Source organism: Lentzea sp. NPDC003310, from assembly GCF_040610935.1.
Taxonomy (GTDB): Bacteria; Actinomycetota; Actinomycetes; order Mycobacteriales; family Pseudonocardiaceae; genus Lentzea.
This window is the reverse complement of sequence record NZ_JBEXNC010000026.1, coordinates 56367-110623: the sequence shown is the minus strand read 5'-3', so window position 1 is coordinate 110623 and position 54257 is coordinate 56367. Positions and strand designations below refer to the sequence as shown.

Below are 54257 nucleotides of genomic sequence, written 5' to 3'. Positions count from 1 at the left end.
ACGATCGGCGCGGACAGCTCGCCGTTGGCGACCATCTCGTTGAACTTGAGGCCGGCGAGGTGCCGTTCGCCGTAGCCGAGCCAGCAGATGCGGGCGGGCAGGCCCTGGAACTCGACGCGCTCGCCGGCCATCTTGATCCACCGGTGCAGCTGCTCGTTCTCCGGGAACAGCTCGAGGATCGCGGCGTCGGTCTTCGCGATGTCGGCCGGGTCGCCGGAGAGCGCGGCCCAGCGGAACGGGCCCTTGCCCTCGCAGAACAGCGGGCGGATGTAGGCGGGCACGAAGCCGGGGAACGCGAACGCGCGGTCGTAGCCGCCGAGCTGCGCCTCACCGCGGATCGAGTTGCCGTAGTCGAACACCTCGGCGCCGCGGTCCTGGAACCCGACCATGGCCTCGACGTGGTCCGCCATCGACTTGCGGGCGCGGTCGGTGAACTCGTCCGGCTTCGCGGCCGCGTAGTCCTGCCACTCCTCCAGCGAGACACCGACGGGCAGGTACGCCAACGGGTCGTGCGCCGACGTCTGGTCCGTGACGATGTCCACGGCGACCTCGCGACGCAGCAGCTCGGGCAGGATCTCCGCCGCGTTGCCCACGACACCGACGGACACGGCCTCACCGGCGGCCTTGGCGGCCAGCACGCGCTCGATGGCGCTGTCCAGGTCCTCGGCGATCTCGTCGAGGTAGCGGGTCTCCAGCCGGCGCTGGGCGCGGTGCGGGTCGACCTCGATGCACAGTGCGACGCCCTCGTTCATCGTCACGGCGAGAGGCTGCGCACCGCCCATGCCACCCAGTCCGGCGGTGACGGTCAGGGTTCCACGCAGCGTCCCGTTGAAGCGCTTGGTGGCGACCGCGGCGAACGTCTCGAACGTGCCCTGGAGGATGCCCTGGGTGCCGATGTAGATCCACGAGCCGGCGGTCATCTGCCCGTACATCGTGAGGCCCTCGGCCTCCAGGCGGCGGAACTCGGGCCAGTTCGCCCAGTCCGGCACGAGGTTCGAGTTCGCGATGAGCACGCGCGGCGCCCACTCGTGCGTGCGCATGACACCGACCGGGCGGCCGGACTGCACCAGCAGCGTCTCGTCGGCCTCGAGGTTCTTCAGCTCACGGCTGATGGCGTCGAACGACGGCCAGTCGCGCGCGGCCTTGCCCGTGCCGCCGTAGACGACGAGGTCCTCGGGGCGCTCGGCGACGTCCGGATCGAGGTTGTTGTGGAACATCCGCAGCGCGGCCTCGGTGGACCAGTTCTTCGCGGACAGTTCGGTGCCGCGGTCAGCACGAACGGTGGTCATCACAGGGCTCCACTTCGGATGAGGGCCTCGGCGGCGGCGATCTCGGGCGCGAGGTGCCGGTCCGGGCCGGGGCCGAGGACGGTCTCGCGGAGCTTCGCCACGGCGGCGGCCGTCGCGGGGGCGGGCTTGAGGGGCGCGCGCAGGTCGAGTGCCCGTGCGGCGGTGAGCAGTTCGATGGCCAGCACGGTCGTGAGACCGTCCACGGCCTTGCGCAGCTTGCGAGCAGCAGACCAGCCCATCGACACGTGGTCCTCCTGCATCGCGGAGGACGGGATCGAGTCCACGGACGCCGGCACGGCCAGTCGCTTGAGCTCGGACACGATCGCGGCCTGCGTGTACTGGGCGATCATGTGGCCGGAGTCGACGCCGGGGTCGTCGGCGAGGAACGGCGGCAGGCCGTGCGAACGCGAGACGTCGAGCATGCGGTCGGTGCGGCGCTCGGCGATCGAGGCCACGTCCGCGAGCGGGATGGCCAGGAAGTCGAGCGCGTAGGCCACAGGCGCGCCGTGGAAGTTGCCGTTGGACTCGACCCGTCCGTCCGCGAGCACGACGGGGTTGTCGATCACGGACGCCAGCTCGCGGTCGGCCACCGTCGCCGCGTAGGCCACGGTGTCGCGGGCCGCGCCGTGCACCTGCGGCGAGCAGCGCAGCGAGTACGCGTCCTGCACGCGAGTGCAGTCGGGGCCGCGGTGCGAGGCGACGATCTCGGAGTTCTTGAGGAACGCGAGCATCCGGGCGGCGGACAGGTTCTGGCCGGGGTGCGGACGCAGGGCGTGCAGCTCCGGCTCGAAGACGCGGTCGGTGCCGAGCAGCGCCTCGACGCTCATCGCGGCGGTGAGGTCGGCGATGTCGAGGAGGCGGGTCAGGTCGGCGATCGCCAGCGACAGCATGCCGAGCATGCCGTCGGTGCCGTTGATCAGCGCGAGGCCTTCCTTCTCGGCCAGCTGCACCGGCTCGATGCCCGCTTCGGCCAGTGCCTCGGCGGCGGGCACCAGTTCGTCGCGCGAGTTGCGGACCATGCCCTCGCCCATCAGCGCGAGTGCGTTGGCGGACAGCGGCGCGAGGTCACCGGAGCACCCGAGCGACCCGAACTCGTGCACGACCGGCGTGATGCCGGCGTTCAGCATCCCGGCCATCGCGTCCACAGTGGACAACCGGACGCCGGTGTGGCCGGTGGCGAGCGTGCGCAGGCGCAGCAGCATCAGCGCCCGCACGACCTCGCGCTCGACCTCGGGACCGGACCCGGCGGCGTGCGAGCGGATCAGCGACCGCTGCAGCTGGGCGCGGCGGTCCGGCGGGATGTGCCGGACGGCGAGCGCGCCGAACCCGGTCGAGACGCCGTAGGTGGGGCGTTCGGCCGTGGCGAGCTGTTCGATGTGGCCGCGGGCGGTGGTGACCGCCTCGCGGGCCGCCGCGGTGATCTCCACCGGGGCGCCGTCGCGGGCGACGGCATGAACGTCCTCGAGGGTCAGAGGCTTCGGACCCAGCTCCACCGGTTGTCGCATGCAGACATCAGACCGCTCCGGGGCCGAGTCAGCGACCCCGGAGCGGGTGATGGTGTCTGGGATGCCAGACGGGCTACTTCTTGCGGATCCAGCCGGTGTCGACGTTCGAGGCGATCTCGACGTCGTTCGCCATCGCGACGATCTCCGCGTCCGGTTTGTCGGCGGGCGAGCTGCTCACGGTGATCCAGAGATCACCCTCCTGCACGACGAGCGTGCCGCCCCCCACGATGACGCCCTGCTTGCCGCGCACCTCGACGGGCACGCTCGGTGCGTCACCGGTCTCGGGCTTGCTCTTGCCGACCGTCACCTCGAACGGGCCGCGGCCGGGCGAGTACCGGGCGTTCCACTCGCCGGGGCTCGTCCCGCTGAACACGACCGCCGGCTTGCCCTTCACCTTGAACGGTGCCTCGAAGACGGCGTTCGAGTCCGCGCGCACCGAATCGGCGACGCGCAGCGCCGTTCCCTCCGGGTCGGCCACGCGGTCGACCCGGACGACGAGCACGTCCTGCGCCTTCCACTCCACGACCGCCTGCTCGCCGGACGCCTGCACACGGGCTTTGAGCCCGCGCACCGTCACGTCCCGCCACTCGCCGATCTGCGAGGAGGAACCCTGGCCGCTCGACAGGGTGACGCTCGGCCCGCCTCCGTACCCGTCGGCGGGGGCGTTCGCCGGCACCCAGCCGCGCTCGGTCGACCCGTCGTTCGCGGAGCGGAAGGTCTCGACGAACCCGTCCGGCAGCCAGTGCGGCTGGTACTTCAGCGCACCGGGGGCGCTCGGCGTGAGCGCGGCGGCGGCGTCGTTGGGCAGCGGCGGCGCGTACCTGTCGCTCGCCACCAGTCCGCCGAAGACCAGGACCGCGACGGCGGCGACGCCGGCCGTGGCGATCAGGAAGATGTTGTTCCGCTGCCTCTTGCGCTTGCGCCGCAGGGCGTTCAGCGTCGGGCCCGGATGTGGAGTGCGTTCGGCCAGCTGGCCGAGTGCCTCCTTGATGAGCTGTTCGGTGTCGTTCACGACAGGCCCTCCCCGAGCCGCAACCCGACACCAGCGGGCTCCGGCGTGTGGTCCATGCGGAGTGTGGCCAGCGCACGTGAGATGTGGCTGCGCACGGTTCCCTCGGCACAACCGAGCATCTGTGCGATCTCCGAGTCCTCGTAGTTCTCGTAGTAGCGGAGCACGACCGCGGCCCGCTGTTTGCGGGGCAGCTTCGCGATCCGCTGCAACATGGCTTCCCGCTCGTCGTAGTGGTGGGTCGTGTCGCCGACGGGCGGGGTGACAGACTCGAGGGTCGTCATGCAGAGAGCGACGTCCTTCGCGGCCCTGCGCCTGCGCCACGAGAGGTACTCGTTGGTCACCATGCGCTTGACGTAGGCGTGAGGGAGGTCGACTGAACCGATGCGTTCCCACTTCTGCTGCGCGCGCAGCAGGACTTCCTGGACCACGTCCTGGGCCAGGTGCGGGTCACACGTGAGCACGGTGGCGTAGCGCAGCAACGGGGTCACCTGTTCTGCCACGAAGTCATCGAAACTCGGTGTCAATCCCGACCCCCTTCAAAACCGTCACACCCCTCAGACGCACGCGGAGCCTGTTCTGTTGAGTGTGCCCTGATGTAGTAACGGCGTGGGCTGCATCACGTGGGAAAATCACGGTTGTGGGCAGCAGCAGTGACGTTCCCGCGCTCCGGCGCGGGCTGGCGGTGCTCCGGCTGCTGGCGGGCAGACCCGGACCCGTCTCCGCGGCGTCGGTCGCGCGCGAGCTGAATCTCCCCAGGTCAACGACCTACCACCTGCTCTCGGAGCTGACCGAGGCCGGCTTCGCGACGCACTTCCCCGAGGAGAAGCGGTACGGCCTGGGCGTCGCCGCGTTCGAGCTCGGCTCGGCCTACCTGCGCCACGACCCGCTGGAGCGGCTTGCTCGCCCGCTGTTGCGCAAGCTCGCCGATCGGATGGAGAAGGTCGCGCATCTGGGTGTCCTGCACGGTCCGGAGGCCCTCTACCTGGTACGCGAGCAGCCCCGGCAGCCGCAGTCGATCGTGTCCGACGTCGGCGTCCGGCTGCCCGCCCACCTCACGGCTTCGGGCCGCGCGATGCTCGCCCATCTGCCTCCGGCACAGGTCAGGGCGCTGCTGCCGTCCGTGGACGCGTTCGTCGACCGCACCGGCCGCGGCCCGCACAACCTGCCGGCGCTGCGGCGCCTGCTCACGACCGAGCGCCGTCAGGGGTGGGCGGTCGAGGACGGGTTCGTGACGGCCGGGTTCGCCTCGGTGGCGGCGCCGGTCTTCGACCACGGTGAGCGGCCGATCGCGGCCATCACGCTGACGTTCCGGCACCTGTGCGACACGCCCTGCGGCCAGACGTGGCCCGACCTGGCCAAAGAGGTGCGCAAAGCGGCCGAGGAGCTCACCGTCCGGATCGGCGGGCACGTCGCGGCAACTTAGTCGCCATGTACATAGTAGCCATGTACCGTATCTGCCATGAGCAGTGCGGAACCGACGCCTGGACACCTCGTGTGGCGCCTGGCGATGAAGTGGCGAGTGGCCGTTGACCGCGCGTTGGACCCCCTCGGGCTGACGCACGCGCAGTACGTCGTGCTGTCGTCGTTGGCCGCCCTCGACCGGCCCTCACAGCGCGAACTGGCCGACCACACCGGTCTCGAACCGCTCTACGTCTCGAAGCTGGCGCGCTCGCTGGAGGCCGCCGGGTTCATCTCGCGCACCCGCGACACCGTCGACACCCGCACCATGCGGCTGGCGCTGTCCCCGCACGGCCTCGAAGTGGTCGAGCCCGCCATCGCGACGGTCCGCGCACTGATGGACCGCCTGCTGACGCCGCTGGGCGAGCGGACGTCCGCCTTCTCCGCCGAACTGCGCGACCTGCTCGCCGTTCCCCTCGACTAGGAGCACCCCGATGCCCGTCGTCCCCGTCCTCGACTCGACGATGCACTACGAGACGCACGGCTCCGCGCCGTTCGTGTTCCTGCACGGCAATCCCGCGTCGTCGCACATCTGGCGCAACGTCTTACCGGAGCTGGGCGGCCTCGCCCCCGATCTGATCGGCATGGGCCGCTCGGGCAAGCCCACGATCGACTACTCGTTCGACGACCACTCCCGCTACCTCGACGCGTGGTTCGACGCGCTCGGCCTGGACCGGGTGGTCCTGGTCGGCCACGACTGGGGCGGCGCGCTGGCGTTCGACTGGGCGGCCCGGCACCCGTCCCGCGTCGCCGGCATCGCGTTCTTCGAGACGATGCTGAAGCCGTTGCGCGGCAACGAACTCCAGCCCGCCGCCCGGGAACGGACGCGCCGGCTGCGCTCACCGGAGGGTGAGCAACTGGTGCTGGACCAGGACACCGTCGTCCGGCAGGCTTTCACCGGCGGCGTGCGGACGCCCGTTTCGGACGAGGACCTGGCCGTGTACCTGGCGCCGTTCCCCGACCGGGAGAGCCGCCGGCCGGTGCTGGCCTGGGTGCGACAGCTGCCGGTCGACGGCGACCCGCCGGCGCTCATCCCGCGGATGGAGGCCTACGGCTCGTGGCTCGCCACCGCGTCCGAAGTGCCGAAGTTGTTGCTGACCTTCGAGAACTCGCCGACGCTGGCCATCACGCCCGAACTGGCGGCCTGGTGCTCCGAGAACGTCGCTTCGCTGGAGGTCGTGGGCCTGGGCGACGCCGGGCACCACGCGCCCGAGGACAAGCCGAAGGAGATCGCCGCCGCGATAGCCGGTTGGGCGGAACGCAACAGTCTGGTTGCATAGCGTGCATGGGGGTTACAACAGAAGAGTTCGATCCGACCGACATTCAGGCGTACCACGAGGTCATGCTCGCCCGGTACGCGGATGACCGTCCGAAGTGGACCGCGCCGACGCTCGACGAGGTGCGGTTCCGGCTGCGCACACCGTTCCAGGGGCTCGGTCCGGCGCGCTACCTCGCGACCCGCCTCGACGGCGAGCTCGTGGCGTTCGCCGGCCTGAACTTCCCGGCCTGGCCGGACACGGCGATGGCCGAGATCGTGGTGCACCCGCGATCTCGGCGGCGCGGTGTCGGCACGGCACTGCTGCGAGCGGTGTGCGCCGAGTTCGAGGCGCGCGGTCTCACGTCGATCGAGTGCTGGCAGGTCACCGCGGACGGCGACGGCGCGAGGTGGGCAGAGAACCGCGGCTTCCGCACCATCAACACGATGGTCCTGCAGGGCCTGGCCTTCGCGGAGGCCGACAACGCTTTGTGGGACGTCCCGGTCCCGTCCGGCTACCGGTTGGCGCAGTGGACCGGCGTCACGCCGGACGACCTGCTCGCGTCGTACGCCCTGGCCCGCAACGCGATCCACGACGCGCCCACCGGCGAGCAGAACACGCCGTCCCCGACGTGGACCCCGGTCAAGGTGCGGGAGGCCGAGCAGGACTACCTGTCGCGCGGCGCCGAGCAACGGGTCGTCGTCGCGCTCGCCGCGGACGGTTCGGTCGCGGGCATGACCGAACTCGAACTGCACGACGAACGGCCGGGCCGCGCGTTCCAGCAGGAGACCTCGGTGCTGCCGGCCCACCGCGGTCACGACCTCGGCCGCGCCATGAAGGCGCACATGATCGAGTGGGTGCGCCGGGACAAGCCGCGGCTGACGCGGATCGACACCGGCACCAGCACCGAGAACGCGCACATGCAGCGCGTGAACCGGTCGCTCGGCTTCGAGACGATCGGCGACATGATCTCCGTCAACGCCCGGATCGAGGAGCTGCGAGCGTGATCGAGGAACTGGACTTCGCCACCGCGTCGGAGGAAGACCGGCACGCGCTCTTCGACGTCCTCGCGGCCTGGGTGGTCGAGGACTCGCCCGGCAAGAAGCCACCGCTCTACGAGACCTGGGCGACCAGGTGGCAGCTCCCCGACGACATCGGCTTCGCACGGCCGGACTTCGTCGTCGCACGGGAAGGCGGCACGATCGTCGGGTACGGCGAGACGCGGATCTCCGAAGCCGAGGCGAACGCGCACCTCGCCTTTGCCACCATCGTGGTGCTGCCCGACTTCCGCCGCCGAGGACTCGGCACGGCGTTGCTGCGGGCCGTGGTGCCGCTGGTGCGCGACCGTTCGTTCATCGAGGGCTGGGGCGTAGAGGCGGGCACGCCGGGCGAGAAGTTCGCCGCGGCCAGGGGGTTCCGCGTCGTCGTGTCCATGCAGAGGCAACGGCTCGACGTGGCGGAACCACCCGAGGTCGGCGGCGTGCCGGACGGCTACGAGCTCATGACGTGGCAGGGCGCGGCACCGGAGGCCGTCGTCGAGGAGTTCGTCGAGGCCCTCAACGGCATGGTCGACGCACCGGAGACCGACTCCGTGCTCGACCTGACGCGGAACACCGTCGAGAGCGTCCGGAGGGAGGAGGCCGCGACCTCGGTGGTCCGGTGGACCGTTCTCCTGCTGCACCAGGGCAAAGCCGCCGGGGTCACCGTCGTCGAGATCGACCCGGCCGTGCCCACCGTCGCCGAGCAGCTGCACACCGTCGTGCTGCCCGCCCACCGCGGCAAGGGGTTCGGCAGGCTGATCAAGGCGCACATGCTGCACCAGCTGACCGGCGTCGAGCAGATCTACACGCGCACCAGCACCGAGAACGAGCACATGATCCGCGTGAACCACTCGCTCGGCTACGTGGACACCTTCACGTACATGGGCGTGCAAGCGAGAACCGCCGACCTGCGAGCGTGACGCTCGCCGATCGGCGGTTCTCGTGGAGGGTCAGATGCCGGCGGAGGCCAGCCACTCCTTGGCGACCTTCTCCGGCTCCGGCTTGTCCGGGGCCGAGAGCTTCTCGTTCAGCTCCAGCAGGACCTTCGTGTCGAGCTTCTTCGAGATGGCGTTGAGGGTGTCGCGGACCTGCTGCGACGCCTTCTTCTCGTTGATGAGCGGCAACACGTTCTGCGCGGCGAACACGTTCTTCGGGTCTTCCAGCACCACGAACTCGTTGGCCTTGATGGCCGCGTCCGTCGTGAACAGGTCGGCCGCCTGCACCGTGTTGTCCTTCAGGCCGGCGACGGTCAGCGGACCGCCGACGTCGAGGGACTTGAACTCCTTGAACTCGCAGTTGTACTTGGCCTTCAGGCCGGGCAGGCCGTCCGCGCGGTTCTGGAACTCCGTCGGGCCGCCGAAGACGAGGTCCTTGCAGTACGGCACGAGGTCGTCGATCGACTTCAGGCTGTACTGGGCCGCGATCTGCTTGGTGACGACCACCGCGTCCTTGTCCTCGGCCTCCGACTTGTCGAGGACGATGAGGTTCTGCGGCAGCGCCTTCTTCAACGCCTCGTACACCTCGTCGGACCCGACCTGCGTCGCGTCCTTGTTGATGTACTTGAGGAGCACGCCGGTGTACTCGGGGATCAGGTCGATCGAGCCGTCCTGCACGCCCTTGTAGTACAGCTCGCGGTTGCCGATGTTGAGCTTCTTGGAGATCTTGACGCCCTTGGCGGTCAACGCCTCCGCGTAGATCTCCGCGAGCAGGCGGGACTCCGGGAAGTTGCCGGAGCCCACGACGATCGTGTCCGTCGGGGCCGGTTCGTTGTTGCCGCTCCCGGTCAGCGGATCTCCACCGCACGCCGACAAAAGCATGACCGCAGCGACGGCTGTCGCGATGCGCTTCATCTCTTCCCTCCGGTTCCCACTGGACGCAGCCCTGGCGAGACCGTCAGCCGTTGCAGGCCGGCGAACCCCAGGTCGACGAGAACGGCGAGCAGTGCCACGAGCACCGCGCCGGCGAGCATCTGTCCGAACTCCTGCAGGGCGAGTCCGTCGAAGACGAACCTGCCCAGACCACCGGCGCCGGTGTAGGCGGCGATGGTGGCGGTCGCGACCACTTGCAGTGCGGCGCCGCGGAAACCGCCGTAGATCAATGGAAGCGCGTTGGGGATCTCCACCTGGAGCAGCACGCCCGACTCGCGCATGCCGACGCCCCGCGCGGCGTCGACCGCGACCGGGTCGACGGCGCGGACTCCCGCGTACGTGCCCGCCATGATCGGTGGGATCGCCAGCAGCACCAGCGCGACGTACACCGGGAAGTCGCCCAGGCCCGCCCACAGCACCACGAGGATCAGCACGGCCGTGGTCGGCAGTGCCCGCAGCGCGTTGGAGAGCCCGACGATGACGAACCCGCCCTTGCCGGTGTGCCCGACGAACGCGCCGAGCGGGATCGCGATCACCGCCGCGATCAGCAGCGTCAGCAGCGTGTAGCCGAGGTGTTCGAGCAACCGCACCGGGATCCCGGTGCTTCCCGACCAGTGCGCGGGATCGAAGAGCCAGCCACCCACGTCAGCTCACCTCCCCGCCCGCGCCCACGGCGTGAGCAGTCGTCCGATCAGCAGCAGCAGGCCGTCCGCGAGGACCGCGAGCACGACCGTCCCGATGAGACCCGCGATGACCTTCGGGGAGTTGTCGGTCTGGTAGCCCTCGGTGAAGAGCTGGCCGTAGCCGCCGAGGCCGACGAGCGCGCCGACGCTCACCATGCTGATGTTCGACACGGTCGCGACCCGCAGTCCGGCGATCGTGACCGGCAGCGCCAGCGGGAAGTCGACGGTGAGGAACCGCCGCAACGGCCGGTAGCCCATCGCGTTGGCCGCCGCGACCACGTTGCCCGGCACGGCCGACAGCGCGTCCGCGATCGAGCGGACCATCAGCGCGACCGTGTAGATCACCAGCGGCACGATGACGTTGATCTCGTCGAGGATCTTCACGCCGATCAGCACCGGCGTGATCACGATCAGCGCGATGGACGGGATCGTGAAGAGGATGTTGGCGAACGGGAAGAGGACCGCACGCGCCGTCTGCGACCGGCTCGCCCACCACCCGAGCGGGATGGCGAGCACGAACCCGACCAGCACCGGCACGATCGAGAGTCGGAGGTGCACCTCGGTGACTTCCCAGAACCTTTCCCAGTTCTCGAAAATCCAGGTCACTTGGGGACCTCACCCGCCGCGCGGGCCTTCGCGAGGGCCTTGATGACGTCGTCGGCCTTGACCACTCCGGTGACGGCACCGGCGTCGTCGACCACGACGCCGAGCGCGGACGGTGAGCTGAGAGCGGCGTCGAGCGCGCCGCGCAGCGACGAGCCGTCGTAGAGCGAGCCGCCGGAGACCAAGTCGCTCTCGCGGACCTCGACCTCACCGTCCACACCGGACAGCCAGCCCTTGGGGCGGTTCTGCTCGTCGACGGCGAGGGTCCAGTCGGTGACGGTGATCCGGTCGCCGATCCTGGCCGTGGTGACCGGGTGCACGGGCACCTCGGCGTGCAGGAAGGTGAGGGTGCGGTAGCCGCGGTCGCGTCCGACGAACGAGGCCACGAAGTCGTTGGCGGGCGCGCTGAGCAGCTCCTGCGGCTTCGCGTACTGGGCGAGGTGCCCGCCCTTCTGGAACACCGCGACGCGCTCGCCGAGCTTGAGCGCCTCGTCGATGTCGTGCGTGACGAACACGATCGTCTTGTCGAGTTCCGCTTGCAGGCGGAGGAGTTCGTTCTGCAGGTCCTCGCGCACGACCGGGTCGACGGCGCTGAACGGTTCGTCCATGAGCAGGACGGGCGGGTCGGCGGCGAGGGCGCGGGCCACGCCCACGCGCTGCTGCTGGCCGCCAGAGAGCTGGGCCGGGTAGCGCTTGCCGAAGTTCGGGTCGAGCCCGACGATCTCCAGCAGCTCGGCCGCGCGCGCGCGGGCCTTGCGCTTGTCCCAACCGGACAGAAGGGGCACGGTCGCGACGTTGTCCAGCACGGTGCGGTGCGGGAAGAGGCCCGCCTGCTGGATCACGTAGCCGATGCCGCGCCGCAGCGTGGGCGGGTCGACGCTCAGGACGTCCTTGCCGTCCACCAGGATCGTCCCGGACGTCGGGTCGATCATGCGGTTGACCATGCGCAGCGACGTCGTCTTGCCACACCCGGAAGGACCGACGAACACCGTGATGGTGCCCGCCTCGACGGTGAGGTCGAGCTCGTCGACAGCGATGGTCCCGTCCTCGAACCGCTTGGTTACGGCCCGGAACTCGATCACCCTTCGGATCCCTCCGGTCGTGACGGTCTCCCCGATTCGGACCGCCCTGGATGTAGATCCCAAAGACCTTAACTCGTTCGGCGTACCCCGGCACAACGTTCCACGATGTGACGAGCTGCGCGTTTGAGCCGTGTCGCGACCCGTGCGCACCTTCGGCGAAGCGGGCACGTCAGACGCCGTATGGTCTACCGCTTGTGACGATCGACCAGGTCCGGCAGTTGGTGGCGGAGCGCGGCGTGCACGCCCGCAAGCTCCGCGAGGTGTTGTCCCTGCTCAGCGAGGACTGGCACCCGCTGGCCGAGCTCGTGCGCCTGCCCGCCGTGCCGCGCCGCACGGTGCAGGACCTGCTCAAGGCCCTCGGTGACGACGCGGAATCTTCAGGCGATCGTTACCGCATCGCCCCCGGCCTGGTGTCGTCCTACCGCGAGGCGTTCGGCGTCTCCGGTGTGCGCGACCACACCGAGCTGCTGCGGCAGATCCTCGTGGACATCGCCGACGTGCCACCGCCGTTGTCCTCGTTGGACCACGTGCAGGCGACGGCTGAGACCGCTCTCAACCGCGCGGTGTGGCTGAACGCGACGTACGACCTGACGGGCAGGCGCCTGCTGTGCCTGGGCGACCACGACCTGACGTCGCTGGCGGTCGCGGCGGTCAACCCGCACGTGTCGATCACGGTCGTGGACCTCGACGAGCGGCTGCTGGAGTTCATCGACTCGCGGGCTTCGGCGCGAGGGCTGGACATCCGGACGTTGCACTGCGACATGCGTTTCGGGCTGCCGCAGGCGGTCCTCGAGTCCGCGGACCTCGTCTTCAGCGACCCGCCCTACACGCCGGAGGGCATGGGCCTGTTCGCGGGCCGCGGCATCGAGGCGCTGGAGGACATCGCCTCGGGCAGGCTGCTGCTCGCGTACGGCTTCTCGGACCGCACCCCGGCCCTGGGCCTGAAGGTGCAGCAGGAACTGCAGAAGCTGGGGCTGGTCTTCGAGGCGATCCTGCCCGCGTTCCACCGCTTCGACGGCGCGCAGGCCATCGGCTCGGCCGCGGACCTCTACGTCTGCCGCCCCACGGGCCGCCGCGCGGTGTCGGGCGGCACGCGGATCTACACGCACGGCGCGCAGTCCGTGGAGTCCTCCGGCCCCTCGCAGGAGGCGTTGGCCGCGCTGTCGGACCTCGCGCCGCGCCCGGAGTCCTCGCCGCCGCCGAAGCCCCGTTCCGCCGGCTGGGCCGAACCGGTCGGCAAGGGCGCGGCCTCGCTGGCCGTCGACCTGTCCGCGGACCCCGGCCCGTGGCTGCTGCGGACGTTGCTCGCGTCCTCGCCCGCGCGGCTGGCGTGCCTGGTGCCGAACAACCACCCGGCGGTCTCGTCGGAGTCGGGGCAGAAGGAGCTCCAGGAACTGGTCGCGACGCGGTTCAAGTTGAAGTTCCTGCGCAACAACCCGGATGCCAGGACGACGATCGTCGTCGCCGATCAGGTTCTGACGGGCACGCTGTCACTGGGCGAGCGGGCGGTGCGCGAGGTGTTGATGAAGGCGCACGGCAAGCTGCGCAACGTGTGGCGCGAGGCGTTGATCACGGCGTCGCAGGGCGTGCTGACCAAGAAGCAGGCCGCCGAGATCATCGACAACGCCGCCGTGGAGCAGGCCGACCTGGAACTGCGGCTGATCGACCTGCCCAAGCACCGGATCGCGGCGCTGCTGCCGGAGATCTCAGCCAGCGCGGGGTATGTGGAGCGGACCGAGGGCTAGCACCGCGCGGAACTCCTTGGGCGGCACCGGACGCGAGAACAACCACCCCTGGTACGCGTCCACCCCGACCCCGCGCAGCACGTGGAACTGCGTCGCGGTCTCCACGCCCTCGGCGACGCACTTGCGCCCCATCGCGCGGGCCATGTCGACGACGGCGCGGGCGACGGCGAAGTCCGAGGAGTCGTTGCCCACGCCCGAGACGAAGCGCCGGTCCACCTTGATGATCTGGGCCGGCAGGTCCTTCAACCGGGCCAGCGACGAGTAGCCGGTGCCGAAGTCGTCCACGGCGAACTGGACGCCGCGCTTCACCAGCTCGTCCATCGACTGGCGCACGCGCGAGGGCAGGTCGACGAACGCCGTCTCGACCAGCTCCAGCACCACCCGTTCCCACGGGACGCCGGACTCCATGATCGCGGTCGACACGATGTCCACGAACTCCGGATCGCCCGGCACCAGGCCCGCGAGGTTGACCGCCACGGACACCGGGCGGCCGTCGGGCGCGGGCCAGGTCGCGGCCTCGCGCAACGCGGTCCGCAGCACCCAGCGGTCGAGCTCGCGCATCAGGTCGCCCTGCTCGGCGACCGGGAGGAACACGTCCGGCGGCAGCAGCCCGCGGTCGGGGTGCGGCCAGCGCACCAGGGCCTCGGCGGTCAGCACGGCGCCGTCCACCCCCACGACGGGCTGGTAGTGCAACGCGAGGCCGTCGTGCTGCAGCGCGTCGCGCAGCTGGCCTTCGAGGTGCACCTGGCGGTCGGCGGAGGCGATCAGCGCGGCGGACGCGAGCGAGACCCGGCCGGCACCGGCGCGCTTCGCCTCGAACATCGCGGCGTCGGCGAACCGGAGCAGGTCGGCACCGTTGGCGCGCGAGCCGTTCGGGACGGCGGCGCCGATCGACGCCGAGACCCGGACAAGCTGACCGTGCACGGGAACGGCGGTCCGCAGCAACGACGCGACGCGCGTGGCGAGGGCGTCGACGCCGCCGACCGAGTCGATGTCCTCGGAGATGATCACGTACTCGTCGCCGGACAGGCGGGCGGCGGTACAGCCGTCGGGCAGGCCGCCCTCCAGTCGTCGCGCCAAGGCGACGAGCAGTTCGTCGCCGGCGTCGTGGCCGAGGGAGTCGTTGACGCGCTTGAAGTTGTCGATGTCGCAGAACAGCACGGCGACCTTGGAGCGGCCGGGGCCGTCGAGCGCCTTGCCGAGGATCTCCTTCACCAGCGCGCGGTTCGGCAGGCCGGTCAGCTCGTCGTGCGTCGCCTGGTGGCGCAACGCCTCGGCGGCGCGGCGGCGTTCGGTGATGTCGAGGAACACGATCAACCAGAAGCGGCGGCCGTCGTCCTGCACGGACAGCGCGATGTGCAGCTCGCAGTACACCTTCTCGCCGTCCGGGCGGACCAGGATGCGCTGCGGGATCTTCTGCGTGCGCTCGGCGGCCCACTGCAGGCCCGGCGACGTGTCCTCGGGGTGGGTGAGCTGCTCCGCGGTCATGCCGCGCAGCTGCTCCAGCTCCATGCCGAGCAGGTCGCACAACGCGTCGTTGGCGTCGACCAGGCGCTCGCCCTCGTCGAACAGGCCGATGCCCACGGGCGTGACGGACACGAGGTCGGTGAAGCGCTGCGAGGAACGCTTCATGCGCGCCTCGGCGGCGCGCTGCTCGGTCACGTCCTGGGCGGTGCCGACGGCGAGCCGTTTGCCGCGCGGGTCGTGCACGATCATGCCGTGGCACCGGAAGATGCGCGTCGCGCCGTCGGTCGGGCGCATGACGCGGTGCTCGCACTGCACGGCGATCTCGTCGACGGAGAGCTGGCGCCACAGGTCGTCGACCCACGCGCGGTCCTCGGGGTGCACGAGGTCGAGGTAGTACTGGTAGTTGCCCGCCACGTCGGCGGGGATGCCGTAGAGGTCGCGGAGCATGTCCGACCACACGACCTCGCCGCTGGCCGGGTTCCACTCCCACATGCCGAGGCGGGCGGCCTGCTGGGCGTCGGCCAGTCTTCGCCGGTCCTCGCGCATCTGGCGTTCGAGCGCCCGCGCCTCGGTGACGTCCTGGATGGTGCCGTGGTAGCGCTCGATGCGGCCGGACGGCGAGATCTCCGCGCGGGCCCGGCACATGTAGACGCGTTCGCCGATCTCGCTGCGGACCTCGACCTCGACCGGGACGTCGTCGCTCGCGTGCAGCAGCCGGTCGCGCAGGGCCTTGACGGCCTCCTTGTCGTCCGGGTGCACGCCGCTGAGCAGGTCGTCGTCCGGGGTCATGCCCAGCTCGGCGAACATCTCCATCAGCACTTCGCTGCGGTGCACGGCGCGCGTGCCCGTCTCGTACGCCCAGCTGCCGATGCGGGCGATGCGCTGCGCCTCCAGCAGCCGCGCCCGTTCCTGGGCGAGCTCGGTGGCCGCGCGCTTGGCCTCGGTGATGTCGCGGATGTAGCCGGTGATCTTGTCCAGGGCGCCCGCGTCGTCCAGCTTCGCCTCGGCCACACCGCGGATCCACCGCAGCTGGCCGTCGGGGCGGACGATCCGGTACTCGATGTCGATCGGGTCGCCGGTGATCTCACGACCGTGCCAGTACGTCTCGACCATGTGGTAGTCGTCGGGGTGCACGACGTCGAGGACGGCCTGCGCGCCCGGCACGACCTTGGTGCGGTCGACGCCCAGCAGTTCGTAGTGGGTGTCGGACCAGACCGTCAGGCCCGTGCCGGGGTCGAACTCCCAGGAGCCCAGGTTCGCGACCCGCTGCACCTTGCGTAGGCGGCGCTGTTCGTCGCGCAACGCGTCCGCGGCGGCCGCGAGGTCGGAGACGTCGATCAGCAGGACGGCCTGCAGACCGGTGCCGGGAACGGCGTGGCGGGCGACGCGCACGGGCAGTTCGGTGCCGTCGGCGCGCAGCAGCCGCAGGTCGGAGGAGTTGCCCAGGAGCAGCTCACCGAGGGCGTGCCCGACGAGGTCGTCGGCTCCCTGGGCGTTCGCGAGCTCCACGGCGGCGGGGTTCGCCTGCATCACGACGCCCTTGGCGTCGACGAGCAACGACGGTGCGTCGGGCAGGGTCAAGCCGTCGAGCGTCATCGGAGGTTTCCCGGTCCCCGGGACAGCCGTCCGTGCACGGCCGTTCACCACCGTCGCGCGTCCCACCCACTTGGGCACCGGCCCACCCTCTCCCGCATCCACCGCCCGCGGCAATTCGGGTGGGCACGACAACGGCACCCGAACGGCGGCAAACACGAACCCTCTCCTCGGGTGAACACCCGAGGAGAGGGACGGTAGCGCTTCAGAGCGTCATCGCCCACCCCTGCACGGGTTAACGAAAAACCACGTTCGTGGTTCCGGTGCCCGTGAAGATGCAAATGAGTGGCGAATAGAAGGGCGTGATCAGGCGACTCCGTCGGCCTTCGCGGCCACGGCCACAGCCGCCGCGACCTCGGGTCCGACGCGCGGGTCCAATGCCGAGGGAACAATTCGGTCTGGGCCCAAATCATCCTTCGCGACCGCGAGAATGGCGTCCGCGGCGGCGAGTTTCATGCCTTCCGTGATCCGGCGCGCACCCGCGTCGAGAGCCCCGCGGAAAATGCCGGGGAACGCGAGCACGTTGTTGATCTGGTTCGGGAAGTCGCTGCGCCCGGTCGCCACGATCGCGGCGTGCCGGCCGGCGACCTCCGGGTGCACCTCGGGGTCGGGGTTCGACAGCGCGAACACGATCGAGTCGCGCGCCATGCTCGCGATGAGGTCCTCGGACACCTTCGACGACGACACGCCGATGAAGACGTCCGCGCCGCGCAGGGCGACGTCGATGCCACCGTCGAGGTTCGCGGAGTTGGTGACCGCCGCGATCTCCTCCTTGATCGGGTTGAGACCGGCCCGGCCCGTGCGGACGATGCCGCGCGAGTCGAGCAGCGTGATGTCACCGGCGCCGGCCGCGAGCAGGATCTTGGCGATCGCGATGCCCGCGGCGCCCGCACCGGAGATGACCACCCGCTGGTCCGCGATGCTCTTGCCGAGGACGGTGTTCGCGCCGTTGAGCGCCGCCAGCGACACGACGGCGGTGCCGTGCTGGTCGTCGTGCATGACCGGGCAGTCGAGCGCCTCGATCAGCTTCTGCTCCAGTTCGAAGCAGCGCGGCGCGGAGACGTCCTCCAGGTTGACCGCGCCGAACGACGGGCGGAGCCGGACGAGGGTCTCGACGATCTCGTCCACGTCCGTCGTGTTCAGCACGAGCGGGATGGAGTCGAGGCCGCCGAACGTCTTGAACAGCGCGGACTTGCCCTCCATGACGGGCAGCGACGCGCTCGGGCCGATGTCGCCCAGGCCGAGCACCGCCGTGCCGTCGCTGACGACGGCGACGAGGCGGTGCGCCCACGTGTACTTCGCGGCCAGGGAGGCGTCCTCCGCGATGGCCTTGCTCACTCGTGCGACACCAGGGGTGTACGCGATGGACAGCGCCTTCGGGTCAGCGAGCGAGGCGGTCGCGCCGACCTCGAGCTTCCCGCCCAGGTGCGCGTTGAAGATCTCGTCGTCCGTCAACTGCGTCGGATCGGAGTTCTCGATGCGGGCTTCGTTCACTGCTGTCACGGCGTCCCTCCTGCGGTGCGGGCGGCGTAGTGGCCCTTCAAGTAGGGCTCATCACCAAACGGCGCACCGGCCCAGCGTTGTCACGCCGGGTACACGGGGCCTGGAAACTCGGTCGACGCCCTCCGACGAGTTGCGTCAGAAAGCTGCCCGAGTGCTGCGGGTGACGGAAGTGTGGCAGGGTCGCCCGATGCTGTCTGCGGCGGGGATCACACTTTTTCCGCAGGTCAGAGGGCATATAGCAAGACGTCCGTCCGGTTTTCTGAACCGACCGGTCAGTTTCCGCTGGCAGGAAGCACCCGATCGGTCAAGAAAGATTGACGCCTTAGAGTGACGGCATGCAGGCGAGTTCGCTGAAAATTGACGGCGCGTTCGAGTTCACCCCTCGTTCATTTCCCGACGACCGCGGCGTGTTCGTCTCGCCGTACCAGGAGGCCGCCTTCGTGGAGGCGGTCGGGCACCCGCTGAGGGTCGCCCAGACGAACCACAGCGTGTCCCGCGCGGGCACGATCCGCGGCATCCACTACGCCGACGTGCCGCCGTCGCAGGCGAAGTACGTCTTCTGCCCGCGCGGCTCGTTCATCGACGTGATCGTGGACATCCGCGTCGGCTCCCCCACCTTCGGCCAGTGGGACGCCGTGCTCGTCAACTCGTCGAAGTGCAACGCGGTCTACCTCGCCGAGGGCCTCGGCCACGCGATGATCGCCCTCGAGGACGACACGACGATGAACTACCTCTGCTCCACGGTCTACAACCCGTCCGGCGAGCACGGCCTCACCCCGCTCGACCCGGCACTCGACCTCCCGTGGCCGCGCGAGCTCGAGTTCCTGTTGTCGGAGAAGGACACCGCCGCCCCGACCCTCGCCGAGGCGTACGAGGCCGGCGTCCTGCCGCGCTACGACGACTGCCTCGCGCTGTACGCGTCCCTCAAAGCCTGAAAGCAGGCCTCGGCCATAGTCGAGCTTTGACGACTCCGAGCACCTCCGCAGGTCCGAGGTGTTCGGAGTCCGTGCTCGCGAACGGGTTGTCGCCCACCACGTGCCACCCCCCGTCCACTTGATGAGAGACACGTTTGACCGACAGCTGACCCGGCCGACTCGCCCACCGCACCAGCGCGATCTGCCCCGGCCGGGGCGTCACACCCCACCTGACCAGCACGATGTCGTCGTTCCTGAGGGCCGGCACCATAGACGGCCCGCGCACGAGCACGGTGGAGAGACGCGGTCTCAACGATCACCCTTCGATCAGCCGGAGTAGGGTCCTACCTGTCGGAGCATCCACTGTTTTTCATTCTGGGAGGAACGATGCGACTCGTGTCGCGCATTCTCCGCCCACGCGTTGAGGCGACCGCGCACTGCGATCTCCCCTGCGGCGTGTACGACCCGGCCCAGGCCCGGATCGAGGCCGAGTCGGTCAAGGCGGTCCAGGAGAAGTACCAGGCGAACGAGGACCCGGAGTTCCGGGAGCGCGCCGTCCTGATCAAGGAGCAGCGCAGCGAGCTCGTCAAGCACCACCTGTGGGTGCTGTGGACGGACTACTTCAAGCCGCCGCACTTCGAGAAGTACCCCGAGCTGCACGACCTGTTCAACCGCGCCACCAAGGCCGCGGGTGCGTCGGGCACCAAGGGTTCGATGGACCCGGCCTCCGGCCAGGCCCTGCTCGACCTGATCGCCCAGATCGACAAGATTTTTTGGGAGACCAAGCAAGGCTGAGGTCAGAGCCTTGTAAACGACGCTGACCAGCGAAAACCCCTTTCGTCGGTCAGCGTCGTTTGTCGTCTTTTGGGGTTGCTTCACGGCCCCCAGACGGCCCAAGTCAGTCCACAATGGACCCACCTTTCCGCCGTGCTCAGCAGGAGCAGTTACCGCCCGCACACCCGCCGACGCCCTTCGCCGCTGCGGCTCGGGTGACTCGGCGGTAGTGGCGGAACCACAGGCCTACCGCGATGACAGCCCCCGCGACAGCCAGTGCGACGAAGACGTTGGTCAGCAGTGCCGCTCCTGCCCCGGTGAGCAGTCCCGCCGCGACGAACAGCGGGAAGGCACAGCAGGCAGCACATGCCGCGATGGCAAATCCCCCGATGGCCTTGCTACTGCGGGGCGGACCGGCCTCGACGGGTTCGGTCGAGTGGGGTGCGGATGTCATCAGCGGTCTCCATGAGGGTCGGCCAGTTCGGCGAACGGCAACGGGCAACACGAGCTGGTAGCGCACACCGCGAGGTCGTCACACCCGGCGTCGAGTGCAGTCAGCAGGGCCGTGCGGATGGTGTTGAGGTCAGAGATGCGCGCCTCGACCTCGTCCAGCTTGGTTCGGGCGCGGGCCTGCAACCCGCTGTCGGTCGGAGTTCCGTGGCGGTGACGTCCGGCGTCGAGCAGGTCGGCGACCTCGTCCAGCGTGAAGCCGAGTCGTTGAGCGGCCTTGATCACTCGCAGGGTCGTGACGGCGTCGGCTGGGTACATCCGGTGGCCACCCAATGAGCGCTCGGGTTCGTCCAGCAGGCCGCGACGCTCGTAGTAACGCAGGGTCTGGATGTTCACCCCGGCCGCCTCGGCGACCTGGCCCGTGCGCAACAGGTCTGTCATGTGCCCGCCTCCGCGCTCTGCATCTGGTCACGGGCGCGGGCTTCGAGTCCGTCGAGCACGTCGGTGTGGACCGGTGGAACCTCAACGTCGAGGTGAAGCGCATCCTCGGTGGGAGTGAAGGTGAAGACGAAGAACGAACAGCACTGACTCTCCCTGGCGGTCAGGTCCCGCGCGGTCGTCTCCACGTCCCCGCCGGCCTTGAGCTCCAACCGCAAGTGCGTTCCGTCCGTCCTGCGAAGATCGGTCAGAGCGCTCGCGAAAAGGGCGTCGAACTCGGCGATGCGCAGCGGCTGCTCGACGGTGGGCAGCGTGCACGCCTGCGGTGCCCAGACCTCGCCGGTGCCGGTCTCTGTGGTGGCCATGTACCGACGATAAGCCTGTACCTAGGTACAGGATGCAAGCCTGATCAGGGCATTTGTGATCGGCTTGGGTAGCTTCAGCCGGTGACCGTTCTGCGTTCGATCGTGCTGTTCGTCCTGGCCGCCGTGCTGGAAATCGGCGGCGCTTGGCTGGTGTGGCAGGGAGTGCGGGAACACCGCGGCTGGATCTGGATCGGCGCGGGCGCACTCGCACTGGGCGCGTACGGCTTCGTTGCCACTCTCCAGCCAGATGCGAACTTCGGCCGAATCCTGGCTGCCTATGGTGGCGTCTTCGTAGCCGGGTCGTTGGCCTGGGGCATGGTCGCCGATGGCTACCGGCCTGACCGATTCGACATCCTCGGCGCCCTGATCTGCCTCGCCGGAGTGGCAGTGATCATGTATGCGCCCCGCGGCTGAGCCACGCTCAACAGGCGTCGCTCGAACATCCTGCACGTCGATTCGTCGGCAAGCCTGTGGGCTGGTCGACGCCGCCAAGGCGGCGAGCAGTCCATGGGCGCGGCAGCCGAGCGCCCAGACCCGTGATCGAGCCGAGTTGCGCGCGCTCGTTCCCGGCCGACACTTCTAATGCGTCAGCGTTGGCTGTACTGTTCAGCACGTGCTGACAGGTGAGACCCGTGAAGATGCCCTGGCCCGTGTCGGGCGTGCGCTCGCTGACCCCACGCGGTGCCGGTTACTGGTGGCGCTCCTCGACGGCCCCGGATATCCCGGCCAACTCGCGGAAACGCTTGGCCTCACCCGGTCCAACGTGTCCAACCACCTGAGCTGCCTCCGCGGCTGCGGTCTCGTCGTGGCGTCGATGGAGGGCCGCCAGGTCCGCTACGAGTTGGCCGATGCGCACCTTGCCCGTGCCCTGCGTGAACTGGCCGCCGTTGTGCTCGCTGTCGAGACCGGTCCGGACTGCCTCGACGAACCCGTCGAGATCAAGGAGACAACTCGATGAGTCACGAGGTCGACAGACAACCGCCGGCCGCCACCGACACGTGTTGCGACGGCTGCTCGGCGGACGCTCCGGCCAAGCCTTCCCTGTCAGACGACCGGCGAGCGGTGCTTTCCCGACGAGTGCGGCTCCTGGTCGGCGCGACCATCACCTACAACGTCATAGAAGCCATCGTTGCGATCACAGCAGGTACGGCAGCCTCATCGGCCGCGTTGATCGGCTTCGGCCTGGATTCCACCATCGAGGTGGCCTCCGCTACGGCTGTGGCCTGGCAGTTCTCCAGCAAGGACCCGGAAGCTCGGGAGCGGGTCACGCTGCGGATCATCGCCGTGTCGTTCTTCGCGCTCGCTGCGTACGTGACGTTCGATGCGGTGCGCGCACTGTTCGGCACTGGAGAGGCCGAACACTCCACGGTCGGCATCGTTCTGGCGGCGCTGAGCCTGCTCATCATGCCTGCGTTGTCGGCGGCACAACGGCGCACTGGTCGTGAACTCGGCTCCGGCAGCGTGGTCGCAGACTCCAAGCAAACCCTGCTGTGCACGTACTTGTCCGGAGTGCTGCTGGTCGGCCTGGTCCTCAACAGCCTCTTCGGCTGGTCCTGGGCAGACCCGTTGGCAGCTCTGGTGATCGCTGGCGTAGCGATCAAGGAGGGTCGCGAGGCCTGGCGCGGCGAACACTGCTGCTGACGGCTTGCGCCGCACGGCCGCCCGGCGCAGCGAAGCGGATGCCGGGCGTGCCGGGATGGATGGAAACGCCGGCTGCGTCAGAGCTGGTCGATCATCAGACCTCGGGCGTCATCCCGACATGAAGCTGATCCTGCGGGCAACGGTGGCGGGTCAAGACATGTTGTCCCGTCGTGACGCGGTGCCGTTGCCCGTGGCCGATCATGGCGTGTCGGGATGACGCCGTTCCCCTCTTCCGCGGTGCCCTGTGGGGGCTGCTGGTCGTGGCCTCGTCCGTCGCGGACAGCCCCGGTTGCCTCGACGGCGCCGACGCGGGCCGCCAGGCCCGCTTGGAGGCGCCGAACAACACTTCCGGGGCTGGGCTCCGCGACGGATGCAGGCACGAACGACCAGCGGCCCCCGCAGGGGGCCGCCTTGATGAAGAAAAGAAACTCTGAACACCGGCGTCAACCCGACAGAGTCAGACTTCGTCTGCAGGAACGTCCGACGCTCAACGCGGGCCTTCGGCTACTTCTGACGATTGCCGCCACGATGCAGCCAAGCACCACCCATGACAAGCCGACATGGCTACAGTGGCTGCCGTGGACGCATGGGCGAAGCGAGACATGAAACTGACTAGCGGCGGACAGTGGGAGCCGATCGACGTTCTTGAAGGCATGGACGAGGCCGGCGGCCGTGACATCAACAGCTGGTTGGAGTCTCAGGGTTGGCAGGACTTTCTTGAAGTCGGCAATCCCGAAGGTGGACTGCTCTTCATCGAGACGTGGATGCGGCATCGCGATGATGGGCCGACCCAGTACCTGATCTTGATCGGTGGTACCCACGCACTCTCGCCGTACCTCGTGACAGAGAGCCTGGTTGATCTCATGGACCTGCTCAGTCGCTGGGCGCCAGCAGTCCAAGCTGCGTGGGTAGCCGACGCCATTAACGAGCTGAGCCGCCCTCACCTCTCGACTTATGGACTTGTCGAGATGATTGCTGGTCGAGCAAGTGTTGGATCAACCGAAACCGCTGAGATACTCCTACGAGAACGTCGGGAAGATCAGCAGATCCGCGCTCGCCGTCGCCGTGAACGTGCAGATTCCACCAAAGACTGAGCGCCTCCGCCACTCTTGTGGCCTGCCGTCAGACCCACTCACCACTCACTGACGGCAGGCCACACAGCATCTCGGATCATCACTATCAATTTTGGTCTTCGGCAATTCTGTCGATCGGCTCTATAAGGCCCACCGACGGCGAGCTTGGCTTCAGTGCGGCGAGATCCTCTGGAGAGTCGTCAAACGGCTCGTACTGCCAACTTTGATGTGCACCCAGACGCGGTGCACCTAGGTCCTCGCGCGCAGCCGCAATGAATAGGCGCTCCGCCTCGATCCGCCTGGGCAGCAAATGCGGACGATAACAGAGAGCAACAAATCTCCCGGCAGCTTCAACAACTTTTGTGGGCGCTAGCAATTCAACCACTGACATAGCTTCGTTTATTTGAACAAACGAGGCTCGCCATCGCGCCGACACCCGCTCCACTTTAGCATTGAACACGTCAATATCTTCATTCGACGGTTTCGTGCGCGCGTCTAGCTCTTTTCCCTCGACGTCCAGGTCACGATGCTCTTCGCGCGCATCCGCCGCCTCGCTGCAAGCGTTCAAAAAGTCCGCATACGCCTTGCGTTTATCTACGATGAAACGCAAACGATCTTCTCGATTGCGAAGCCGTTTGGCTGCAAGTTCGTCGATTCCCCACTTAATAAGAATACCTGCAAGCACACCAATCAGGGCGGCGACTCCAGAGAACCACCAAGGACCGCTCGACATCTACACCTCTACGAATGCGGGCTCATTGCAGGCAGCAGGGCTCCAGACACGTCCATGAAGTCACGCACAGAAGGCGAATCTGCGTGTACTCGGAGTCGAGTTCGCAGGTCAGCCACTGCTTCGATCGAACGCGATGACTTCACCGTGGCAGCTAGTTTCGCCGCCGCCATACCTGCTGATGCGGCAGCTTCCAGGTCCCGCGCAGCGAGCGCAGAGCGCGCAAGAGCAGCTTGAGCCATCGAACCTCGTCGTGCCCTGTTCTGCCGCTCTGACTCTGCGATGGAGAGGCCCGCGAAGTGCGAAGCCTCCTCAGGCCGTTCGAGGTCGCGGAAGGTGTGGGCGTACTCGCCGTTCAGGTACGCGGGGTCGATGAACCTCGCCCACTCCGGCTCGTCCTCGGGCTTCACGTTCTCGAACACGGTCTCCGACAGGTGGACACTCCGCGCTGCGGCCTTCCCGTCACCCATCGCTGCTTCGGCCCGACCCTGCAACGCGTACAGGTCGGCCAGGCACGCGTCCGAGTGCCCCTTGGCCAGCAGCCCGGCGCGTCCGGCCTTGGCGAGCTGGACGGCGTGCTCCGGGTTGCCGGTGAGCGTCGCCTGATCCGAAAGGCCGGCCAGAACGTGGGCGCCAAGCTCCGGGCTTCCCGCGGCTTGCGCCAAGCGGAGCGACTGGATCAGGTACCGCTGCGCGAGAGAGTGCTCGCCGTTGTCGAACGCCATCCACCCGAGCAGGTACAGCTGCTCCGCGGCTGCCTCGTAGAGGGACTGGCCGTTGGGCGTCGTCGGGTCGTTGGACTTCAGCAGCGGGACAACGTGCGAGGTCAGATAGGCCGCAAGCTGTTCGCGGGCATGGCCCCCGCCGCGCATAACGTCGAGCTCCTGGAACACACCGAACGTACGGCGGATCGCCTCAACCTGCTGCGTACTGATCTTGCCGGTTGCCGTGGTGGCCTCGTCGAGTGTGGCGAGCAACCAATCTCGGCTCGGTGCGACCGATGCGGCGACGGAGAACAGTGCGCTGGACAGGAAGGTTCGGCGTTCCATGTCGTGCCTCCCAAGCTCGGCTACGACTTCCACCGTAGCCGGAAGGGAGGCGGCATATGCAAGACCAAGGTCGGAAAGTGATTTCTCTTGCGGTGCTTGGGTTTCCGCATCGCGAGAAGTTGCACCTGCACGGAACCAACGCAGGTTCTGCGGAACCTTCAAGGCGTTACACCAGCGCTCAAGGCGTTCGAGGTCCGACTCGGGGCGTCGGCGGCGTTCGATGACGCTCACCTGGCCCTGCGTGACGTCGAGCCACGCGGCCAAGGTCGACTGAGGCAGGACCGGACTGTGCGCCTGGCGGTAGGCGCGGAAGAGCTGGCCGATGCTGCGGGACCGCAGGGCCTCTTGGATCTCCGGTTGCCCCCAGAACTCCGGGCGCTGCACCGGCGCGTGCGCTGCCTGAGCTGCCTCGCACCGGCCACACAGAGACCCCATGCGATCGGCCGCCAAGAGGGTGTCGCAGGTGCGGCAACGGCGCTTCGCGGAACTCAAACGCCACTCCTCCCCTGCCAGCCAACCCCCGGATACCAACCGAGTGTAGCGGGTCGGATACGCCCCTAACCTGGACTTATCGATGTCAGCGATACGGCTATCGGTAGTTGATATTGGATCGATGCTCCGCGCGGGCGAATGTGGTTTCACCAGGACCAGAACATGGAGGTGAAACCCGATGGGGTTCTACGTGCTGGTGCAGCCCGAAGAGGACGCACGAGTGGAGTTCGTCGAGCACGTCCAGGGGCACCCAGCGCTGATCATCAGCTGTGGGGGCTCACAGATCACGGTGCAGTCGCCGGGACGCCAGGACGGACCCTCGCTCACGATCGCGTTCGCGCGGCAGCTCGGGGACGCGGCGCGGCTCTACGCGGATCGTCTCGACGGCCTCACGCGGCTGGCACCACTCGACTTCGAGAGCTTGGCGGCCCAGGTTGGCACCACCCCTGCTGAGGTCGCGGAGCGGACGGAAAGCCGTCATGCGCTCCGTGATGACGTCTGGCCCGACGACGACAACCCGCTTGTGATCGAGGCGGGCGAGCAGAGGTGATCAGCCGTGCTGCCGAAGCACTCGCGTCATTCGCAGTGACGTACGCGGGAATCGTTGCCTGGCAACGGTTTGTCGCATGGAGGGCAGAGCAGCCGACACGCAGGAAGAACGGCCTGTAGGAGACGGGGGAAGCACGGTGTCTGGAACCGGATGGACAGCTGAGGACCTGCGGGAGTTGCACGCCTTGTCCACGAAGCTGGTGGCCCAGGTCGAAGACCTCAACGAGCGTCTGACTCGGATTGAGGATCGTCTGAAGTGGAGCCAAAAACCTCGGCCTCGACCGCAGAAACACGCCGGCTGAGGTCGTCCAGCGCACCGCTGATCTTCCCCAGGATCTCTCGAAGCTCATGCGGGGAGCCAACTTCGGGCTCCTCCGCGTGGGCTTCGGGCTTTTTCACCACGATGGTGCCTTCGCCCTGACGCGAGATCACCAGTCCCTCGGCCCGCAGGACGTCCAAGGCCTTCTGAAGGGTCATGACGGCACGACCGTACTTCGTCTGCAACTCCGCCAGAGACGGCAGCTTGTCCCCCACCTGAACAGCGTCAGTCGCGACGAATCGACGCAGGTCATCAGCGATCTGCTGATACGCCGGCCGCGGGTCCGCGGGATCAAGAGCCATGCACACACTGTAGCGACAAAGCTAGCAAAGCTGAATATCACCCGATCGGACCAGTGACTCTTCTAGCTCTACTAGCTATGTTGGTAGTACTGATAGAGCAAGTCCTACTGCGAGAGGTACCAACGTGGCTCTGAACGACATCCCGGTGATCCTGACCCACTACAAGCTCATGATCACCGAAGCGCCCTGCGTGAAGATGCGCGAACTCGACGGCGGACAGCTGGTGCCCGTGATCGACCGCCATACGAACGAAGAGCAGTTCGTGGTGGTGCTGTTCGCCAAGCCCCGACCGATGGAGGGCCGTCGCAAGGCGAAGGGCGAGGAGATCCGCGTCAACCTCCCCCGCGACCCCGGCGAGGGGTTCGAGGAGGGCGACTACATCGAGCTGATCAACCCCGTGATCAACACCTACGAGATGCGCGGGGACGACGGGAAGATCACCGCCTCCGGCCTGTGGTTCAAGGCCGACGGCCTGACCCCTGCGGCACGGATCGTGTCGGTTCCCGCGGCTTAGTCCCGCAAGCCCTGCCCGGTAGGCCGGTCGCCCGCTTCGAGTCGGGCCAGGGCACTCAATTTGTTCTTTGAGAATTACACAGTGAGTCGAACCATGCCTAAATCCGGAGCATTTCGCGTGCTCCGAGAGATTCGGTGAACCCAGGTACGCGCCTTCGTTCCTGGGTTTGCCGTGCCTCCCGAAAGGAGTTTCGGCATGGATGAGCGCTCGTACCCGATCGAACTCGCCGATCCGGACGGCGACGATCCGCGCTTCACGTTCGGCTTCGTCCACGAGGTTGGCGAAGTCCTTGCGAAGCACGGCTTTCCGGGCGTCGGGCAGAGCTGGCGGGACCACCTGGAGTTGCAGCAGGCGCTGTACCGCTTCATCTACGTGGGAGACACCAGGACTGAGAGGTTGGTCAGTTGATCCAAGAGATGTTGAACGAGCGGGCGCAGCAGCGGTACGGCGCGTTCGTCGGCGCGATGGACTTCGTTGAGGAACTGCTCGTGCCGTTGGAAAAGCTCATCAACAAGATGAGCGTGAAGCCCGGAAAGGCCGGCAGTTGGCGGGTCGCCACGCCAGACGAACTCAAGGGCTACCTGCGGACCGCGCGGAACGACCTCAGTGCGCTCCGGGAGCAAGCCAAGCGGCACGAGATCAATTTGAAGGCCAAGGAGTGGGGAGCCTGATCGATGTCTCACCAGCTCGACAACGCCGTGTCCAACCTGGACCAGGCGATGAAGCAGCTCCGCACGGCAATGGACGGCATCCCGGTTCGCCGTGAGGGCTTCACGGACCTGCGGCGCCGGTTCGTCCGATCGGTCAGCGTGCTGACTACGGAAGCGTCCTACGCCCGCGGGCAGCTGCCCAAGGACTAGATCCGCACTGATCAACGCGGCGGCCGATCTTCGACACGTTCGAGGGTCGGCCGTCGTGCATCTACCTAGGAGTTCAACAGTGGGTTGGAAGTGGAACGCAAGCAAGCGTGTTGTAGCCGCCGAGTTCCGCGCGGCGCGGTGGCTGGCCCGGAACCCAGAATGGATGCTCGCCCCATCCGCAATCGCGGCCGGCGCCTGCACGCTCGGACCAACGACCACCGGCTACGTCCTCGGCGGCGCGGCTGGTGCGACCGGGCTTTGGTACCGGGGTCACCCGGACTCCTTCGACACCTTGGCGGCGCCGGTCCTGAGGGCATGGCAGCGTCGGTGGTTCGGCGCCTACTCCGGTGGACGCTGGCGAGACCTGATGGACGTGCACAAGCTGACAACCGAGCACCGCCGGAAGAAGGTCACGAACTACCCGCGCGTGGTGCGTGTCCGGTCGTACTCGCCGTCGATCGACACCGTGTTGGTGAAGCTGGCCAAGGGCCAGTCACCGATGCACTTCGCCCGCCAGGCCGAAGAGCTGGCGCACGCGATAGAGGCTGAACGAGTCGCAATCGAGCTGGTGAAGCCGGGTTACGTGGCGCTCGTGGTCCAGCGTGACGAACCGTTCACAGAGATCATTCCGGCGCCGGACATGCCCGATCACTCCGAGGACGTCGATCTGCGGGCGGTGCTGCTGGGTGAGGACGAGTACGGCGGCGACTGGACCGAACCCGTCCAGGGCACGCACACCCTGACGGCAGGCGGAACCGGGTCGGGCAAGAACTCGCTCGCGTTCGCCAAGCTTCGCTCGATGGCACCGCTGATCCGGGACGGCATCGTCCGCCTGTGGGTCTGCGACCCGAAGTACCTGGAGTTCGCGGCCATCAAACCGATCACGGAGAACCGCTACGCCGACGACACGGGTGATTGCCTGGAGCTGATCGAGGCCTGGGTGGATGACATGGAGCGTACCCAGAAGCGGATGCAGCGGGCGGGGCTGCGGTCGGTCCAGCCGTCGCGCGAGTACCCGCTCAACCTGCTGATCGTGGACGAGATCGGTTCGCTCGTCGCCTACCGGCCGGAGTACGCCCGAGAGATCACGGCCCTGCTGGCTCGCGGCACCTCGATGGGACGGGCGACCAACCATGTGGCGGACGCCTACATCCAGGAGCCAGACAAGGACACGCTGAAGATCCGGGACCTGTTCCCCAACCGCGTGTGCCTGCGGGCCACCGCGCCGACACACCCGGACATGGTGCTGGGTGAGGGTGCACGAGAGCGGGGCGCGATCGCCGATCAAATCCCCGCCGTGCCTGAAACGGCCGGCATCGGCTACCGGACCGACGAACGTTCTCGCGTCCCTCGTCGGGTCCGCGCGGCGTACACGACGGACGACAACATCCGCGAACTCGTGGAGTTCGTCCGCAATGGACAGACCGGCTCAATCCGCTCGATCGCCTGACCTTCTTTCACCCCAACACTTTTCGCCACTAAACGTGGAGGTCTTGTCATGCCCGAAAACAGCGCTCCTCGACGTCTGGACGGCCTGCTCCGCTCTGTCCGCGGCCACATCCGCACGCTCGGCCTGCCTCGGCCGGACCGCCTGGTCATCTCCACGCCGTCCGGCTCGGTGCACGCCGAATTCACCTCCGGCACCGCACCTGACCGGCTCGCGTGCCTGCTGGTCTGGGCGGCCTCGCTGCACGGGGTCGAGCTGACGTGGTCCCTGCAAGCCGCGGGAACCCTGTCGGTTGCCGCGACCGGACGGACCAAGTCCGGGATCACGCTGGGGCTGGCAGCGTCGGCCTCGGTGGTCGAGCTGGGCGGCAAGCTCAAGTCGGGCTCGGCGGCAGTGCTCGCTAACACCTTCCGACTCTCCGCCTGCACGCCCGAACAGGTCACCTTCGATGAGGTCGCCCAGGTCGTCCAGGCCGCGCGTCGTAGCCCGTCCTCGCCGCTGGCGGTGGCTGCGTGAACACCGAACCGCACGGCTACCGCGTGCTGATGAAGCTCCTGTTCGGCGGCGAACCGCCCGCCTGGCGTGACCAGGCCGCCTGTACCGACGCCGATCCGACCCTGTTTCACACCGCCGGCCGAACCGCCGCAGCCAAGGCCGTGTGCGCCACCTGCCCGGTCCTCGCCGAGTGCCGAGAGAACCAACTCAGCTGGGAAGCGAACGGACCCGCTCGGTACCGAGACAACGCCTTTGGCGTCGTGGGCGGCCTGTCCGGCGCTGAACGTCGCCGCATCCACTACCCCACCAGGAACGCAAAGGACGTGGCCTGATGAAGCTCGTACTCGCTGTCCCGGTCAATCTCCGCAGCTTCGCCCGCGTCGCTCACATCGTGTTCGCCGCTGCGGCCTCGCTGGTCTGCATGTACCTGCTGTTCGGGTTCGTCGGGCTCCTGGTGCTCGTTGCCGAATTGCTGTGGCTCGGGACTCTCCTCCGCAAGGCCGCATACGGAAAGTAGGTGGCCCGGTGTCCGAGAAGTCCAAGCACACCAACGAAACCGAGTCCCCCGAACCTCGCGAGACTCGAACCGTTCGGCGCCTGCGGGCACAGCTCGATGAAGCGCAGGACATCCACCAGCTCACCGCTAACCCGTTGCTGGCGGCCGTGCGGGCGGACCGGTTCCGAGTCTCGGTGACGCGCTCCATGTGGTGTTTCATGACGTGCGGCCTCGCCTTCACGGCGACCGGCGTGCAAGCCTTCCTCGCCGGACACCTCGGGCCGTCTGACCCGATGTGGTGGGGCGCGTGGCTCGTGGAACCGGCCTTCGCCGGAATCCTGATCACCCTCCTGCGGTGGGAAGCACAGATGCTCTCCCACGGCTTGGCGGTCGATGACCGGCCGGTCAAGTGGCTCAAGCGGGTGCTGCTCGGGGCCACGCTCGTCACCAACGTGTGGTCGTCGCTGCGGCCTCCGGACGGGCAGATCAACGCCGGGATGGTGTTCCTGCACCTCGTGATCCCGCTCGTGGTGTTCCTGCTCGCCGAAGTCATGCCGGTCATTCAGCAGCGGTGCAACTCCGCGCGTGATCTGGCCGCTCAGGTCGTCGCTCCCACTCCCGCCAACCCAGCTGCTACACCGGCACCCCCTCGGTCCACGCTGCGGCTGCCTGGGCACCTCCAGGGCGTGTTGGACGCCAAAGCGAACGAGGTCCGCAACCAAGGCCGCGCGCTGACTGCCCAAGACGTCCAAGACGCGCTCAACGTGCCTGAGGACTACGCGGAACGCATCGCCGCACAACTCGCGGCCTGACCCAAACACCTTCACGGGGCATGACCAGAACACCGGTCATGCCCCGCTTTTTCCTTGCTGACAACGAAAGGAGGGCATCTGTGCTCACCCTGGAGGACCGCATCACCGCTCGCGTCAAGTCGCTCGACTTCCAGGCATGGCGAGACCGGGTGACCGCGATCGGCGGATGTGCCGCTCCCATCCGGCTCTCGGGTGCCTTCCAACTCCAGGACCTCAACGGCGGCGTGATCGAGCACATAGGCGGGGACGTCATGGTCCCGTGCGGAAACCGCCGGGAGTCGGTCTGCCCAGCCTGCTCCGACCGGTACGCGGCCGACGCCTACCACCTGATGCACGCGGGCCTGGCTGGCGGCAGCAAGGGCGTTCCCGCGGACGTCTCCGAAAAGCCTCGGGTGTTCGCAACGCTCACCGCGCCGTCTTTCGGCCCGGTCCACAACCGACCGATCGCCACGACCGGCAAGGTCCGGCCCTGCACGGGTTGCGGCGAATGGCACCACGGCGACGATCCCCGCATCGGCGGTGCGGTCGACGCCGGGACCTACGACTACACGGGCGCGGTGCTCTGGCAGGCACACGCGGGCAAGCTGTGGCACCGGTTCACCATTGCCCTGCGCCGCAAGCTCGCTGGCGCGGCCGGCCTCAAGGTCTCCGAGTTCAAGCACCACGCCCGGCTCTCCTACGCCAAGGTCGCCGAATACCAGCGGCGAGGCCTCGTCCACTTCCACGCCGTCGTCCGCGTCGACGGACCGGACGGACCTCACGACCCCACCCCGGCCTGGGCCACGGCCGAACTGCTCGGCGACTGCATCAAGGCCGCTGCTCGCTCGGTCGGGATCGACACCACGCGGCCAGACGGCTCGGCGCTGCGCCTCCTCTGGGGCGAACAGGTCGACACCAGGGGCATTCGGGCGGCGAACGCCTCCCAGGTGGAGGACGAGTCCGGGGAGATCAGTGAGGCCCGGTTGGCGGGCTACGTGGCCAAATACGCCACCAAGGGCACGGGTGCGAAAGACACGGCGGACCGGCCGATCCGCTCCCAGCTGGACATTGACGTCCTGCACATCTCCGAGCACCACCGGCGGATGGTGCAGACCGCGTGGGACCTCGGCGGCCTGGCCGACTTCGAGGAACTGAACCTCCGCAAGTGGGCGCACATGCTCGGCTTCCGCGGCCACTTCCTCACCAAGTCCAAGCACTACTCGACCACGTTCCGCGCCATCCGCGAAGAACGCCGCACGTTCCGCACGCGCGAGATGTTCGAACGCCTCGAACTCGATCCCGCCTCCGTGGTCGTCGTCAACGACTGGCAGTACGCCGGGTCCGGCTATGACAACGACGCCGAACGCGAGCTCGCGGCCGGCATCGCCGAACGAGTGCGAGCTCAACGCCTGCGCAAGTACGAAAAGGAGGTAGCGGCATGAACGAGCAACTGTGGGATGTCGGCCAAGTCGCCGCGTACCTCCAGGTCACGGTGGCCACGGTCTACGGCTGGCGCACCAAGAAGTACGGCCCCAAGGGGCGACGCGTCGGCAAGCACATCCGGTGGGACCCGGAAGAGGTCCGGGCCTGGTACCTCGCACAACCAGCTGAGGTGGCGTGATGGGCCACATACAGGACCGGTGGTTCACGACCGTCAAGGACCCGAACAACCCCAAGAAGACCATCCAGAAGCCAACCTCGCGTTGCGGTGTTGGGAAGCGCTACCGGGCTCGGGTGATCGGGCCTGACGGTGGCGAGATTTCCGAGAGCTTCGCGGACGGTCAGGACAAGGCCGCTCAGGAGTGGATCAACACAACCGAAGCAAAGATCACGCTCGGCATCTACGAGGCTCCGCAAGCTTCCAAGAAGTCCACCGGGATGCCTCTCCTGAAGCCGTTCGCGTCGGACTACATCGCAGACCACGACATGGACGAAGCTTCGCGCGAGGTACTGGAGATGCGGTTCGGCAAGCACATCTTCCCGCACCTGGGTGAGAAGCCGCTCGATGAGATCAACGCATCCGCGCTGAGGTCCTGGGACAGCAAACTCCGCAAGGACAAGCTCTCGGACCAGTACCGGCACACGCTGTTCATGAACCTGTCGGCAGTCTTGAACGCTGCGGTGGATGACGAGGTGATCCCCAAGAACCCGTGTGAGGGCAAGTCGGTCAAGAAACCGAAGCCAACCAAGAAGAAGGTCGTGCCGTGGCCGGCCGCGCGAGTCTCGGCGGTGCGCAAGGGCCTGCCCGAACGATTTCGAGTTGGGGTGGACCTCGGTACCGGCCTCGGCATGCGCCAGGGTGAGTGCTTCGGAGTCGCGGTGAAGGACATCGACCGCAAAGAGCGTGAAGTGCACATCGTCCGACAGCTCAAGACCGTGCGGAACACGCTCGTCTTCGCGTTGCCCAAGAACAAAAAGACGCGCACCGTCCCGATGGCGGATCACGTCGAACGCTCGATTGACGAACACATGGAGCTGTTCCCGCCGGTCCGGATCACGCTGCCGTGGGAGACGCCAGACGGTCCGCTGGTGACGGTCGAGCTGATCATGACCTCGATGAGGGGCCTTCCGATCCGGGCAAACGACTTCGACCGGAACTACTGGAAGCCCGCGCTCATCGGGGCTGGGGTGCCCGCAGGTCGGTACGAAAACGGCATGCACGACCTGCGCCACCTGTTCGCCTCGGTCCTGCTCGACGGCGGCGAGTCGATCAAAACCGTGTCGGAACTGCTCGGGCACGCGGACCCCGCATTCACCCTTGCGACGTACACGCACCTGATCCCCGAAAACCTCCCGCGGACCAAGGGCGTGCTTGACGGGTTCCTTGGCCAACTCCGCGGCTGACGGCCCAGAGACGGCCCAAGTCACCGCCATGACCCGTTGCCGCAGCTCAGGTCATGTTCCCGGACAAATCGACAAGATCTTCTGGGAGACCAAGCAGGGCTGAGCCCCGCACCGGTCTTGCGCGGACGGCGCCGCTCCCCTGGGCAGGGGGCGGCGCCGTTCCGCGTTCCGGGCCCGGTGCTCAGGCGGGCACGACGTCGGTCGACCGCGACAGCTCCTGCCACTCCTCCAGCTCCGCCCCGACCGCCGCGAGCTTCGCCCGGATGTCCGCCAGCGTGGACGTGCCGAGCGGCAACCGGGCCGGCATCTCGTCGAGGTCGACCAGCGTCGTCAACGCCCCGGCCGCCTTCACCGGGTCACCCTCCTGCAGCCCGTGGTTCGCCCCGGCCCACTCCCGGGACGCACCGCCGGTCGGCGCGTAGTCGGCGATCACGCGCTCCACCTGGCCGAGGGACGACGAGGCCAGGAAGTCGGTGCGCAGCGGGCCGGGCTGGACCGAGGTGACCTGGATGCCGAGCGGTGCCAGTTCGAGGCGCAGGGCCTCGGTGATGCCCTCCAGCGCGAACTTCGTGGCGCTGTAGACGCCCCAGCCCGCCCACGCGACGACGCCGCCGGTGGAGCTGATGTTCAGGATTCGGCCGGCGCGGGCGGCGCGCATGGTCGGGACCACGGCGCGTAGCACGGTCAGCAGGCCGAAGACGTTGATGTCGAAGACCGCTCGCGCCTCGGCGTCGCTGGTCTCCTCCACGGCGCCGACGAGGCCCCGGCCCGCGTTGTTGACCAGGACGTCGATCCGGCCGAAGCGGGCGATCGCCTGCCGCACGGCCTCGTCGGCCTGGTCCTGGGACGTGACGTCCAGTGGCAGGGCCAGCAGGCCGGCGGAGGTGCCCAGCGACTGCTCGATCGCGCGGGGGTCGCGGGCGGTCGCCACCACCTCGTCGCCGCGGTCGAGCGCGGCCTTCACGATCTCCAGGCCGAGGCCGCGGGACGCTCCGGTGACGAACCAGACGGACATGGTGTTCTCCTTGCGGGACGTTGTCTGTGACTCAATTACGTCCCGGCGCAGCGCCGAAGAGAACCGGATAGCTGGTACCCCTCGTCGTGGCTCTGGCAGTACCACCCACGCACCGCCACCCAGCGCCGCGCGACGCCATACTCGGGACCATGACCAGCGAACTGCGCGACTTCCTCACCTCCCGCCGCGCGGCTCTGTCGCCGGAGGACGTGGGACTGCCTGCGGCCACCACGCCGCGGCGGGTCAAGGGGTTGCGGCGGGCCGAGGTGGCGATCCTCGCCGGGGTCAGCGTCGACTACTACGTCAAGCTCGAGCAGGGGCGGGCGCGCAACGTGTCCGAGCAGGTGGTGGACGCGGTCGCGCGGGCTCTGCGGCTCGACGACGTGGAGAGCCGGTACTTCGCGAGCCTGCTGCAGGCCGAACCCGTGCGGCGGCAGGTCGTGCGGGCGCGGCCGGCGGTGCAGTCGATGGTCAGGGCCATGAACGTGCCCGCCGTCATCCACGGGCCGCACCTGGAGATCCTCGGCATCAACCACGCCGGCAAGGCGCTGCTCGACGACTTCGAGGCCATGCCGCCGGAGGAGCGCAACCTCGCGAGGTGGATGTTCCTGAACCCCCGCGCGCGGATCGTGTACCGGGACTGGGCCGAGATCGCGGCCGACATCGTCGCCACGTTGCGCGCCGTCCCGAGCGGAGATGCCCTGTCACGGCTCGTCGGGGACCTGAGCACGCGGTCGGACGAGTTCGCGCGGATGTGGGCGGACTACCGGCTCTCCGAGCACCGGCACGGCGTCAAGCGGTTCTTCCACGAGGCCGTGGGCGAGCTGAAGCTCAACTGGCAGACGTTGCGGCTGCCGGACGCGCAGGGGCAGACCGTCGTCGTCTACACCGCCGACACCGGGTCGCCGTCCGAGGAGAAGCTCCGCCTGCTGAGCAGCTGGACGGCGCAGAGCGCGGGTGGCCGCCTGGACGACCACCCGCGCGCGGTCACACCGCCTGCGTGACCTTGCCGGTCACCTCGAAGCCGACGCCGGTGGGCGACAGGCCGTCGAACCGCAGCCGGACCTGCTCCTCGCCCTCGGACTCGGCGTCGGTCGTGGTCGGCACCTCGAACTCGACCGAGGTCTGGCCGGGCTCGACCACGGTGTAGAGCCCGAGCCTGGTGCTCGACAACGGCCGCGACGGCGTCGCCTGCTCACCGGAGTAGCGGAGGAGCCAGTCCGCGTTCACGTCCGTTGTGGACAGTTCGGTGCCGGAGGCGGGCGCCACCGGGACACCGATGAGCGTGAACGCGCCGTCCGCGGCGGCGGAGAGGGTCAGCCTCCACTTCAGGACACCGCCTTCCGCCACGCTGTCCGCCACGGGCGTGACGGTCAGCTGCGGTGCCGGGTCGTCGTTGCGCACGACCAGGGCGCCGGTGGCGGCACCGACGACCACGTTCGAGATCGCCTGCACCATGATCGGGTAGCGGGTGTCGTTGCCCCACCTCGTGTTGCCGGTGTAGGTCACCGGGACCTCGGCGCGGTTCCGGCCCTGCTCCAGCGTCACGAGCTCGGTCTTCGGCTGCCTCGTGGCGGGGTCGTTGTAGAACAGCCGGACCACGCGGGTGCCGGTGCCGTCGACCGTCACGACGATGTTGTGGGTCTGTGTACCCGAGTCACCCTCGTCCACCGTCGTCAACGCCGCGTCGGCGCGGGGCAGCGTCGCCGGGACGACGTCCACCAGGTCCTTGTCCCAGCCGTGGGCGTCGATCAGCCACGCCTCGCCGGACGCGGACTCCGGCACGAGCTCCAGCGAGGCGAACGTGTCCACACCCGACGGGAGCGGCACCCGGACCTCCTGCGCCCACAGGGAACTCGTCCGGCTCGTGCCGGGCACTCCGGTCACCGAGACGGCACCGAGCGCGTGCTTCTGTCCACTGTGGTCGGTCACCGCGACGCCGAACCTCGACGCCTCCGCGTTCGGTGCGACGGCCAGCCGCAGCGCCAGCTCCCGCGAACCGGTCAGCGGCACGGGCCGGGCGGGCGTGATCACACCGGCCTGCCCCGCGGCCGTCCACTTCAACGCCACCGCAAGGCGTTCCGGCTGCGCCACCGCCCCGCGGAACGGCACGAAGTGGGGCGAACGAAGAGTGGCGGTGCAGCCCGTCGCCGCGTCGCGGGACGTCTGCTGGCAGATCCGGGCGCTGCCGGACGCCCCGGTCGCGCCGTCCGGCCCGACGAACGACCTGCGGTCGGCACCGGTGGCGTGCGAGAGCACGCGGGCCGGGTCGGCGGACGGCGCGCGCACGCCCGTGCCGTCGAGCAGCGGCAGCACCGACTCGTCGCGGTCGAGGAACACCTTCGCGGAGGCCGCGACGTACGTGGCGCCCATGGCCTGCTGCTGGTCGGCGGTCAGCCGGGTCGCCGTGCCGGGCGTGCACAGCGGGTCCGGCTGCTGGCCGGGGAAGAAGTCGTCGGACGCCGGCGCCTCAGCCTGGCCGGGCGTCCACTCGCTGTTGAAGTAGTTGTGGTTCGCGCCGATCATGTACAACGCGCTGTGCAGCGCCTCGCCCCTGCTCAGGCCACGCGTCTGGTCCACGAGGATCTGGCCCTGCAGGTCGGACACGTCGCCGTCGCAGCCGGGCAGGAACGTCACCGAGGGCACGTCCGGCGCCGGGTTGTGGCCGAAGATCGTCGGGCCGACCATCACCGTGCCCGCGATGCTCCAGCGCACCGGACCGGAGAACCCCGTGTCGCCGGGCGGCGGGGTGAGGCTGTCGGTGGCGGCGCGGTTGACGCCCTCACCACCGCGGGAGTGCCCGACCAGCAGCACCTTCGACAGGTCGGCGGGTGGCCCGGACCTCACCACGTCGGGCGGTGACCCCTGGCCGGCGGCCCAGTCCGCCCACTTCGCCAGGTGGTGGCGCACCAGCGACGACCGGCCCTGCGCGCCCGCGTCGACGGTCTGCGCGTCCTGGGCGTTGACGGCGTTGGCGGAGATCGACACGGTCAGGTACCCCTGCGACGCCAGCAACCGCTGCGCCTTCAGGTACCCCTTGTGGCTCGGCACGGCCGTCATGCCAGTTGGGCACGGCCAGCTCAGCGCGATCCTGTTCGGATCGGACTTGCTGTAGCAGGTGAAGTGCCTGCCGTGCAGGAAGAGCGCGAGCGGTCGCTTGCCAGGCGCCCCCTGCGGCGCGACGACCACGGCCTCCATCTCGACCGGCACCGGGTACTCGGGCAGCCTGACCGGGTCGAGCGCGTACTCGCCGGTCGTGGTGGCGTACGGCCCCGGCGTGCCCGGATCCACGTCCGCCTCGGGCGCGAGCGCGGGCAGCTCCGGCACCGACAGCCCGGACACCGGCGGCTGCGGCACGTCGAGGCGCCGGCCCGCCGAGCGCACCTGCAACGCGGCGGGGTCGGTCAGGGCCGCCTTCAGCGTGAACGACCTCAGGTCCGAGGACTCCGCGGCGCGACCCAGGAACCGGTCGCCCTCCCAGAACTCCACGCCGGCGTCGAGCACCGGCGCGGGCGTGGCCGTCGACCAGCGGATCACGTCACCGGAGACGGTCCAGCCGAGTGCGGGAGGTGTGTCCGGGGCGGCCGACGCGGGTGTGGACGGAAGTGCCGCGGCCAGCAGAACGGGTAGTAAAAGCGCGAGCGAACGACGCATCTGCGGGTCCCCCTCAAAAGGACGATCCACTCCGTTCTAGCGACGTTGCGCAGCACATCGCACTCGATTCCGCCGGGAAATCGCCAAATAAAACGACGAACCGACGTCAGTAGTGCGCCATTCGGCCCAATGAACCGGAACTCCCAGGTGGGAGGGCCGAAAGAGACATTCTTCGGCATATTCGGCCACACCCGGCGAACGATCTCAGAGCGCGTCCTTGCCGTCCGCGTCGCGCTCGTTCTGCCGCAGCTTGTTCCACGTCGAGGTCAGCTCCGCCCGGATCCGAGCGACACGAACCCCGAAGTTCTCGCGGATCTCCTGCGCGTCGACTTCGTCAGGGGCGCCGTGGTCGGGCTGCTCGGCGGTCATGGCGACCGGGATACCTCGACGCCGGACTACTCCAAACGTGCTCCCCGTCACTCCTTAGGATCAACGGTGTGAGCACCCACCTCTACCTGCTGCGGCACGGCCAGACCGAGTGGTCCGAGAGCGGCAGGCACACGGGACGCACCGACATCGAACTGACGCCCGAGGGCGAGCAGCAGGCCCGGCGCGCCGGCGCCACGCTGGCCCGGCTCAGAGGCACGGACCAGGCGCCCGCCCTCGTGCTGACCAGCCCTCGGCAGCGCGCGACCAGGACGGCCGCGCTGGCCGGGCTGGACGTGAACGCGACGACCGAGGACCTAGCCGAGTGGGACTACGGCGACTACGAGGGCATCACCACCCCGCAGATCCGCGAGCGCGTGCCCGGCTGGACGGTGTGGACGCACCCGATGCCGAACGGCGAGTCGCACGCGGAGGTGCAGGACCGGGCCCGCAAGGTGCTCGGCGAGGTGCGCCGGATCCTGCCTGGCGGGGACGTCGTGCTGGTGGGTCACGGGCACTTCAGCCGCGTGCTGATCGCGGCGTGGCTGGGCCTCGCGCCCGACCAGGGTGTCCACTTCGGACTGGACCCGGCCGGCATCTGCCAGCTGGGCGACGAGCGGGGCGACCCGCAGGTGCGCAGGCTGAACGTGCCTGCCTGGGAGGTGTGATGATCCGGCGGATCGAGCCGCGCGACGTCGACGCGGCCGTGCGGCTCGTGCACGAGCTGGCGCTGTACGAGAAGGCGCCCGAGCAGTGCCACCTGACGTCGGAACAGTTGCACACCGCGCTGTTCGGCGAGAGCCCCGCGCTGTTCGGTCACGTGGCCGAAGTGGACGGTCAGGTCGTCGGTATCGCCCTGTGGTTCCTCAACTTCTCCACGTGGGACGGCGTGCACGGCATCTACCTGGAGGACCTCTACGTCACGCCGGACCAGCGTGGCAAGGGCTTCGGGAAGCAGTTGCTGGAAGCGCTTGCCCAGGAGTGCGTCGCGAAGGGCTACACGCGCCTGCAGTGGTGGGTGCTCAACTGGAACGAGCCCAGCATCGGGTTCTACAAGTCGTTGGGCGCCATCCCGATGGACGAGTGGACGGTCATGCGGGTCGCCGAGGAAGCCCTGGTCAAGCTCGGCTCTTCACTCTGAAGGTTGACAGAAGGTCTCGAAAGGCTCACGAAACGGGAATTCCACACAGGACGGGTCCACGGTGCTGGCAGCGTCCCCGCTCGCCGATCCCCCGGCACAAGTAAGCGTGGAAAGAAGGAAAGACCGTGGACCCGACAACTCCCGAGATCGATCCCGCAGCGGCGGCGGCTGTCTCCGGCGTCTTCCTGGTGATCAGCCTCATCTTCGCGGTGATCGGCATCATCATCATGTGGAAGGTCAACACCAAGGCCGGTCAGCCGGGCTGGGCGGCGATCATCCCGATCTACAACATCTACGTGTGGCTGAAGATCGCCGGCCGTCCGGGCTGGTGGCTGATCCTCATGCTGATCCCGTTCGTGAACATCGCGGTCGCGGTGATCGTGTCGATCGACATCGCGAAGTCGTTCGGCAAGGACGCCGTCTTCGGCGTCGTCGGCCTGTGGCTGTTCAGCCTCATCGGCTACGCCATCCTCGCGTTCGGCAACGCGCAGTACCGCGGCCCGGCCGCGCTGGCGGGCACCAACCCGCAGGGCGCCTACTACGCCTGAGTGCCGTGAGGGCCGGGTCCGCGCGTCGGGCCCGGCCTTCGCCGTGTCCGGGTCAGATCATCCCGACGGCGCCGTACGTGGACGCGTCGGCCGCGGCGGAGGCGCCGGGGAGCTCGCCGTCCGCCCGCCAGTGGGCCGCGAGCACCAGTCCGGGTTCCAGCAGCTTCAGGCCGCAGAGGAACTCCTCCACGTCCTGCTTGGACCGCGGCACGATCGTCTGGTCCATGCCCACCGCGAGGTCGACCATCTGCCCGACCAGTTCGGGCTCCACGTCCCTCGTCAGGTGTGTCAGCGCGAGGACGCTGCCTTCGGCCAGCGCGGCGCGGTAGCGGGCGACGACGCCGGCGGGCTCGTCGGTGACGTACGGCAGGATGCCGATCATCAGCACGGCGGTCGGCCGGGTGAAGTCGATGAGGCGGCGCGTCTCGGGGTGGCGCAGCACGGCGCCGACGTCGCAGAGGTCGGACTGGACGATCGCGGCGCTGAGGTTGTCGCGCAGCATGGTGCGGGCGTGGGCCACGGCCACCGGGTCGTTGTCGACGTAGACGACGTTGCACGACGGGTCGAGCGACTGGGCGATCTCGTGCACGTTGCCCGCAGTCGGGATGCCGCTGCCGAGGTCGAGGAACTGGCGGATGCCGTACTCCTCGACGCACAGCCGCACCACGCGGCGGGAGAACGACCTGATCGTGCGGGCTATCTCGGCGACCGGGTACTTGCGGATGCTTTCCTCGGCCAGCACGCGGTCGACCGCGAAGTTGTGTGCCCCGCCGAGGTAGTAGTCGAACAGCCGAGCCACATTTGGGCGCTCGGAATCGCCGTTTGTCGTCACCCGCTGCGGGCCGTCCTGCACTGCGCACCTCACCCTGCTGCCGAGCGGCGCGAACGCTGGAGGCACGGTAACCGGCTACTCCGTTCGTGTCCATCCACCATTCGTGAACACGCAGGGTGATGGCCCCCGGCCGGAGCCGAGGGCCATCGCAGGGTTACCGCAGGTGAATCAGGGTGTCTCAGACACCGGTGTACTGGCGGATCCAGGACCGGTAGCTGGTGTTGTTGAGGCTGGTGTAGTTCGACCGCGTGGAGCGGTCGGACGTCGAGGCGACACCGACCTGGCGGCCGTTCGCGAACATCGGGCCACCGGAGTCGCCACCGGCCGCGATGCCGTCGACCCGCGTCACCGAGATGGCCTGGCCACCGCGGTAGTCACGACCGTTGGTGGACGTGACGCGGGTGTTCGCCACCTTCAGGTAGCGCGACTGGCAGTTGATCTCCGGCTGGTTGGTGCACGTGGCGCCCCAGCCGTAGAGCTGCACGGTCTGCCCGACCGAGACCGGGTTGCCGAGCGGCGCGAACGGCGAGGACATCGTCGTGGACACCCGCGCGAGCGCGAGGTCGGCCGACGGGTGCTTGATGATCTGGTTGGCCGTGACGAGCTGGCCACCCGAGGTCTGGTCCAGGCTGCCCGCGCGGAACGTGTACGTGCCGCTGCCGGAGACGCAGTGCTCAGCGGTCAGGATCCACTGAGGTGCGATCTTCGTGGCCGAGCAGTTCTCGCGGCCGTTGAAGAACAGGCGAGCGGCGTACGGGAAGTTCTGGGCGTAGCTGCCGCCGATGATCATCGGCTGCATGTCCGGGTTCTCCGGAGCTGCCGTGGCGGTAACGGGGGCGAGGGAGAGCGCCGCCAGGAAGGCGCCCGCGATCGCGGTCATGACACGCATGGTTGGTCACCTCGTGAGTGCAGGGAGTGGTTAAGCAACCACCCACAGCTTCACCCGGCAGAGTGACCGTGACCACCCTCCGTTAGTCGGCTTTGTCACCTTCGTTCACATCGCCCATCGCCCACCGGCGACCTTCGTTCGTGAACAGGAAGACGAGCACGACGACGCAGTAGATGCCGCCCAGCGAGCCGAGCAGCTGCTGTTCCGACGGGCCGTAGGCGTACCAGGCGCAGCCGAGCAGCAGCAGCTGCGTGACGATCACCGGCGTGCGGGCGCCGTGGTGGCCGCGGAACAGCATGACCGTCGCGAAGAGCACCCCGCCGAACCAGAGCACGAGCACACCGGCCGCGCCCAGGATGGGGCCGGCGGGGGTCGCGCCGCCGATCACCCGGATGACGAGTGCGACGGCCAGCGCGATACCGCCCAGACCCTGCACGAAGGTGAGCGCGGACGCGATGCGCACCGGGCGCGGCGGCGCCGGGGTCTGAGTGGTCACGGGAGACCTTTCCTCACGTTCTGTACTGGTCACGGATCGTAGGCCACCCGGTTGGAGGGCTCGGGAAGCACGTCCGGCGCGGGAAGATCAAGGGGCCTTCAGCGAGCCGGCGGTCGTCCGGGGTGCACTCGTCTGCGGGGCGGACGCGAACACTGACGGAAGGGAGATTTGCGCCACTTTCGTGAGGCTGGGGCCACCCTGAGGGAGGACATGCGCGCCGCTGACGGTCACGCATTGTCTTACTCTCAAGTAGTGCGCGCTCTTCTCGTGGTGAACCCGCAGGCGACTACAACGACGCCGGCGGGCCGTGACGTACTCGCGCACGCACTCGCCAGCGACGTGAAGCTGGAGATCATCCAGACCTCCTACCGCGGCCACGCGGCGGACGCCGCCCACCAGGCAGCGGCGGACGGGTTCGACCTGGTCATCGCCCACGGCGGCGACGGCACGGTCAACGAGGTGGTCAACGGCATCCTGCGCGCGGGCCCCCGCCCGGCCAGCCCGATGCTGGGCGTCGTGCCCGGCGGGTCGGCCAACGTCTTCGCGGGCGCGCTCGGCATCCCCCGCGACCCCGTCGAGGCGACGCACGTCCTGCTGCAGTCGATCGAGCACGGCACCAAGCGCCGGATCGGGCTCGGCCAGGTCTTCGCGGACGTCATCGAGGACGGCCGGTGGTTCACCTTCAACGCGGGCATGGGTCTCGACGCCGATGTCGTCGCGGGCGTCGAGAAGAAGCGTGCGAAGGGCCACAACGCGAGTCCCGCTCTCTATTTGAGCGTCGCACTCAAGGCGTACGCACAACTCGTGCGCAAGCCGCAGCACTTCACCGTCGAGGTGCCGGACGAGCCGGCGTTCGACGACGTCGGCATGGTGTTCGTGTCGAACACGGACCCGTGGACGTACTTCGGCGACAAGGCCATCCAGCTCAACCCCAGCACGTCGTTCGACGGCGGCCTCGGCCTGAGTGCGTTGCGGACTTTGCGGGTACCCACCGTCGGTCGTTACATCGCGCAGGTCCTCGCCACCGGGAACCCGAAGAGCGGAAATCTCGTTCGGCGTGACGACGTGGGTTATGTCAGAGTGAAGTGCGAGGAACCCGCCAACCTCCAGGTCGACGGAGATTTCCTCGGAACGACCACCGCGGTGGAGTTCCGCGCGGTCCCCGACGCGTTGACTGTTGCCGTGTAAGCACCTTGACAGTCCGTGATCGGTTCGTGACCGTCTCGGTACGCACCCGCGATGTACTGCAGTCGAGTGACAGCAGAGCGTGAAACCCCAGGTGAACGCTGTCGATCTTTTGGGTGAGTTCACTCACCGGGTCAGTGCTTACCCCTTGACATCTCTGCCGTTCGTGAAAGCATTCACAAGCACCCCAAAAACGACCGCTGACAACCGGCGTGCCCTTGTGCGCGCCTAGGCTGAGGAGTAGTTCCAATGGACTGGCGCCACCGCGCGATCTGCCGCGACGAGGACCCCGAGCTGTTCTTCCCCGTTGGGAACAGTGGTCCCGCGCTGCTTCAGATCGCCGAGGCGAAGACCGTCTGCCGCCGTTGCCCCGTCGTCTCCGACTGCCTCGCGTGGGCGCTCGAGAGCGGCCAGGACGCCGGCGTCTGGGGCGGGATGAGCGAAGACGAGCGCCGCGCTCTCAAGCGCCGCAACGCTCGCACGCGCGCCCGCAGCAACGCCTGAGCAGGCTGTTCGCCGCATAGCGTAGATACAAATCAGGCCCGACACCGTGCCAGGTGTCGGGCCTGATTTTTTGTTTGCACACCCTCCCGCATGACCACGTGAGACCGCTGAGGCTGATCGTCACGTGTGCACGGCGTCAGTTTAGCGCCGCCCTCTGAGCGGCACGCGCAGGACCGCCTCTGTACCGCCTCGGGGCCTCCGTCGCAAGCTCAAAGAGCCTCTCAGTTCGGAATCGACGAGGGTCCGAACGATCTGCAGACCCAGCCGGTCCGTGCGCTCCAGCGAGAACCCCTGCGGCAGGCCCTTGCCGTCGTCGGTGATCGTCACGTCGAGCCACTTCGCGGTCCGCTCGGAGTGCACGACGACCTCCCCGCGCTGGCCAGGGGCGTACGCGTGCTCGAAGGCGTTCTGCACGAGCTCGGTCAGCACCATCACCAGCGGGGTCGCGATCTCGGCCGGCACGATGCCGAACCCGCCCTCGCGGCGCACCTTCACCTGGGTCTCGGTGACCGCCACGTCGCTCATCATCGGGATGACCTTGTCGACCACGTCGTCGAGGTCCACCCGCTCGTCGACGCTCATCGACAACGTCTCGTGAACCAGTGCGATGGACGTCACACGACGGACGGATTCCGCCAGTGCCTCCTTCGCCTCCGGGTTGCTCAACCTGCGGCTTTGCAGCCTCAGCAGGGCCGCCACGGTCTGCAGGTTGTTCTTCACGCGGTGGTGGATCTCGCGGATCGTGGCGTCCTTGGACATCAGCGCGCGGTCGCGGCGGCGCACCTCGGTGACGTCGCGGCACAGCACGATGGCGCCGGCGGCCTGCCCGCGTGGCCGAAGGGGCAACGAACGGAACAGCACCGCCGCACCACGCCGTGACTCGGCCTCCATGCGCATCGACGGCTGGCCGTCGAGCGCCTGCCGGATGCGCTGGGCGACCTCGGTGGCGTCGAACGGGTCGCCGATGAGGCTGCGGGTGAGCGGGGCGAGGTGCACGCCGACGAGGTCGGACGCGTGCCCCATGCGGTGGTAGGCCGACAGCGCGTTCGGCGAGGCGAAGACCACCGCGCCGGACGGGTCGAGCCTGATCAGGCCGTCGCCGACGCGCGGACTGGTGTGCACGTCCGGCGAGGGTTCGGGCGCGGGGAACGTGCCGTCCGCGATCATCTGGCACAGGTCGGCGGCGCTGCCGAGGTACGAGATCTCGAGCGGCGACGGCACGCGCGGCACCGCCAGGTTCGTGCTGCGGCTCAGCACGGCGATGACCTGGGTGCCGAGCCGCACCGGGATGGTCTCGCGCCGCACGGGCACGCCCAGGTGCCAGCGCGGGTCCTCCTCGCGGCAGATCCGCGACTCGTCCATCGCCCGGCGCAGCTGCGGGTGCTCGTCGGAGGAGACCTCGCTGCCGACGACGTCCTCCGGGTGGGCCGTGGGCGCCGTGGTGGGACGGGCCTGGGCGACGCAGAGGAACTTCTCGTCGTCGAGGGGGACCCACATGACGAAGTCCGCGAACGACAGGTCGGAGAGGAGCTGCCACTCCGCGACGACCAGTTGCAGGTGGTCGACGGCGGCGCCGGAGAGCTTGGTGTGCTCGGCCAGAAGGTCCGTGAGCGTGCTCAGAACTCCTCCATGAGAAACTGGACGGTGAAGCAGTTCTGATCCTAGGAGACACCCATGTCGAAGCGTGCTCGCAAGCGCCGCGACCGCAAAAAGGGCGGCGCCAACCGAGGCAAGCGCCCCAACGCCTGAGTGCTGCGAAAGGCCCTGGACACCACCACGGTGACCAGGGCCTTTTGTCTTGCCGGAGGTCTTACTCCTCCGTGCGGATCGTGACGATCGTGGCGCGGATGCGCGCCTTCAGGTCCGCCGGGGCGTAGTCCCCACCACACTTGCGGGCGAGCAGCGCCTTGAGGTGCTCCTCCAGCCCGAACTGCTCCAGGCACGGATGGCACTCGTCGAGGTGCGTCTGCAGTGCCTCGCGCCGCGTCTGGTCGCACTCCTGGTCCAGGAAGAGCCAGACCTCGCTCAGCACCTCTGAGCAGTCGGTGTCGTGGGGTTCGCCGCAGTTCATGACGCGTCTCCGTTGCCGCCTCGGAGGAACCCGCGGTCGCGGGCGACGTCCGCCAGCATGTCGCGGAGCTGGCGACGGCCCCGGTGCAACCGGGACATCACCGTGCCGATCGGGGTGCCCATGATGTCAGCGATCTCCTTGTACGCGAAGCCTTCGACATCGGCGAGGTAGACCGCGATCCGGAACTCCTCCGGCAACCGCTGCAATGCTTCCTTGACGTCGCTGTCGGGCAGGTTGTCGAGTGCCTCGACCTCGGCGCTGCGCAGCCCGGACGAGGTGTGGCTCTCCGCCTGCGCCAGCTGCCAGTCCGTGATCTCGTCGGTCGGCTGCTGAATCGGCTGGCGCTGCTTCTTGCGGTAGCCGTTGATGTAGGTGTTCGTCAGGATCCGGTACAGCCAGGCCTTGAGGTTCGTGCCCTCCGAGAAGGACGCGAACGCCGAGTAGGCCTTGAGGAACGTCTCCTGCACCAGGTCTTCCGCGTCCGCCGGGTTGCGCGTCATGCGCAGGGCGGCCGAGTACAGCTGGTCGAGCATGGGCATAGCGTCGCGCTCGAAACGCGCAGCGCGCTCCGCCGTCGTCTCTGTCGTGCCGGTGGCGGGCACCGCGCTCCCTTCCCACAGGTTCTGGGTCGGGACTGACTCTACGCGTGACCGCTCGAGCATGTTCGTTGCCACGTTCTGTCCAACAAGGACGTGCTGGTAGTAATTCCGCATGGCCGGACGTGGGACCCCCGCCACAGCGCTGCTGGACAAGCAGCGGGTGGCGCACACCTTGCACTCGTACGAGCACGACCCCCGCCACGAGTCCTACGGGCTGGAGGCGGCCGAGGCGCTCGGGCTGGTGCCTCAGCGCGTGTTCAAGACGCTGGTGGCCGAGGTGGACGGCAAGCTCGCGGTCGGCGTCGTGCCGGTCACCGCGCAGCTCGACCTGAAGGGTCTCGCGGCGGCGTTGAAGGGCAAGAAGGCGAAGATGGCCGTGGTGGCGGACGCCGAGCGCGCCACCGGCTACGTCGCGGGCGGGATCTCGCCGCTGGGGCAGAAGAAGCGGCTGCCCGTCGTGGTGGACGCGTCGGCGCTGGAGTTCGACACCCTGTTCTGCAGTGCCGGGCGGCGCGGTCTCGAGGTGGAGATCGCGCCGGCCGACCTGGTGCGGCTGACGTCCGCCGTGGTGGCGTCGATCAGCGCCTAGCTCACCGGAGCGGTCAGGCTGCCCAGCCGGACGACCGGGCTGTGGTTCGACGGCCAGGCGGCCGTGACCGAGTCGCCGGGGCCGTTCTCGCCGGGCAGCGTGAAGCGGACGGACGCGGGCGTCACGCGTGGTCCGTGGATCTGCGAGGCCACGTACACGGCGGCCTCGCGGTGCCCGCCGACGAGCACCTCGGCGTAGTCGCCGGGCTGGACCTCCGGGTCGATGCCCAGGTCCTCGCCGTCGGCGTCGAGGAAGCGCACGTCGCTCAGGCTGCCGCCGATCACGCAGGACACCCCGTCCGCGGCGGCGAGCCGGATGCGGTGCGCCTTGCTCGCGGGCGACGGGGACCGCATGTCGTGCGCGGTGACGACCAGGTCGGCGCCGGTGCACCACGGCGTCTCGGCCTGGGCGGGCGTGCCCGCGGCGGTCAGGAGTGCGGCCCCGGCCAGGGTCAGCGCGGTGAAGCGGAACGAGTTCACGTGTTCTCCCCGAATGCGTCTCGAACGGTGTTTCCCCTACGTCAGCGGTGACGTCTCCCGTTCGCATTCGGTTGCCGCGAAGAACGACAGCCGTACTTATGGCCGACCGCCTGGCCTTTCGGCCAGCGCGTCACTCGCCCGTCTGGCCGTCGACCGCCTCGCGCAACAGGTCCGCGTGGCCGTTGTGGCGGCTGTACTCCTCGACCATATGCGTGAGGATCCAGCGCAGGTTCACGGTCCGCTCGTCGCCGCGCCACGGCTTGCGCTTCGCGGGCTGCCCCAGGTCGCCGGTCTCCAGCGCCTCCACGACGGCCCTGCGGGAGCGGTCGACCTCGTCCTGCCAGAGGGCCGTGAGCTCCTCCGGGGTGTGGTCGGCGGCTGAGTGCCAGTCCCAGTCGTAGTCGGCCTTCCAGTCGACGCTCTTCCACGGTTCCAGCGGCTCGCGGTCGTGCAGCACGACGTGGAACCACTGCTGCTCGACGTACGCGAGGTGCTTGACCAGGCCGCCGAGGGTCATCTCGGACTTCGCGGTGGTCTGGGCGAGTTGTTCCGCGGTCAGGCCGCTGATCTTCCACGCGAGGGTCGCGCGCTGGAAGTCCAGGAAACCGTTGAGGGTGGCGAGCTCGTCGCCGTCGGTCGGGGGTTCGGGCCGGCCCTGCTCATCGAGAAGCGTCATGGGGCGGCACAGTAATGCCGCGAACCTCCGTGAGCAGGTGATTTAGTCGAGGGGCCGCAGCACGCGGTCGAGCCACTCCCCGACCGACCGGCCGACGTCCGCCACGGACGCCTTCAGCGAGTGGTCGCCCTTGAGCAGCACGACCTCGCGGTGGTGCGCGCGCGGCGGCTGCCCGAACGGGTCGTTCTCGCCCTGCACGACCAGCGTGGCGACCTCGACGCCGTCCAGTTCGGCCATCCGGGACTTCTCCGGCTTGCCCGGCGGGTGCACCGGGAACGCGAGGCACAGCACCGCCACGGCCTGGCCCTCGACCGACGTCCGGCAGGCCACCCGAGCGCCCGACGACCGGCCCCCGAACACCAGGGGCAGGCCGTCGAACCAGCGTTCGCCCAGGTCCTCGACCACGGACATCCAGGCGGTGTCGAGCTGCCCCGCGGGCGCCGGGGCACGGCGGCCCGCGACGCGGTAGGGCTGTTCGATCAACGCCACGTGCACGCCGACCGAGTTGGCGGCGTGGCACGCGGCGACCAGGTCCGGTGCCTCGACGCCACCACCGGCGCCGTGGCCGAGCAGCAGCGCGGCACGCGGTTCGTGGGCACAGTGCAGCGAGGCCCTCGCGGGGCCGTGCGGCGTGTCCACCAACAGCGTGGTCACGAGACGCGGTCCAGGAGCGACGGGTTGTTGTTCTTCACGCTGTTCACATCGGTCGACACGGGGCGCAGCTCAAGTGCCTCGACGATCGACATGTCCGGCTTCAGCAGCTCGGACGGGTCGAGCGACGTCGGGTCGAGCCACGCCGACCAGCGGTCCTGCGGCAGCAGCAACGGCATGCGGTTGTGCACCTCGGTCAGCGCGCCCATGGACTCCGTGGTGAGCACAGCGCACGTGACGGTCGGAACGTCGTCCTTCCACCACACGGACCAGATGCCTGCCATCGCCAGGGAGGTGTCCTCCCCGAGGGTCATGAAGTACGGCTGCTTGCGCCCCTCGGCCGGCTGCCACTCGTACCAGCCGGCGGCGGGGATGATGCAGCGCCGCTTGACCACCGACTGCTTGAAGGCGGGCTTGGTCAGGACGGTCTCGGCCCGCGCGTTGATCATCTTGGCCGCGCCGGACAGGTCCTTGGCCCAGTGCGGCACCAGCCCCCAGCGCATGACGCGGACGCTGCGTTCCAGCTCCTCGTCCTCGGGCTTGCGTTCGACGACGGCCATGACGTGCTTGGTGGGCGCGATGTTGTAGTCCGCCCCCGGTGCCTCGTCGCCGGTCCCGTCCACCGCGTCGAACTCGGCCGCCAGCAGCGCCGGGTCCTTGGTGGAGGCGTACCTACCACACAAAACCGATCACCTCCGAAGTCCCAATCGTCCCATGCCGGGAACACCTGTGCGAGCCTGCCGAACCGCGATGCGGGATCATTCGTGCATGACTCAGCACTGGTCAGCCCCCAGCGCGTCCGGCCCAGTCCACTCGACGGTGCCGGTGCCCGGCTCGAAGTCGATCACGAACCGCGTCCTGGTGCTCGCGGCGCTGGCCGACGGACCGTCCACGGTCCACGCCCCGCTGCGCAGCCGGGACACCGTGCTGATGGCGAAGGCGCTGTCGTCGCTGGGCGTGCTGTTCGCCGACCGCGAGGACGGCGGCTGGGACGTGACGCCCGGCCTGCTGCGCGGACCGGCCGACGTCGACTGCGGGCTCGCGGGCACGGTCATGCGCTTCCTGCCGCCCGCCGCGGCGCTGGCCGAGGGCGAGATCCGGTTCGACGGCGACCCGCACGCGCGGACGCGGCCGATGAGCACCGTGCTGGGTGCGCTGCGGTCGCTGGGCGTGGAGGTCGACGGCGACGCGCTGCCGTTCACGTTGCGCGGCACGGGTTCGGTGCCCGGCGGCGAGGTGACGATCGACGCGTCGGGCTCCTCACAGTTCGTGTCCGGGCTGCTGCTGTCCGCCGCGCGGTTCGACAAGGGCGTCACGATCCGGCACGACGGCAAGCCCGTGCCCTCGTTGCCGCACATCGAGATGACGGTGCAAACGCTGCGCTCCGTCGGCGTCGAGGTGGACACGGACACGACGAACACGTGGCGCGTCGAGCCCGGTGTGATCAAGGCCCGCACGTGGCACGTGGAGCCGGACCTGTCGAACGCGACGGTGTTCCTCGCGGCGGCCGCGGTGACGGGCGGCGAGGTGACGATCCCGCACTGGCCCGCCCGGACGACCCAGCCCGGTGACGCGGTGCGCGGCATCCTGGAGCGGATGGGCTGCGCGGTCGAGGTGTCGGAGCGCGGCCTGACGGTGCGCGGACCGGCGAAGCTGTCCGGTGTGGACATCGACCTGCACGACGAGAGCGAACTCACGCCCACGGTGGCGGCGCTCGCGGCGCTGGCCGAGGGCCGCACGGTCATCCGCGGTGTCGCGCACATCCGCGGCCACGAGACCGACCGGATCGCGGCGCTCGTCAACGAGATCAACGCGATCGGCGGCTCGGCCACCGAGACCGAGGACGGGCTGATCATCGACCCCGCCCCGTTGCACGGCGGCGTGTGGCAGGCCTACGCCGACCACCGGATGGCGACCGCGGGCGCGATCATCGGCCTGGTGGTGCCGGGCATCGAGGTGGACGACATCGGCAGCACCACCAAGACGATCCCCGACTTCCCCGGGATGTGGGACGCCATGCTCACCGGGGGCGCGTAGAAGTGAGCAAGCGGGACTGGCGCAAGCTCGACGAGTCCGACGTGCGGGTGCGGCCCGGCAAGGGCACGCGGCCGCGCAGCAAGAGGCGACCGGAACACGCCGACGCCGAGACCGCGATGGTCATCGGCGTCGACCGCGGCCGGTGGACGTGCGCACTGGAGTCCGGTGTCGTCGTCACGGCGATGCGGGCACGCGAACTGGGCCGCACGCCCGTCGTGGTCGGCGACAACGTCGGCATCGTCGGGGACACCTCGGGCCTGCCGGACACGCTGGCCCGCATCGTGCGCGTCGAGGAGCGGACGTCGGTGCTGCGCCGGACCGCGGACGACAACGACCCGTTCGAACGCGTCGTCGTCGCGAACGCCTCCCAGCTCATCATGGTCGTCGCGCTGGCCGATCCCCCGCCGCGCACGGGTTTCATCGACCGCTGCCTGGTCGCCGCGTACGCCGGCGGCCTGGAACCGGTGCTGTGCCTGACGAAGTCGGACCTGGCGTCACCGGACTCGCTGCTCGCGCTCTACACCGAACTCGACGTGCCGGTGGTCGTCACGCGGTCCGACGAGGAGCCCGCCGCCCTGCGCGAACGGCTGGCGGACACGGTGTCGTGCCTGATCGGCCACTCCGGCGTCGGCAAGTCCACCCTGGTCAACAAGCTGGTGCCGGACGCGAACCGCGCGGTCGGCGTGGTGTCCGGCGTCGGCAAGGGCCGGCACACCTCCACCCAGGCCGTGGCGCTGCGGCTGCCCGAGGGCGGCTGGGTCGTGGACACGCCGGGCATCCGCTCGTTCGGCCTCGCGCACATCACGCCGGACGACATCGTGAAGGCCTTCCCGGACTTCGCCGAGGCCGCCGAGGAGTGCCCGACCGGCTGCGGTCACCTGGGCGCGCCCGAGGACCCGGACTGCATGCTCGACGAGCTGGTGCCGAACGCGCCGGGCCGGCTCGCTTCGCTGCGGCGACTGCTGGCGTCCCGGGCCGGGCGTGACGATTTCGGGGATTGACGTTGCGCGGCTGAGTCACACTGTCCCTTGTGAACAGAAGCCTGGGGGCTGTGGCGCTGCTGGCCGTGCTGACCGCGTGCTCGACGCCGGCCCCGCCACCCGCACCCGCCACTCCGACACTGCGTGACCTCGCCTCGGTCGACGCCTGCACGCTGCTCGTCGAGTCGGACTTCGCGAAGCCCTTCACCAAGGCGCCGGAACCGCTCAACGAGCCGCTGTCCTGCCGGTGGTCGATCGAGCGCCAGCAGGTCTGGATGAGCATCGAGAACGAGTCGCTGGAGCAGGCGAAGGTCCGCGTGAACGAGGGCTCAGAGCTCACCGTCAAGGGGCACAAGGCGTGGTGGGGCCTGCAGTTCGAAGGCTCCGGCGGCGAGCAGACCAGCACCGGCATCGCCGTGACCGAACTGGCCGCCGACCGCGTGCTGGTGGTGACCGCCGAGATGACCCCGTCCACGCGCGACGCCGGGACCCTCGCCCGCACGCGGTCCGAGCTCGTGGTGCAAAGGTTGTTCACATGATCCGACTGCTTCCGGTGCTGCTCCTCGCCCTCGCCGCCTGCTCGACCGGACCGTCCGCCCCGGCGTTCGGGACGGTCGACCCGTGCTCGCTGCTCGCCGACGGCGACGCGGGCTCGCTCAGCGGCACCCCGGCCAGGTCCGGCCAGACGTGCGACTTCACGTTCGACTCGCTGACCGCGAAGCTCACGCTGCGGGAAGCGGTCTACGAGGACGAGGCGCAGAAGCTGCTGTCCAGCGGCGGCTACGGCGGTGCGATCGCCGGTGGTGAGGGCGAGAGCAACAACCGGCCGCTGACCACCAGGTGCACGGACTCCGCGGGTGTCGTCACCTGCGACACGGTGCTGGAGGTGCGGGCGCGG

66 protein-coding genes (2 of these 66 cut by a window edge) are annotated in these 54257 nt (G+C 68.8%); 36 read left to right on the top strand and 30 right to left on the bottom strand.

The genetic code is table 11. The annotated features are described in order from the left end of the window. The 4 genes from hutU to ABZX02_RS39810 all read right to left on the bottom strand — a co-directional run. On the bottom strand, positions 1-1292 hold the 5' portion of the coding sequence (gene hutU, locus ABZX02_RS39825) for a urocanate hydratase (protein ID WP_355306606.1). Its footprint begins 355 nt before the window's first position; the window shows 1292 of its 1647 coding nt (coding positions 1-1292); its start codon is at positions 1290-1292; its stop codon lies beyond the left edge, outside the window. Then, positions 1289-2794 carry a histidine ammonia-lyase gene (hutH, locus tag ABZX02_RS39820; RefSeq protein ID WP_355306604.1) on the bottom strand — a complete coding sequence of 502 codons (1506 nt, stop codon included), beginning with the start codon at positions 2792-2794 and terminating at the stop codon, positions 1289-1291. The genes hutU and hutH overlap by 4 nt, the downstream gene beginning before the upstream one ends. Before the next feature lie 73 nt (positions 2795-2867). Then, positions 2868-3806, bottom strand: a complete 939-nt coding sequence (locus ABZX02_RS39815; RefSeq protein ID WP_355306603.1) for a hypothetical protein — start codon at positions 3804-3806, stop codon at positions 2868-2870. Then, positions 3803-4330: a SigE family RNA polymerase sigma factor gene (locus tag ABZX02_RS39810; RefSeq protein ID WP_355306601.1), complete on the bottom strand. Its 528-nt coding sequence runs from the start codon at positions 4328-4330 to the stop codon at positions 3803-3805. The genes ABZX02_RS39815 and ABZX02_RS39810 overlap by 4 nt, the downstream gene beginning before the upstream one ends. 113 nt (positions 4331-4443) lie before the next feature. On the opposite strand from ABZX02_RS39810, the gene ABZX02_RS39805 reads away from it, so the two are divergent. From ABZX02_RS39805 to ABZX02_RS39785, 5 genes are read left to right on the top strand one after another with little or no spacing between them, the layout of a single operon-like run. After that, on the top strand, positions 4444-5229 hold the full coding sequence (locus ABZX02_RS39805; RefSeq protein ID WP_355306599.1) for an IclR family transcriptional regulator: 786 nt from the start codon (positions 4444-4446) through the stop codon (positions 5227-5229). A gap of 36 nt (positions 5230-5265) precedes the next feature. Next, a complete protein-coding gene (locus ABZX02_RS39800; RefSeq protein ID WP_355306597.1) occupies positions 5266-5688 on the top strand; it encodes a MarR family transcriptional regulator in 423 nt (140 codons plus the stop codon). Positions 5689-5698: 10 nt separating this feature from the next. Beyond that, positions 5699-6544: a haloalkane dehalogenase gene (locus ABZX02_RS39795; protein WP_355306595.1), complete on the top strand. Its 846-nt coding sequence runs from the start codon at positions 5699-5701 to the stop codon at positions 6542-6544. A 5-nt stretch (positions 6545-6549) separates the two neighbouring features. After that, positions 6550-7527, top strand: a complete 978-nt coding sequence (locus ABZX02_RS39790; protein ID WP_355306593.1) for a GNAT family N-acetyltransferase — start codon at positions 6550-6552, stop codon at positions 7525-7527. Then, on the top strand, positions 7524-8480 hold the full coding sequence (locus ABZX02_RS39785) for a GNAT family N-acetyltransferase (protein ID WP_355306591.1): 957 nt from the start codon (positions 7524-7526) through the stop codon (positions 8478-8480). Before ABZX02_RS39790 ends, ABZX02_RS39785 begins: the two co-directional genes overlap by 4 nt. 30 nt (positions 8481-8510) lie before the next feature. On the opposite strand, the gene ABZX02_RS39780 is transcribed toward ABZX02_RS39785, so the two are convergent. From ABZX02_RS39780 to ABZX02_RS39765, 4 genes are read right to left on the bottom strand one after another with little or no spacing between them, the layout of a single operon-like run. Continuing rightward, entirely contained in the window at positions 8511-9410 is a 900-nt protein-coding gene (locus ABZX02_RS39780; protein WP_355306589.1) for an ABC transporter substrate-binding protein, read from the bottom strand. After that, positions 9407-10072: an ABC transporter permease gene (locus tag ABZX02_RS39775; protein WP_355306587.1), complete on the bottom strand. Its 666-nt coding sequence runs from the start codon at positions 10070-10072 to the stop codon at positions 9407-9409. Before ABZX02_RS39775 ends, ABZX02_RS39780 begins: the two co-directional genes overlap by 4 nt. Before the next feature lie 6 nt (positions 10073-10078). After that, entirely contained in the window at positions 10079-10717 is a 639-nt protein-coding gene (locus tag ABZX02_RS39770; protein ID WP_355306585.1) for an ABC transporter permease, read from the bottom strand. Further along, positions 10714-11796, bottom strand: a complete 1083-nt coding sequence (locus ABZX02_RS39765; RefSeq protein WP_355306583.1) for an ABC transporter ATP-binding protein — start codon at positions 11794-11796, stop codon at positions 10714-10716. Before ABZX02_RS39765 ends, ABZX02_RS39770 begins: the two co-directional genes overlap by 4 nt. A gap of 194 nt (positions 11797-11990) precedes the next feature. Here ABZX02_RS39765 and ABZX02_RS39760 point away from each other — a divergent pair, with 194 nt between their 5' ends. Continuing rightward, entirely contained in the window at positions 11991-13541 is a 1551-nt protein-coding gene (locus ABZX02_RS39760) for a bis-aminopropyl spermidine synthase family protein (RefSeq protein WP_355306582.1), read from the top strand. Here the strand turns inward: ABZX02_RS39760 and ABZX02_RS39755 are convergent. Next, positions 13503-16604 carry an EAL domain-containing protein gene (locus ABZX02_RS39755; RefSeq protein ID WP_355306580.1) on the bottom strand — a complete coding sequence of 1034 codons (3102 nt, stop codon included), beginning with the start codon at positions 16602-16604 and terminating at the stop codon, positions 13503-13505. The genes ABZX02_RS39760 and ABZX02_RS39755 overlap by 39 nt on opposite strands. A 303-nt stretch (positions 16605-16907) precedes the next feature. Continuing rightward, complete coding sequence (locus ABZX02_RS39750; RefSeq protein ID WP_355306578.1) at positions 16908-18104, bottom strand: NADP-dependent malic enzyme; 1197 nt, start codon at positions 18102-18104, stop codon at positions 16908-16910. 335 nt (positions 18105-18439) lie between these two features. Between ABZX02_RS39750 and rfbC the strand changes: the two genes are divergently transcribed. Next, on the top strand, positions 18440-19039 hold the full coding sequence (gene rfbC / locus ABZX02_RS39745; protein WP_355306576.1) for a dTDP-4-dehydrorhamnose 3,5-epimerase: 600 nt from the start codon (positions 18440-18442) through the stop codon (positions 19037-19039). Here the strand turns inward: rfbC and ABZX02_RS39740 are convergent. Then, positions 19029-19304 carry a S24 family peptidase gene (locus ABZX02_RS39740; protein ID WP_355306624.1) on the bottom strand — a complete coding sequence of 92 codons (276 nt, stop codon included), beginning with the start codon at positions 19302-19304 and terminating at the stop codon, positions 19029-19031. The genes rfbC and ABZX02_RS39740 overlap by 11 nt on opposite strands. Before the next feature lie 101 nt (positions 19305-19405). Between ABZX02_RS39740 and sodN the strand changes: the two genes are divergently transcribed. Next, the gene (gene sodN / locus ABZX02_RS39735) at positions 19406-19813 is read left to right on the top strand and encodes a superoxide dismutase, Ni (protein WP_030476597.1); all 408 of its coding nucleotides are present in this window, start codon (positions 19406-19408) and stop codon (positions 19811-19813) included. A gap of 136 nt (positions 19814-19949) precedes the next feature. Here sodN and ABZX02_RS39730 read toward each other — a convergent pair whose 3' ends face one another. Genes ABZX02_RS39730 through ABZX02_RS39720 form a run of 3 tightly spaced genes read right to left on the bottom strand, consistent with a single transcriptional unit; the run spans position 19950 to position 21045 of the window. Further along, positions 19950-20246, bottom strand: coding sequence for a hypothetical protein (locus ABZX02_RS39730; RefSeq protein WP_355306574.1), 297 nt, complete (start codon positions 20244-20246; stop codon positions 19950-19952). Continuing rightward, the gene (locus tag ABZX02_RS39725) at positions 20246-20683 is read right to left on the bottom strand and encodes a MerR family transcriptional regulator (RefSeq protein WP_355306572.1); all 438 of its coding nucleotides are present in this window, start codon (positions 20681-20683) and stop codon (positions 20246-20248) included. The genes ABZX02_RS39730 and ABZX02_RS39725 overlap by 1 nt, the downstream gene beginning before the upstream one ends. Then, entirely contained in the window at positions 20680-21045 is a 366-nt protein-coding gene (locus tag ABZX02_RS39720; protein WP_355306570.1) for a hypothetical protein, read from the bottom strand. The genes ABZX02_RS39725 and ABZX02_RS39720 overlap by 4 nt, the downstream gene beginning before the upstream one ends. Positions 21046-21126: 81 nt before the next feature. Here ABZX02_RS39720 and ABZX02_RS39715 point away from each other — a divergent pair, with 81 nt between their 5' ends. The 4 genes from ABZX02_RS39715 (at position 21127) to ABZX02_RS39700 (ending at position 23780) form a co-directional block, all read left to right on the top strand. Continuing rightward, entirely contained in the window at positions 21127-21459 is a 333-nt protein-coding gene (locus ABZX02_RS39715) for a YnfA family protein (protein ID WP_355306568.1), read from the top strand. A 199-nt stretch (positions 21460-21658) separates the two neighbouring features. Continuing rightward, positions 21659-22003, top strand: coding sequence for a metalloregulator ArsR/SmtB family transcription factor (locus tag ABZX02_RS39710; RefSeq protein ID WP_355306566.1), 345 nt, complete (start codon positions 21659-21661; stop codon positions 22001-22003). Next, positions 22000-22686 carry a cation transporter gene (locus ABZX02_RS39705; protein WP_355306564.1) on the top strand — a complete coding sequence of 229 codons (687 nt, stop codon included), beginning with the start codon at positions 22000-22002 and terminating at the stop codon, positions 22684-22686. The genes ABZX02_RS39710 and ABZX02_RS39705 overlap by 4 nt, the downstream gene beginning before the upstream one ends. Positions 22687-23264: 578 nt before the next feature. Beyond that, positions 23265-23780: a hypothetical protein gene (locus ABZX02_RS39700; protein WP_355306562.1), complete on the top strand. Its 516-nt coding sequence runs from the start codon at positions 23265-23267 to the stop codon at positions 23778-23780. 85 nt (positions 23781-23865) lie between these two features. Here the strand turns inward: ABZX02_RS39700 and ABZX02_RS39695 are convergent, their stop codons facing one another. Together ABZX02_RS39695 and ABZX02_RS39690 are read right to left on the bottom strand one after the other, a co-directional pair. After that, entirely contained in the window at positions 23866-24492 is a 627-nt protein-coding gene (locus ABZX02_RS39695) for a hypothetical protein (protein ID WP_355306561.1), read from the bottom strand. 8 nt (positions 24493-24500) lie between these two features. Continuing rightward, positions 24501-25922, bottom strand: a complete 1422-nt coding sequence (locus ABZX02_RS39690) for a helix-turn-helix domain-containing protein (RefSeq protein WP_355306559.1) — start codon at positions 25920-25922, stop codon at positions 24501-24503. Between the two features lie 286 nt (positions 25923-26208). Here ABZX02_RS39690 and ABZX02_RS39685 point away from each other — a divergent pair, with 286 nt between their 5' ends. Beyond that, complete coding sequence (locus tag ABZX02_RS39685) at positions 26209-26580, top strand: hypothetical protein (RefSeq protein ID WP_355306557.1); 372 nt, start codon at positions 26209-26211, stop codon at positions 26578-26580. Between the two features lie 218 nt (positions 26581-26798). Here ABZX02_RS39685 and ABZX02_RS39680 read toward each other — a convergent pair whose 3' ends face one another. Further along, positions 26799-27200 (bottom strand): GntR family transcriptional regulator, encoded by a 402-nt coding sequence (locus ABZX02_RS39680; RefSeq protein WP_355306555.1) that lies wholly within the window; start codon positions 27198-27200, stop codon positions 26799-26801. Positions 27201-27324: 124 nt separating this feature from the next. Here ABZX02_RS39680 and ABZX02_RS39675 point away from each other — a divergent pair, with 124 nt between their 5' ends. From ABZX02_RS39675 to ABZX02_RS39620, 12 genes are all read left to right on the top strand, one after another. Then, on the top strand, positions 27325-27714 hold the full coding sequence (locus ABZX02_RS39675) for a hypothetical protein (protein WP_089914370.1): 390 nt from the start codon (positions 27325-27327) through the stop codon (positions 27712-27714). 195 nt (positions 27715-27909) lie between these two features. After that, positions 27910-28122, top strand: coding sequence for a hypothetical protein (locus tag ABZX02_RS39670; RefSeq protein WP_355306553.1), 213 nt, complete (start codon positions 27910-27912; stop codon positions 28120-28122). Then, positions 28119-28385 carry a hypothetical protein gene (locus ABZX02_RS39665; RefSeq protein WP_355306551.1) on the top strand — a complete coding sequence of 89 codons (267 nt, stop codon included), beginning with the start codon at positions 28119-28121 and terminating at the stop codon, positions 28383-28385. Before ABZX02_RS39670 ends, ABZX02_RS39665 begins: the two co-directional genes overlap by 4 nt. A 3-nt stretch (positions 28386-28388) precedes the next feature. After that, positions 28389-28574, top strand: coding sequence for a hypothetical protein (locus ABZX02_RS39660; protein ID WP_355306549.1), 186 nt, complete (start codon positions 28389-28391; stop codon positions 28572-28574). Between the two features lie 79 nt (positions 28575-28653). Then, positions 28654-30024: an FtsK/SpoIIIE domain-containing protein gene (locus ABZX02_RS39655; RefSeq protein ID WP_355306547.1), complete on the top strand. Its 1371-nt coding sequence runs from the start codon at positions 28654-28656 to the stop codon at positions 30022-30024. A gap of 48 nt (positions 30025-30072) precedes the next feature. Continuing rightward, positions 30073-30537: a hypothetical protein gene (locus ABZX02_RS39650; RefSeq protein ID WP_355306545.1), complete on the top strand. Its 465-nt coding sequence runs from the start codon at positions 30073-30075 to the stop codon at positions 30535-30537. Further along, on the top strand, positions 30534-30848 hold the full coding sequence (locus ABZX02_RS39645) for a WhiB family transcriptional regulator (protein WP_355306544.1): 315 nt from the start codon (positions 30534-30536) through the stop codon (positions 30846-30848). Before ABZX02_RS39650 ends, ABZX02_RS39645 begins: the two co-directional genes overlap by 4 nt. After that, the gene (locus tag ABZX02_RS39640; RefSeq protein WP_355306542.1) at positions 30848-31033 is read left to right on the top strand and encodes a hypothetical protein; all 186 of its coding nucleotides are present in this window, start codon (positions 30848-30850) and stop codon (positions 31031-31033) included. Before ABZX02_RS39645 ends, ABZX02_RS39640 begins: the two co-directional genes overlap by 1 nt. A gap of 8 nt (positions 31034-31041) precedes the next feature. Further along, positions 31042-31824, top strand: coding sequence for a hypothetical protein (locus ABZX02_RS39635; protein WP_355306540.1), 783 nt, complete (start codon positions 31042-31044; stop codon positions 31822-31824). 80 nt (positions 31825-31904) lie between these two features. Further along, complete coding sequence (locus tag ABZX02_RS39630) at positions 31905-33245, top strand: replication initiator (RefSeq protein WP_355306538.1); 1341 nt, start codon at positions 31905-31907, stop codon at positions 33243-33245. Next, entirely contained in the window at positions 33242-33424 is a 183-nt protein-coding gene (locus ABZX02_RS39625; RefSeq protein WP_355306536.1) for a helix-turn-helix domain-containing protein, read from the top strand. Before ABZX02_RS39630 ends, ABZX02_RS39625 begins: the two co-directional genes overlap by 4 nt. Then, positions 33424-34647 carry a site-specific integrase gene (locus ABZX02_RS39620; RefSeq protein ID WP_355306534.1) on the top strand — a complete coding sequence of 408 codons (1224 nt, stop codon included), beginning with the start codon at positions 33424-33426 and terminating at the stop codon, positions 34645-34647. Before ABZX02_RS39625 ends, ABZX02_RS39620 begins: the two co-directional genes overlap by 1 nt. A gap of 181 nt (positions 34648-34828) precedes the next feature. On the opposite strand, the gene ABZX02_RS39615 is transcribed toward ABZX02_RS39620, so the two are convergent. Beyond that, complete coding sequence (locus ABZX02_RS39615; protein WP_355306532.1) at positions 34829-35662, bottom strand: oxidoreductase; 834 nt, start codon at positions 35660-35662, stop codon at positions 34829-34831. Positions 35663-35811: 149 nt separating this feature from the next. Here ABZX02_RS39615 and ABZX02_RS39610 point away from each other — a divergent pair, with 149 nt between their 5' ends. Further along, a complete protein-coding gene (locus ABZX02_RS39610; protein ID WP_355306530.1) occupies positions 35812-36666 on the top strand; it encodes a helix-turn-helix transcriptional regulator in 855 nt (284 codons plus the stop codon). Here the strand turns inward: ABZX02_RS39610 and ABZX02_RS39605 are convergent. After that, positions 36650-39316, bottom strand: coding sequence for a hypothetical protein (locus tag ABZX02_RS39605; protein ID WP_355306528.1), 2667 nt, complete (start codon positions 39314-39316; stop codon positions 36650-36652). The two genes, ABZX02_RS39610 and ABZX02_RS39605, sit on opposite strands and share 17 nt — an antisense overlap. Positions 39317-39520: 204 nt before the next feature. Next, complete coding sequence (locus ABZX02_RS39600) at positions 39521-39685, bottom strand: hypothetical protein (RefSeq protein WP_355306526.1); 165 nt, start codon at positions 39683-39685, stop codon at positions 39521-39523. 68 nt (positions 39686-39753) lie between these two features. On the opposite strand from ABZX02_RS39600, the gene ABZX02_RS39595 reads away from it, so the two are divergent. The 3 genes from ABZX02_RS39595 to ABZX02_RS39585 all read left to right on the top strand — a co-directional run bounded on the left by ABZX02_RS39595 (position 39754) and on the right by ABZX02_RS39585 (position 41371). After that, positions 39754-40350, top strand: coding sequence for a histidine phosphatase family protein (locus ABZX02_RS39595; protein ID WP_355306524.1), 597 nt, complete (start codon positions 39754-39756; stop codon positions 40348-40350). Continuing rightward, positions 40350-40823, top strand: a complete 474-nt coding sequence (locus ABZX02_RS39590; RefSeq protein ID WP_355306522.1) for a GNAT family N-acetyltransferase — start codon at positions 40350-40352, stop codon at positions 40821-40823. The genes ABZX02_RS39595 and ABZX02_RS39590 overlap by 1 nt, the downstream gene beginning before the upstream one ends. A 125-nt stretch (positions 40824-40948) precedes the next feature. After that, positions 40949-41371 (top strand): DUF5684 domain-containing protein, encoded by a 423-nt coding sequence (locus ABZX02_RS39585; RefSeq protein WP_355306520.1) that lies wholly within the window; start codon positions 40949-40951, stop codon positions 41369-41371. A 52-nt stretch (positions 41372-41423) separates the two neighbouring features. Here the strand turns inward: ABZX02_RS39585 and ABZX02_RS39580 are convergent, their stop codons facing one another. The 3 genes from ABZX02_RS39580 to ABZX02_RS39570 form a co-directional block, all read right to left on the bottom strand. Continuing rightward, the gene (locus tag ABZX02_RS39580; protein ID WP_355306622.1) at positions 41424-42203 is read right to left on the bottom strand and encodes an SAM-dependent methyltransferase; all 780 of its coding nucleotides are present in this window, start codon (positions 42201-42203) and stop codon (positions 41424-41426) included. 178 nt (positions 42204-42381) lie between these two features. Beyond that, positions 42382-43092, bottom strand: coding sequence for a trypsin-like serine protease (locus ABZX02_RS39575; protein ID WP_355306518.1), 711 nt, complete (start codon positions 43090-43092; stop codon positions 42382-42384). An 82-nt stretch (positions 43093-43174) separates the two neighbouring features. Next, on the bottom strand, positions 43175-43588 hold the full coding sequence (locus ABZX02_RS39570; protein ID WP_355306516.1) for a hypothetical protein: 414 nt from the start codon (positions 43586-43588) through the stop codon (positions 43175-43177). 252 nt (positions 43589-43840) lie between these two features. Between ABZX02_RS39570 and ABZX02_RS39565 the strand changes: the two genes are divergently transcribed. Further along, positions 43841-44776 carry a diacylglycerol kinase family protein gene (locus ABZX02_RS39565; RefSeq protein WP_355306514.1) on the top strand — a complete coding sequence of 312 codons (936 nt, stop codon included), beginning with the start codon at positions 43841-43843 and terminating at the stop codon, positions 44774-44776. Between the two features lie 246 nt (positions 44777-45022). Then, positions 45023-45277, top strand: a complete 255-nt coding sequence (locus tag ABZX02_RS39560) for a WhiB family transcriptional regulator (protein ID WP_015104912.1) — start codon at positions 45023-45025, stop codon at positions 45275-45277. A 141-nt stretch (positions 45278-45418) separates the two neighbouring features. Here ABZX02_RS39560 and ABZX02_RS39555 read toward each other — a convergent pair whose 3' ends face one another. The 3 genes from ABZX02_RS39555 to ABZX02_RS39545 all read right to left on the bottom strand — a co-directional run bounded on the left by ABZX02_RS39555 (position 45419) and on the right by ABZX02_RS39545 (position 48010). Continuing rightward, positions 45419-46897: a histidine kinase N-terminal domain-containing protein gene (locus ABZX02_RS39555; protein WP_355306620.1), complete on the bottom strand. Its 1479-nt coding sequence runs from the start codon at positions 46895-46897 to the stop codon at positions 45419-45421. Positions 46898-47087: 190 nt separating this feature from the next. Continuing rightward, positions 47088-47348 (bottom strand): mycothiol system anti-sigma-R factor, encoded by a 261-nt coding sequence (gene rsrA / locus ABZX02_RS39550; RefSeq protein ID WP_355306512.1) that lies wholly within the window; start codon positions 47346-47348, stop codon positions 47088-47090. Further along, positions 47345-48010 carry a sigma-70 family RNA polymerase sigma factor gene (locus ABZX02_RS39545; protein ID WP_355306618.1) on the bottom strand — a complete coding sequence of 222 codons (666 nt, stop codon included), beginning with the start codon at positions 48008-48010 and terminating at the stop codon, positions 47345-47347. Before ABZX02_RS39545 ends, rsrA begins: the two co-directional genes overlap by 4 nt. 49 nt (positions 48011-48059) lie before the next feature. On the opposite strand from ABZX02_RS39545, the gene ybaK reads away from it, so the two are divergent. Beyond that, entirely contained in the window at positions 48060-48536 is a 477-nt protein-coding gene (gene ybaK, locus ABZX02_RS39540) for a Cys-tRNA(Pro) deacylase (protein ID WP_355306510.1), read from the top strand. Here ybaK and ABZX02_RS39535 read toward each other — a convergent pair. From ABZX02_RS39535 to ABZX02_RS39520, 4 genes are all read right to left on the bottom strand, one after another. Continuing rightward, a complete protein-coding gene (locus tag ABZX02_RS39535) occupies positions 48533-49015 on the bottom strand; it encodes a hypothetical protein (protein WP_355306508.1) in 483 nt (160 codons plus the stop codon). The genes ybaK and ABZX02_RS39535 overlap by 4 nt on opposite strands. A gap of 130 nt (positions 49016-49145) precedes the next feature. Then, on the bottom strand, positions 49146-49691 hold the full coding sequence (locus ABZX02_RS39530) for a DinB family protein (protein ID WP_355306506.1): 546 nt from the start codon (positions 49689-49691) through the stop codon (positions 49146-49148). Between the two features lie 42 nt (positions 49692-49733). Then, complete coding sequence (locus tag ABZX02_RS39525; RefSeq protein WP_355306504.1) at positions 49734-50345, bottom strand: alpha/beta family hydrolase; 612 nt, start codon at positions 50343-50345, stop codon at positions 49734-49736. Next, entirely contained in the window at positions 50342-51025 is a 684-nt protein-coding gene (locus tag ABZX02_RS39520) for an SOS response-associated peptidase (RefSeq protein WP_355306502.1), read from the bottom strand. The genes ABZX02_RS39525 and ABZX02_RS39520 overlap by 4 nt, the downstream gene beginning before the upstream one ends. Before the next feature lie 85 nt (positions 51026-51110). Here ABZX02_RS39520 and aroA point away from each other — a divergent pair, with 85 nt between their 5' ends. The 4 genes in view from aroA to ABZX02_RS39500 are tightly spaced (at most 29 nt apart) and all read left to right on the top strand, a layout consistent with a single transcriptional unit that may run on beyond the window. Beyond that, entirely contained in the window at positions 51111-52379 is a 1269-nt protein-coding gene (gene aroA / locus ABZX02_RS39515; protein ID WP_355306500.1) for a 3-phosphoshikimate 1-carboxyvinyltransferase, read from the top strand. A 2-nt stretch (positions 52380-52381) separates the two neighbouring features. Next, entirely contained in the window at positions 52382-53380 is a 999-nt protein-coding gene (gene rsgA, locus ABZX02_RS39510) for a ribosome small subunit-dependent GTPase A (RefSeq protein WP_355306498.1), read from the top strand. Positions 53381-53409: 29 nt separating this feature from the next. Further along, positions 53410-53898 carry a hypothetical protein gene (locus ABZX02_RS39505; RefSeq protein ID WP_355306496.1) on the top strand — a complete coding sequence of 163 codons (489 nt, stop codon included), beginning with the start codon at positions 53410-53412 and terminating at the stop codon, positions 53896-53898. Next, a protein-coding gene (locus ABZX02_RS39500; RefSeq protein WP_355306494.1) for a hypothetical protein crosses the window boundary here: on the top strand, positions 53895-54257 show its 5' portion. Its footprint extends 105 nt past the window's final position; 363 of the gene's 468 nt are visible here — the first part of the coding sequence; the start codon lies at positions 53895-53897; its stop codon lies beyond the right edge, outside the window. Before ABZX02_RS39505 ends, ABZX02_RS39500 begins: the two co-directional genes overlap by 4 nt.

Bases quoted from the DNA above. Each gene is read 5' to 3' on its own strand.
- hutH (WP_355306604.1), bottom strand. From the start codon at position 2,794: ATGCGACAACCGGTGGAGCTGGGTCCGAAGCCTCTGACCCTCGAGGAC.
- ABZX02_RS39800 (WP_355306597.1), top strand. From the start codon at position 5,266: ATGAGCAGTGCGGAACCGACGCCTGGACACCTCGTGTGGCGCCTGGCG.
- ABZX02_RS39795 (WP_355306595.1), top strand. From the start codon at position 5,699: ATGCCCGTCGTCCCCGTCCTCGACTCGACGATGCACTACGAGACGCAC.
- ABZX02_RS39790 (WP_355306593.1), top strand. From the start codon at position 6,550: ATGGGGGTTACAACAGAAGAGTTCGATCCGACCGACATTCAGGCGTAC.
- ABZX02_RS39780 (WP_355306589.1), bottom strand. From the start codon at position 9,410: ATGAAGCGCATCGCGACAGCCGTCGCTGCGGTCATGCTTTTGTCGGCG.
- ABZX02_RS39755 (WP_355306580.1), bottom strand. From the start codon at position 16,604: ATGACGCTCGACGGCTTGACCCTGCCCGACGCACCGTCGTTGCTCGTC.
- rfbC (WP_355306576.1), top strand. From the start codon at position 18,440: ATGCAGGCGAGTTCGCTGAAAATTGACGGCGCGTTCGAGTTCACCCCT.
- sodN (WP_030476597.1), top strand. From the start codon at position 19,406: ATGCGACTCGTGTCGCGCATTCTCCGCCCACGCGTTGAGGCGACCGCG.
- ABZX02_RS39730 (WP_355306574.1), bottom strand. From the start codon at position 20,246: ATGACATCCGCACCCCACTCGACCGAACCCGTCGAGGCCGGTCCGCCC.
- ABZX02_RS39725 (WP_355306572.1), bottom strand. From the start codon at position 20,683: ATGACAGACCTGTTGCGCACGGGCCAGGTCGCCGAGGCGGCCGGGGTG.
- ABZX02_RS39720 (WP_355306570.1), bottom strand. From the start codon at position 21,045: ATGGCCACCACAGAGACCGGCACCGGCGAGGTCTGGGCACCGCAGGCG.
- ABZX02_RS39705 (WP_355306564.1), top strand. From the start codon at position 22,000: ATGAGTCACGAGGTCGACAGACAACCGCCGGCCGCCACCGACACGTGT.
- ABZX02_RS39695 (WP_355306561.1), bottom strand. From the start codon at position 24,492: ATGTCGAGCGGTCCTTGGTGGTTCTCTGGAGTCGCCGCCCTGATTGGT.
- ABZX02_RS39685 (WP_355306557.1), top strand. From the start codon at position 26,209: ATGGGGTTCTACGTGCTGGTGCAGCCCGAAGAGGACGCACGAGTGGAG.
- ABZX02_RS39680 (WP_355306555.1), bottom strand. From the start codon at position 27,200: ATGGCTCTTGATCCCGCGGACCCGCGGCCGGCGTATCAGCAGATCGCT.
- ABZX02_RS39670 (WP_355306553.1), top strand. From the start codon at position 27,910: ATGGATGAGCGCTCGTACCCGATCGAACTCGCCGATCCGGACGGCGAC.
- ABZX02_RS39660 (WP_355306549.1), top strand. From the start codon at position 28,389: ATGTCTCACCAGCTCGACAACGCCGTGTCCAACCTGGACCAGGCGATG.
- ABZX02_RS39650 (WP_355306545.1), top strand. From the start codon at position 30,073: ATGCCCGAAAACAGCGCTCCTCGACGTCTGGACGGCCTGCTCCGCTCT.
- ABZX02_RS39640 (WP_355306542.1), top strand. From the start codon at position 30,848: ATGAAGCTCGTACTCGCTGTCCCGGTCAATCTCCGCAGCTTCGCCCGC.
- ABZX02_RS39625 (WP_355306536.1), top strand. From the start codon at position 33,242: ATGAACGAGCAACTGTGGGATGTCGGCCAAGTCGCCGCGTACCTCCAG.
- ABZX02_RS39620 (WP_355306534.1), top strand. From the start codon at position 33,424: ATGGGCCACATACAGGACCGGTGGTTCACGACCGTCAAGGACCCGAAC.
- ABZX02_RS39615 (WP_355306532.1), bottom strand. From the start codon at position 35,662: ATGTCCGTCTGGTTCGTCACCGGAGCGTCCCGCGGCCTCGGCCTGGAG.
- ABZX02_RS39610 (WP_355306530.1), top strand. From the start codon at position 35,812: ATGACCAGCGAACTGCGCGACTTCCTCACCTCCCGCCGCGCGGCTCTG.
- ABZX02_RS39605 (WP_355306528.1), bottom strand. From the start codon at position 39,316: ATGCGTCGTTCGCTCGCGCTTTTACTACCCGTTCTGCTGGCCGCGGCA.
- ABZX02_RS39600 (WP_355306526.1), bottom strand. From the start codon at position 39,685: ATGACCGCCGAGCAGCCCGACCACGGCGCCCCTGACGAAGTCGACGCG.
- ABZX02_RS39590 (WP_355306522.1), top strand. From the start codon at position 40,350: ATGATCCGGCGGATCGAGCCGCGCGACGTCGACGCGGCCGTGCGGCTC.
- ABZX02_RS39575 (WP_355306518.1), bottom strand. From the start codon at position 43,092: ATGCGTGTCATGACCGCGATCGCGGGCGCCTTCCTGGCGGCGCTCTCC.
- ABZX02_RS39560 (WP_015104912.1), top strand. From the start codon at position 45,023: ATGGACTGGCGCCACCGCGCGATCTGCCGCGACGAGGACCCCGAGCTG.
- rsrA (WP_355306512.1), bottom strand. From the start codon at position 47,348: ATGAACTGCGGCGAACCCCACGACACCGACTGCTCAGAGGTGCTGAGC.
- ABZX02_RS39545 (WP_355306618.1), bottom strand. From the start codon at position 48,010: ATGCTCGAGCGGTCACGCGTAGAGTCAGTCCCGACCCAGAACCTGTGG.
- ybaK (WP_355306510.1), top strand. From the start codon at position 48,060: ATGGCCGGACGTGGGACCCCCGCCACAGCGCTGCTGGACAAGCAGCGG.
- ABZX02_RS39530 (WP_355306506.1), bottom strand. From the start codon at position 49,691: ATGACGCTTCTCGATGAGCAGGGCCGGCCCGAACCCCCGACCGACGGC.
- aroA (WP_355306500.1), top strand. From the start codon at position 51,111: ATGACTCAGCACTGGTCAGCCCCCAGCGCGTCCGGCCCAGTCCACTCG.